The sequence below is a fragment of the Campylobacter sp. RM9328 genome (genome assembly GCF_012978615.1).
The window spans coordinates 115344-171811 of record NZ_LIWF01000003.1 but is presented as its reverse complement, the minus strand read 5'-3'; the positions used below and the strand labels follow the sequence as shown (position 1 = coordinate 171811).

The window sequence follows — 56468 nt, the reverse complement described above, 5'->3', positions numbered from 1 at the left end:
GAAAGCTTTTTGAGTGGTGGAGCGGATTTATACTAAATTTGAGAGATAATCCAAGCTGAAACCATCATAAAACCCACCAAAATACTAAAATTTATAAAAATTCTTACAACAATTTAAAAAAACACCTTAAACCAAAAAAATATTTTTAAAATAGATTTAAATCAATATAAATCTATTGAAATTAATAAAATTTTCTATTTAAGCTAATACAAAGAAATCCTTAAGCTTCACAAAAAATACATAATACAATTCACTTCATCAAGCTTGAATAAACTAAAACTAAAGGTAACACAATGCAACAAACTACAAACCAAAGAAAAAAGCTAAGAGCCTATGAAGTCGCAAAGATTTACGGCATTAGCCAAGGCACAATATGGAATTACGTAAAAAAAGGCTACTTAAAGCCCGTAAAAATAGGCGATAGAGTTACGTTATTCGACGCTTTAGAGTGCGACGCATTCTTTAACGGCAAGAAAGCGAGGTAAGGCAATATGAGCCAATCACAAACGAACAAACAAATCTTAGTTAGATTAATGCTCGAGCGAGGCGAGATAACCGCCTCGGACGTAGCGCACATAAGCAATTCTAATCAATACTTCGTGGAGCTCGAGGCATTAGGCATAAGCGACAACAGATGGCATACGAGAGATAACGGCACAAAATGCAAGATGAGATTTATCAAAAATAGGCAAAAGGCGCTTAAATTTCTAAACGCCTACAAAGTAGCTGAGGCGATAGATGAATACGTAAGCGAGGTGCAAAATGTCAGAGTATGAGCGGATAAAGCCCTATTTAAACCGCGACGCGGTAGCTAGCATAATAATCGCTAGCGGTTATGCAGTAGATAGAAGCTACAAATTTAAGATAAGAGACGAGAGGACGCCAAGCGCAAGTATTAACACCGACGGACGCATTAAAGACTTCGGCGGGGATTTTGCGGGCGATATTTTCGACTTTTTAGAGCAGGTTAAAGGCTACTCCAAAGAGCAAGCACTGCAAGCGGTTAAATACGCTTTAAATTTAGACTAAAGAGAAAGGACAAGGCGATGGATAAAGAAAGCATAGAAGCTATCAAGGCGGGGAAAGAGAAATACGGCTTAACGCCTTTAGTAGAAATTGATGAGGTTAAGGCGTTAGACAAAGCGACAACGATACTAGGGGCAGACCCACAAAGCGTTTTTAGCGATTTTGTCTTTAAAAGCATTGAGTATTTAGAGGAGTTAGAAATTCAATATCACATAGTAGATAAGGTTTTTAACGCCAATATTCGGCACGCGGACAAACAAGGCTTTAGCCCGCAAGAAATAGAGCAGATAAAAGAAAATCAAGAGCTACTAACGGGAAATTTAAAGCTAGCGCAAACAATGCTTAATAACTTTTTAGGGGCGCATTATAAAAGCGCATATTTAAAACACGGGGGCGAACGATGAGCGATTTATCACATTTTAAAGGCGTGGCGGTGAGTGCGCCGAATTTAACGGACATAACGGACGAACAGACCTCATCGCACACCGAACATATTATCAAAACAGACCTTAACAAATTAGCAGGGTATTTTAAAGAGAGCTTTTTAAAGACCTATCAGACATACCCGAACGAAACGGACACAAGCGAGCTTTACGCCCTTTATCCAAGAGAGTTTTTAAGCGCGTGCGATGCTAAGATCAAAGAGTTATCAAATTTCTTAGGTTTTAATCCAAAACACCGCTCAATAACTATCACGCTAAAAGACGAAAGCGGACAAGTCCAAGCCGTAGCCACTAGACGGCTAAGAGATGAGGCGGGCAAGATAATAGATGGTAAAAAATGGATACGCGCTCAAGGCTCGATTAATAGCTTTATTGCTACTAAATTTAAAGGCGATGATGAGGCGGTATTTATCGCTGAGGGCTTAGGCGAGATAGGAATATTCGAGTTATTAAAATCCGACTACGTAGCTTTTCAAAACGCGGGCGAAATGGCTAAATTTGAGTTTAGCGACCAAGCAGAGCGGATAACTTCAGCCCTTAAAGGCAAGATAGTTTATTGCTTTGTGGATAACGACGAAGCGGAACAAAGGGGCGCAGACAGCCTTTACCCTATTATCGGACAAGTAGCAAAAGAGCTTTACGAGGTTAAATTTAAAGACAAGCCAAAAGGCTATGACCTAAGAGATTTAATCACAGAGCTATCGCACACGCACGCAGGCGAGATAATGAAAGATAACCTAAAGCCCATAAAGCAAAGAGGCAAGGCGGGTGAGAGATTATTAGACGCAATAGCGAACGAAATCGACAGAGTAAAGGTAAGAATATGAACTTTTCAGAAAGATTAACTAGCAAAAAAGACGACGACCGAATTCATCAAATATTAAACGATGAATTAGTAAGGCTTGAGGCTCATCGGGACATCAAACAAGCCCTACAAGCGACAAAAAGCGATGAGGTAATACAAACACACGGCAAAGAGCAAAACGAGCCTACAAACGCCCGTAAAGACGAAAGCGGGCGAACAAGCTCAAATTTAAGCCTGCTCCCCGAAAATCAAGAACACGCCCGGGCAACTGAAAATTTAGCAGTCCAATCAACCGACGTAAAAAATCACGCGTCAGCCAAAAATCAGACGGGCGACGAGAACGGGCGACAAAGTAACAAGGCGAGAAAGTGGCTAAATTTGGCAGAACTTGCAAAAAGAGCATTAACCGCAGAACAGATTAAGACGTTTCGCCAAGAGTGGATTTATCAGGGCTTTATTCTTAGCCCGTCGATTATAGGCATTTACGCAGACGGGGGCGAGGGCAAAAGCTTTTTTATTCAGCGTTTTTGCGCGTGGCTACTAGATAAAAGACTTATAAATCAAGTATTTTATTTTGATAGCGATAACGACATAGGCACGTTAAAAGAGCGTAAAATTTACGAACTTATCGCACCTTATCGGGGGCGGTTAAATTATCTTACGGCAGAGGACGAAACGGGCACGGAGCTTTACGACCCATACACCCTAATAAGCGAGCTAACCAAAGACGAAGCGACTGATTATAAAAACACGCTTTTAATCTTTGATAGTTTTCAAGACTTTTTTAACGGCAATATGGGAGCAGATAAAGACCTGCAAGAGATATTTAGGGATTTTAAGAGCTTAAGAGCTAGAGGCGCAACAATCATATTTTTACACCATCAGCCAAAACAACCGACCAATAAAGCAGAGAACACGGGGCAATACAAAGGGGCTACCACGTTTAAAACAAAGGTTAATGAGCTTTATTTTTTCGTCAATCGTAGCACGGAAACGGACAAAGAGGCGGGGCGGGCAATCGTAACGCTAGAGCCAAAAAAGAGGCGCAACAAAACGGAGCCTAAAGCCTTTATTGTAGATACCTTAGCAAACACGATAACGGAGGCTAATTTTTATGATTATGCCATAACGGACAAAGAGGCTTTAACGCTTGAATACGTTTTATCGGTTATCAATGAAAGCCCGCAGGGAATAAGCCAAAGCGAACTAATAAAACAGACCAAAGCAAAAGCAACGGCGGACGGAGTAGAGATATTAGCCCTTAATGCGTTTTGGGCGTTTCTAAAAACAAGGACGGGCAAGGACTTCAAAGCTGAAATATTAGACACGGGCAAGCGAGGGCAAAAGCCTACCATCTACCGCCCTTTAAAAAATGAATATACGGCGGTAGAAGTAGTAGAATTTAAAGAGTAGCCCGCATATACTCACACGGGGGAATTGTTTTTAATCGTTTTTAAATGTTTTTAAGAGCGTTAAAAACAATTCGACCCTTTGCAAATACCGATAAAAACGAGCTTGCAAACATATCAAAAATAATTGTTTTTATGTTTTTAAAAAAATAGAAAAAATGGCTAAAAACATAAACCCATAAAAAAGAAAGAATAGATAAGAGAGAGAATTTATTTTATTTATTTATTTATAGGCATTTACTTTTTATTTTATTTTCACGTATGATTTTATTTGTTTTTACTCCGTGTATAAAAACATTAAAAACATAAAAACAATTAATTTACACCCCTTACAAACAACTTATTTTAGGGGGTTTAAAAGAGATGAATTGTTTTTAAGGGCTTTAAAAACGATTAAAAACAATTCGGCGATAATCAACAAATTTAACCTCATCGCAACAATACCCCGTAATCAAACGCAAAGGGCTAAATTTGGAACTCATTACATACGAATAAAACTCAATAAAGCATATTTTAAACCTAAATGGTTAAAATTCCTCATCCGCTTAAAACTGCGACAATAAAAACAAGGAGCACAAAATGAAAGCTATTAGCGCGATTAATACTGCTAAATTAATTTTAGCAATGTCAAAAAATAGCGACGATGATTTTGTCGAATATACAAGCCGTTTAAAGCTTTTAAAACTCCTTTATTACGTGCAAGGCTACCATTTAGCGATGTTTAATGCTCCACTTTTTAATGACAAAATGGAAGCGTGGCTACACGGACCGGTAATCCCCGAAGTGTGGAAGTGGGCAAAGAATTACGGCGATGAGCAAATGCAAAACGAGGCTTTAACAAAAGAACAGATAAACGCCCTAGAGCTACACCCGCAACAAATAGAGTTAATAGGCAATGTTTTAAAAATTTATAATAAATACTCCGCTTATGGGCTAAGAGATAAAACGCATACCGAGCTACCGTGGCTAAGTGCATACGAAAAAGACAAAAACAACGAAATAACACACCAAAGCCTACAAAGCTTTTTTAGTCCTTTAGTTGAAAGATGAAACTAAAAGAGACCACACACAAGCAAACGCCATTTTTAAATTTAAGAGAGAGCAAGCCCGAAAAGCTAGATATTAGCTTTACAAAAATTATAGATGATTTAAATTTCGGATTGCCTGCTAGCTCATCGAATAATATCAACGATAAAACAAAAGTCCAAAAGTTAGTCAAAACCTTAATGCATATCAGAGAGCAAAAACCGCACGAACTTATACAAACTCCCAAACAGCAACAAATAGGTGGCTGTGAAAAATGCGATATTAAAAAATGGCAGTTTAAAGAGCTAAAAATAAAAAACTTTTTAGAGCAAACCGCACAAAGCCAAATTTTTATAGTTCGGGCGGGAGATAGTAGAATATTTGGTAGTATTAATAATAACTGCTTTTTTATTCACTGCATAGAATACACATTAGGCGATATTTACAATCACTAAAAGATACCAAAAAGAATTAAAATGCAATAGCGGGCAAGTATGTGAGCGGTTAAAGGTGGGTATATTAAATATTGGTAGCTTTTGGAGTTTTCCACAAAAAACTGGAAAAACCGCCTCAATAAAAAAATGGAAGCCAAGACACCCCCGTAAAATCCACTGGGGTGTTAAGATTTAGAAAGCCCGTTTAACAAATAAGCTATCGAGCCAATAAAAACAATCATTCCGACAACGGCAATTATTAATCCGTAAGTCATTTTTTATCCTTTAAATTTTTTAACTCTCTTATGCGCCTAATCGTCATACTTATCACTACCGACAAAGAAACAGAAACCAATATCAGCCCGAAACACAATACTAAAAACATTATTAGGCTTAATGTCTCATAATTGACAAAAGCATACGAAACTATACCAAAACTACATAAGATTAAAGTTAAATAAAGTGCAATAGAGAACAAACAGACGGGGGCGGGTCAAATCTCTATGACCGCCATAGGAAATTATCGGACGGGTGCATTTCATTTTTTGCACGCCATATTTTTGGAAATTTAATAAGGACAAATGACAAACAATAACTTAGACGGCAAAATAGTAACCAATAATGAAGCTATGGATATTTTAGGCATAAAAACCAAAGCCGCTATGAGTAAAATTTCTAAGAAACACAACCTTTCAACAATCAAAGACTGGAAAAATGTTTTTTATTATGAGAGTGAGATTTTAGAGCTCAAGGACAAACGAGAAAACAAGCGGACCAGTAAAAAGCCGAATGCAAATTTTAAAGAGCGTAAAGATAAAATCAGAGATTAAAAAATAGAATTTGAAACAAGATTAAAAGATGTGTTTAAACTATAAATTTTATACCAAGCTCGTTAAGCTCTTTAGCGGTAACGTATTTAAGTTCATTCAAGCGTATTTCGTAGCCTCTATTCAACTTCTCTTTAATCTCGTTAAGTTCTGCATCGTGCAGTTTTTGAGTTTTATCCGTGCTTTTAATAAGATGCCAAAAAAACAAAAGAGCAAATATAAGAGCAAGTCCGCTAGGTTCGTAATACATTAAATTTCTTTTGTAATTTCTTTGATTTTTTCGTAGCGGGTGGATTTGTCGTAATTTTCTAGCCAAGATTTGACCCAACGTGGAACATCTTGAGAACCGCCCCAATTATTCACAGAACCATATTGTAAGCCCACAATTTCCGCAAACTCTTTTTTACTTAGATTTGCTTTTTTCAATAATTCATTAAATTCTTGTCTATCCATTTTTTAAAGCCTTTGTAATGTTTTTATTATCGTATCTTACATAAAAATACTTAAAACATTATTTAAAGGCTTGACAGCACAACGAAAAAATTATATAATTTCATAAAAATACAATTAAAAAATTATATCAAGGAGCAACAAATGCAATCAACCAACATTTTACAGGCGATAGGCAAAGACCTATCAAGCACGGAGCAAGAGTTTTTAAAGTTTCTAGCCACTTATGAAAACAAGAGGCAAGAGGGCAAAGAGGCGAGTTTTAGCGTAATGGACTGCGCTTTTGATTTATTCACAATGCTTAAGAACTTAGCGAGCAACTTTAACGCACTAGAGGCAAAGAACAAAGAACTAAAAGCTAAATTTGAAGCCTTGCAAAGAGCAATTAGGCTTTATTGTTTAGACCAGACTAGCAAAGACGAGCTAATGGAAGCAATGACACAAGCAAGTATAGGTGTGAATATTCACTACAAAAACACTACGGAGGATAAAGGCGTTTATACGTGGCATAACCAAAACAAAGGAGGAGCAAGCAATGAAACCAAGTAAAGAGGCAAAGGCGATGATACCGAGCAAGAATTCAATAATGGCTTATTTTGATGATGGAAAAGAGCTAAAAAGGCAAATCAGACTTTTTAATAAGCACCTATGGACTTACAGGGCAAAGTCAGAGCAAGCGACACAAGAATTTTATGATTGTGCCTTTGATTTATTCTTTAGGCTCGAGCTATTATCGGCAAATTACAAAGAGATGGAAAAAATATTTAGGAGGCGTTAAGAGATGAGCTATCAAACTTTTAAATTTTACCGCTCATTAATGGGCGATATTAGAGGCGTAAGCGTTGCGGACTTTGTCCGCTTTGTAAAATCATTTAAGGGGATAAGAGATGAATAAGAACTCACAAGAGGCGTTTTTTAAAGCCTGCGCCGAGATAAGACGGGCAAGACAAGAGCGAGAGGAGGCAACAGCAGAGGGCGAAAGCATAGCACTACAAAGGGCAAAGCGCATAAGAGAGTGCGCAAGTAAAGACAATTACGAGCCATTTGAAACGATATTTACAAGAGCTAGACAGCTTATCGAGGAGCTAGACACCCACGCGGAATTAGACAGGTTAAATTTAGACCTAAGCGCAAAGAGTTTAGGCGGTATGGATAAAGCCATAGAGTATAACGCCAAATATTACGCTCACATATCGCAACTTAAGCGAGAGATTTTATTTTTCTTTTCGCACCGATACGGATATGACCTTGAGGCGATGGAATACATATACGATACGCAGACGGAGGAGTAAATTTATCAAAGGGCATATAAGCTAAATTTATGCCCTTGAATAAGCTTACACACACTAGCTTAAAAGCCTGGTCCGAACACACGGACGACCCTAACGGCTTATAATAGATATGGGAAGCGCACTAGGGAAGCGACATTGCCCTAGCCGGTATCAGCGCAGTATTTAACCCTTTAGGGCGTTTTTAATAAAGTTAAAGGGTATTTGACTAACCTGCAGACTTTGCATTTTTTTAGCTCCATAGGAGCTAATTTTAACTAAAGTCTGCAAAAATTTAAAAAATTTGAGTGAATTTTATTGAGCGGGGCACTGCCGACCCCCGTAAGCCACACATACTACAAAGAACCTAAAATGTTTTAGCCGATAATTTTATTTGGCTATCATATCTATTTAGCAGAGGGAGCTAATGCCACGTATCACAATCCAAGCGAGCAAGAACAATCTTAAAAAGATAAAAGATTTTATCGACAAACTAGAGGGTAAGATTGTAATCAGCAAAAAAGACGAAGTTCAGAGCTCACTAAACAAACAAAGAGAATATAACAAAAGACTAAGGGCGAGAATAAAAGAGGCGTATAATTATATTAGCCGAGAAATGAACGCTCACGGATTAAGCAAATAGCGACACACACGAAGCTAAGAGCGGTTTAATCTAAACAAATGAACGCCAAAACGAACACCGCAAAGGCTAATTAAATTTAAAGCCTTTAAGGGTTACAATACGGCAGACAATCACACTAAAAGCCGAAATAGAACACGCCGAACGCATAAAGGGCTATCAAGAGGACTACGAAGCCATTAAGCGGGGTGAGCTTAAAACATACCCATTAGAGAGCTTATGCGATGAGGTAGAAAAGTGGTAATCAAGCGCACGGAGCGATTTAATCTTTAAAGGCTACGTAATCCCTTACGCAATCGTGAGAGATGAAATTTATCTTTTAGGCATTTACAAAGCTAACGAGTGGAAAGCGTGAAACTTCAGGCGGTTTTAAGGGTGCTAACCTTAATTAAGTTTAGAGCTGAAAACCGATAAAAAAATATGAAAGCTTAAACAAAAAAGTTAATAACTACCTGCTTTAAGCTTACGAAACTTAAAAATCAAACCTCATCATTCGCAAAAGCCCTAAAATACGGCACTATTTAAATAATAGTTTGAAAACCGCAATTTTCATAACTATTATTTAAAGTATGTGAAACTTAGGAACATTGAATTCATATTTTTGACATTTTTACTTTGAATATACCTACAAAATAGCGTTAAATACGAGCTTTTATATACTTCTGCAAGTTGCCTCTAACCACCATTTCTTTATACATTATAATCTTTTGGTAAATATTGCACCTCAAAACAATCTTCTATCTATCGTGGTCTACGCCAGATGATACACTTGTGCTATAAGTAAATTTAGATCGTAAAGTTCTCACCAAAACTGCACCTCATGTGGCTTTTCAAACAAAAGTCCCTCTTTTTTTCATCTTTTCTCTATCCATTTTTATTTTTATAGATGAAAAGATAGCATTCATATCACGCCTAAAATCATCAAAAACATCGTTGCCTACGATATAGCTATACTCATATGACACCAAAAGAGATTTTGGTTCGCCATTTTCTTTGTAAAAGCTACAGTATGTCTCATATTGCTTAGTTTTAATCGTTCTAGTTTTTGTAGAGGCACTATGTATAAATTCGCGACTTTTAAAAGTTCTACACTGCATACCATCTATATAACTAACAAAAGCTTCTTCAAATGTTGCATAGCTAAATTTAATTTACCTTTTGTGTTTTGTGTATCTATCCTAAATTTTTCAATATTGGTTTTATCTAAATATAGCTCACTACTAAGTCTATTAATTTTTTCTACTATCTTGTCTTGTATCTTTCTGCGTAAAACTATAACATCCTTATACTTTATATTGGTTATCAGGCGCTCAAAAGATACACCATTATAACCTGGAGGGGACACGGATATTATACTATTGTCACTATAGATTATGGTATTATCAACAGTAACAAATATATCATCGTTGTCAGTATCTACACCAATTATGCGATATTATGTAGCAAACGCACCTAGATTTTAATTTCTTTTAAAAAATAAAATTCTATCATACTCTAAACACAACATTACAACTGTTACTTATAATCCGTTGCATTAAAAACACCAAAAGCATTACAATTACCGAAATTTTAGAAAAATGCGAGCTAATAATGATTTTACAAAATTTTGGCACAGCAATAAGACAGTTAAGAGAAAAAACTGGATTAAGTCAAGAAAAATTTGCATTGTCAATTGATATGGATAGAACATATTATGCTTCAGTAGAAAACGGTAAAAGAAATATTTCTTTGAAAAATATTAAAAAAATTGCCGATGGTCTTGGCGTTTCTCTTGAAACGCTATTTCAAAACCTAAAGTAAATCAAATTTTCTCGCCTATCTAATTAAATAAACCATTAAAAGGATTGGCATGCCACGAAATACAAAATTACCACATCCATATTTTATTAAGTATATGTCTTTTATTGTAAGTCATCCGAATTATAGTGGTCTTTCAATAAAAAGTAAAAACAACGGAGAATATAGATGGCTTGCACCAGCTGATACGGAAATAGGAAAAGATAGGATAAAATGGTGTATTGGTAAAGCATATGAGTTAAAACTTATTGGTGACATAAGTCAAATTTATCCTGGAATATATGCTGATGTGATGTTAGAGATTCATCCTACAAAATGTAAAGTTTGTCAAATTTGTGGAAATAGTATGTCTTTGTTTTATCATTATCCTAGCAAAAATTTTCTAAAATCACTGAACGACACATTTAATAGCTACTACACAATATGTGACCATATTTCTTATATATGGGATGACCTTATGATAAATGGTGTTAGCAAAATAGATTTGGCTAGTTTTTTTATTGAAAAAGGTGATTTAAAATTAAATCCACAAACAGCAACAAAAGATGAAATAATTAATAGTCTTGAATATGCTTGCAGAAAAGGCAATAAAAAGTGTCTTAGTCCAGGTGCTATGTCAAATTTTCCAGATAGATTTGATGGTTTTCATTCTTACAATAGATGTTGCAGAGAAACACAAGATTTAGGTAGGTCGCAAGAAAATTTAAGAACTTATACAAAAGATAGGAGAGCTTATGAATATTGGAGCGATGGTAATATTCACGCAGCAAATCAGTTTATGGGAAGTAGCTTTTTTAATGGAATATCAGCTGACCATATAGGACCAATTTCTCTTGGTTTTATACACGACCCCTTATATTTGCAACCAATGTTAAGTGGAGAAAATTCATCAAAAAGAGATAGATTAACAATAATAGATATAGAAAATATAATAAAAATTCAAAATAGAACAGGCGTGAGTCCAATATCGTGGTATTCAGCAAGATTGTGGGATTATATACAGAATAACTACAAAAACAAGTCAGACAAAACATTATTAGTATATAGGGATATGTTGAAACAAAATGTGGTGAATTTTATGTTTATATTGCATTATATTTTGACTTTATGCCCAAAAAATGGCAAGAATTTTCTAATTCAAGCATATATAGAGCCAAAACGCAATTATTTTAACTGGACTTATAGCTTTAATAATATGGGAAAAGTTATTTCTAAAAAAACTAGACATTTTACTGCAAGAAATCAAAATGAGTTTGATAGGTACAAAAGAATAGCATTGGAATCCATATACGAATATAACAAGAAAGATAATCGTAAAAACAATAGCGATTTAAATAGGGATGAATGTGCTAAATTGGCTCAAATTTGTCAATATATTGAAGCAAATATTCCAAATACACAAGTAATTGCATTATTTAATGAACTTATGGCAATGATACAAATAAGATTGATTAGTAAATATCAAGAACCTTAAATCAATCTTGTATTTTTGCCATATAATCTTCATATGATAAGTGATTTCTTAAAAAATCAATAGTTACAGTGTTGGTATTATTTGATTTATATTTTGCACTTTCACCGCATTCAATTATTTCTAAATCTTTTATTGTGTCTTTTGCTGTAATTTGTTTTTTTGCTTCAGTTGTAATTGGTAGCGGAAAAAGCTCGTTCGGCATAATATTTAAATCATCTCTTACACATATAATTATAACTCTTTTTCTTTTTTGTGAAACACCAAATTCGTTTGCAGATATAACTCTGCCATTAGTATTGTATCCCAATTCGGAAAACAGCTGATGAATTTCTTTATATGTTTTCCCTTTTTGGTAGCTCAAAAGCCCCTCTACATTTTCAAAAACTATTATTTTAGGCTTAACCCTTTTTATAATATCGATAAAATCACGAAAAAGCTGATTTCTTGGGTCATCATCAGCCCTAAAACCTGCCATAGAAAATCCTTGACAAGGCGGTCCACCACAAACAATATCTGCACCTTGTTCTAATGCAATACTACTTATTTTATCTTTTATTGCTTGCTGGGTAATATCTCCACATAAAACATTTATTTCAGGATTATTAACTTTTAGTGTAATGCAAGCACTTTTATCTATATCGTTGCTTAGTAGCGATATAATTCCAGCCTTTTTAAATCCTGTTGTCATTCCGCCTGCCCCACAAAATAAATCTACTGATTTATAGCAACCTATTTTATCTTTTATTTTTTTTCCAATCTGATAAGCTAAAAAAACAGGAACTGCATTTCCTACTTGATTAAGAATTTCTTTTTTATTTCCATAAAAATAATAATTATCTTGAAAAGTTTGAAATCTTGCTGCCTCTCTAACTGAAATTACTCTATTATGAATAGGATGAACATAAGTTCCATTTCCTGGTCTATTAAAGCAGGTTGTTATTGTATAACTTGGTTTATTGTAGTCAATTCTACCATACAATGTGGTTCTTCCACCAGTTTGTGCTATTTTTTGAAGTCTTTTTGATTTCTGTATGGTTTCTTGTCTAATATACTTCCAGTTTCCACCTTGCGGAACAGTTTCTATCATTTCTATATCTAAATCGCTTAATTTAGATGTTGTATGATTTAATACATATCCATTATATAATGCGATATATTTTTTTATTATAATCATAGCAATCTTTAATTCATAATCATTTAAGTTATCCAAACAATTATAAGTTTCCAAGCCTTTTTCTAGTATGCTTTCAGCGCATTCAATTGTGAATGCTGGAATTATATTTTTTATATCATTATAAAAATCTATTGCATATTTTTTCATTGTTTGTTTCCTTAAATTTTACAGCTCGTATGCTAAAATAGATAGCTTTTCTATTTCATCAAGTAATTTATCATTTTTTGTTTCAAGATATTTTTTTGTTTTTTTAGATATTTGTTCTAAAAATTTTGAATTGATAGGAACTGGGAAATTATCTATTTCGTAATTATTTATATGATTATTTGTGCTTGTAAGTTTAAATAACCAATTTATAATTTTTGAATTAAACAACCCAAGAATTGAATAGCTATCTATATTGTATTTGTTTGGTGTAATATATATAAAATTACAAGAATTTGCTAATATATAATTTGCTGGAATGTAAGCAAAAATAACTCTTCTATCTTTATGTATATTCGCAATTTGTTGACACGCTATTCTTCCACATTTTATATATTCTTTTTTTTGTGTTTTTTTTATAAAATCTTGCGATACATAGTTTATTGTGCCTTTTTCTTTTAAACTAAACAACCCAATATCTCTTCCTCTAACCAACGGAATGCCATTCTTTATTTCATTAAAATATTTTCTATCGGCAGTCAAATCTAGCTCGCCTCTAGAATTGATAATGAAATCCAAATCTTTAACACTTGGAAATTTTCGCAATTTATCTAGCGTTAAAAAGTCATTTTTTGAAATCGCAATAATAGCATTTCCGTTATTTTTATTAATAATATTTTTTATTTCAACCGATATTTTTTCATTTGGCTTATTACAAAAATCTGTAACTATATCAATGGTTTTTGTTTTTTTTGTTTTAGAAATCAGCAAAGAACATAATGCTTGTTTTGCATTAACAAATTTATTGTTTTCCTGAATTATTTTTATAGAATGAAGAAAATTATTTGTCAATATATTTGTTCTTAATTTTTCACAACTTTTATCGGCAAGCAACGAAGATGGAACAAGTAGCGATATGAACGAATTGCTATTGCTGTATTTTTCTAATATTTCTTCTATAAAAATTTTATATAAATTTAAAACACCAGTATTTGAATATTTAAAATTATTTTTGACAATTTTTGCAATATCTCTATATTTTTCTTTATCACTATTATAATCAGCTTCTCTCTTATATTGATTTATTTCGGCTTTAAGATTTTTATATGGTGGGTTTGTTGCTATAATGTCAAATCTTTTATTTGCAAAAACATCATCAATATTTATGTATTCAATTTTATCTTTTGACATATCAAAAACCAATCCTGAAGCTATATGGGAATCAAAATAGGCATCATCTAGTGCAATCCCCCAATAATCATAAACAATAAGCTGTAATGATTTTTTATAAAATCCCAATGCCTGTTTGTTTATATCAACTACATATATGTTATTGATTAGTTTTTTTGCTTCTTCTTGTGTTCTTATCATATTCCGAACTGCTTTTATATACGAAAAAACAAAATTACCTGAACCTACACAGGGTTCTAAAAAAGTAAAATCATAAATCTTTTTAAGCTTCATATCTAACTTAGAAACCAGTTCAAACATCATCACATCTGTTAAATATAAATCTGTATAATAACTACCTGTTCTTTTTTTTGTTAGGCTTTCTATCTCTTTTTCTGCTTGGCAACTATTTGTTCGTATATTGTTCCAAAGTGTTTCGTTGTTCATTTTTTACCAACCACTTCTTGCTTCCAAGCCTCAATAACTTGCAATATATCATCATCTTTTAATTGCGATAACATATCAAGCACTGCTTTCATAGCGATAGGCTCGTTTGTTTCTCTAAGCCACTCTATATAGGTTCGTTCTGAAATACCTAGCCTGCCCGCCATCTCTCTTTTAGTGATATTTTTTATCTCTTTTGCTTCTATGAGTTTATGAATTTTATGAATTATTTGTGCTAATTTCATACTTTTCCTTTATAATTTTGCAATTATACATTTTTAAATATAAAAAATCCATAAGTTTTTAAATTTATTACATTAATATGTAGATATTTTAGCTTTACTTAATACACATTTATGTATAATATCAACATTATAAAATAATAAATATACACTAAAAGGATATAAAATGGCACAACACTTCTTACTATCATCAAGAGCTAGAAAATTATCACTTATGCAAATAGCAAAGATGAGCGATAGTGAAGCTGTGAAAGCATTTGCAGATATTAGGTGGCATAGCAATGGTGGAAATCCTATATGTCCGAATTGCGGAAATACAAGTAAAATTTATCTTATCACTACAAGAAATGAGTATAAATGTAATGAGTGCCATAAGAGATTTAGTGTAACGAGTGAAACTTTGTTTCACTCTCATAAATTGCCACTTCAAACCTTACTTTGTGCTATCGTGTTATTTGTAAATGCGGTTAAGGGTATATCGGCTTTACAGCTAAGCCGTGATTTAGATATTCAGTATAAGAGTGCATTTGTATTGCTTCATAAACTTCGTGAGAGCTTGATAGACTATCAAAGCGACGAGCCGTTTAGCGGTGTTTGTGAGATTGACGGAGTATATGTGGGCAACTACATAAGACCAAAGAATAATATAAACGATAGAATAGATAGGCGTAAGGCTTTTAAGCCTAATAAGAGAGTGGTTATATCACTTCGCCAAAGAGATGAGCTAGGTAGCGGCGCTAATAAGAGTAGGACTTTTATATTAAAAAGCGAAAATACCTTTGATATAAATAACATAGTTTGTAAGCATATTTTGCGTGGTAGCGAAATGCACACCGATGAAAATGTAGAATATAGCGATTTATCAGCATATTACACTCACAAAGTAGTAAATCACGCAGTAGAATATATGGGTAGCGGTGGTGAGAATAATAACCAATCAGAGAGCTACAACGCTAGATTTAGGCGATTAGAATACGGACAATGCCACAAACTAAGCGTTTTATATTTATCAAACTATGCAAATGAAATAAGTTATAGAGAGGATACTAGACGACTTGATAATGGTGCTATTTTTAAAGATATTTTAGGCAAATGCTTAAATAAGCCTATCTCAAATAAGTTTTGCGGATACTGGCAAGGCAATCATAGAGTAAATGAAAGGCTTGGTGCTTAGATAGTCATACAAATTAGATGATTTCGTAAGTATGCTGGTCTTGCTTAATAATGTTTCTTTGTTTTAGCTTGTTTAATGTGCAGTGAATATTTTGTCTAAATTTGGCTATAAAATGGCTATCAGCGGTAGAATTTGCAAATAGATAATCACTTATTTCATCTATGGTGCTAGGCTTATTTTTTAGGCACTCTAAGATTTCCCTAGTTAGTTCTCCACGCTTAAAATATGAGATAGCCCTAACACTTTTACTCTTGATTTCATTTAGTTTAAAATTTGGCTCAAATATCAGTATCGTTTTACCTATCGTTTCAAGCTCGTTTGTAAGCATTTTTATCAGCTCTTTTTGGTGTGTGATTTGCCCTTGAAGCTGTGAGTGTTTAGCTGTAAGGGCTGAAATAATGTGAGATTGTGGCATTTATATTCCTTTTGATTTTTAAAATTTAAAAGGAATTTTAGCGGTTAATTTTATTAAAATCTAGGTGCGTTTGCTACATAATATCGGACAAATATACTCACTATGTGGCGAACCATCTGTAAATAACCTGCCAATATTGATAAAATTTAGCCTATCGCCAAGAGTTGCCTTGCCATTATTCCCACTATTTCCACCAAGTCCTTCTCCCACAAAGTCTCCTTTTTTTGTATATGTACCAGAGTATATAAATTAATTATTGCCTGTATTGCTATTTGCAAGATTGATAGTTTTTTCCATTTCACTTCTGCCTACAGGAGACCCAAAAGATACAATTGTATGTTCTCCATTATTAACATCAAACCCTCCATTATCTATCTTCCATTTTATTCCGCTATTAGTTAATGCATTTGCTTGTGAGTGATTAGCAAAGTTGCTTCCAGCATCACCCCTTGCACCAATCACATCACTATAAAAATTACCAGTCTGCTTTGCCATACCAGTTGTTCCGCCAAATTTATCAACAGTAGCTTCAAATAAATCACCTAAAAATCCATAAGATGGATTGTAATTAACGGTAAGTTCAATCGCATCCTCACGGATGTTCCAAAATCCAGTTTGTTGTAGTCCATTTTTTATAGCTTCTCCGGCATTATTCATCATGCCGTTTGTAAAATTTTGAAATGTAGCTGTATTTTTTGAAATTTCCACTGGCTTTTTAGAAATATAAAGAGTATTTAAATTTTCTTCAAATTTTGATTTATCACTTTTGCTCAATGATTTATAGTATTCACTATCTTTAAATTTAATAAAATCATCTTTGTTTGATATAAATTTTTCAGATTTATCATTAACTACTTGAAGTAATTTTCTAGAATTATCCTCAATGCCAGTTAATATAGGTATTTGCGCCAGTATACCACCTTTATTTTCGTTTGTAGGTAAAATGCCAAGACTGGCAAAGCCTATTAAATTCCAAGCATAACCAAAGATGGCTTCTGCTTTATTATCGCTATTCTCATTGGGTAGGGTTTTTGCTAAAGTGGCCATATTTTTATTCATTTCTTTGTACTCTTTTTCTATCTCATTTCTGCCTTGCTCACTAAACAACCTCATATCCACACCAGCATCTATATTAGATGATACCGATGTGTCATATAGCTCTTTGTTTATACTGGCTGTATCTCTGTTTAGTCTAGTTGTATCATCTGAGCCATCTTTATCTTTTATATTTAGGTTACCTTCTCCTATAGTAGCTAGTGTCTTGGTTGCCTCATAGCTTAGGTTTCTACTGTTACTGTATGGTAGTGATGACATCTTAGAGTTTGCATTAGTATCTTTGTTGTTTATTTCTTGGTTTGTTTGATTATTTGTGTTATTTTCTTTGTTATTGCTACTATTTGAATTTGCTAGTGCATAGTTGGCTGCTAAGCTTAAAGCTGTTTCTTTTTTATAGCTTGTGTTTGATAAATTCTCATAGGCTAGAGCGTTAGTAGTTAAATTTAGGTTTTGATTATCTATAAAGATAGTTTGTTTATTGCCGTTCTCGTCTATTATGGTTTTATATTCACCTGCTGCTATTAGTGAGCCTTTTAGGTGAGTGTTATTGGTTGTATTTATATTTACTTCATTAGCCGTTATATTTGATAGTACCGTTTGTTTGGTTATGGTGTTTGATCTATTTAAAGATAAATTTGCATTAGCATTTGATAGTTTTTGTATTATCATAGCTTGCTAGGTTGTTTGATCCCCGCTAAATCCTATACCCGTCCTATACCCATGCCTTTTTCATTAGATGTATATCTATCTCTTAGGCTCTCTAATATTAGGTTTTTTGTGTGTAAATTTAAAGCATTATCCGCTCTTAGGTTTGCACCTTTTATGGTAGTGTCATTAGAAGTGTTTATATTTATATCGCTCTTAGAGTAAAGCAAAGAGTTGTTGTTTATTACACTTTCTATGTCTTTATGGTTTGTGGAGTAGCTTAGACCAGCACTTCCTCCGCTGCCCACATACATAGTAAATTTTATACTTCCGTCTATTGTTTTACTATCTTCTTTATAAATATAGGTGTCTTGTGAAGCATTTATATTTAGGTTGTTGGTAGATATATCTATGTTGTTGCTTGTATTTAAATTTGAGCCTATTATATTTATAGATGTATCTTTATCTTTGTTGGTTGAGATTTTAATGTTATTAGCATTTAGGTTTGATGATACAGATGTGGTTTGAGAGGTAGTGTTTTTAGTATTGCTGCCACTAATGTCGGCTGCTAATCCTACGCTAAAACCAAATGTAGCCCAGCTAGCTCCTGCTACGGATACTTGAGATGCAAGAGCCGTTGTTTTAGAGGCTACGTCAGCTGTGGCTAGAGCGATATTTACTATATAGTATCTCTCTTCATCTTTGATATTATCTATGACGTCTATTAGATCTTCTATATCAGAGTAGTCAATCCCCGCATCTTTATTTTTGTGTCTTTGTTTTAGATCATTTGGCTTGATAGCTCACTTTTAAATTTATCATACTCTTTTTTACGCTATTTAGTTGCTTTATGGATTGCATTAAAGCTATAGTGGCAGGAACTATTTGTGCATATTCGTTTTGCATGGTTAAAGATATAGCTAAATTTGCTTGCTTTAAGGTAGAGTCTGCATCTATGGTGTTGGTGCCGTGTTTTATATAAACATTTCCATCTTTAGAGCTTAGGGTTATCTCATCATCTGCATTTAAATTTGCGCCTGTTATAGTTATGTCTTTGTCTGTATTTATAGATATGTTTTTTAGAGTCTAAATTTGAGCTAACTACTTCGCTAGAGTTTATGTTGGAAGTGGCTTTTTTATATTCGGTACTAGCCAGTCTTAACTTTACGCTAGTGTCTTTTTTAAATTATCTACTATTTTAGTAAGGTCTTTTAGTATATCTTGTATATGAGCTATGCTTACGTTTTTACTCTCATTTATGGAGTATGAGTTGTGGGTGTTTGTGGCATTTTAGTATAGATACCTTGTTGGCGTTTATATTTATATCGTTAGGGGTTTTTAGGGTGACAGTTATTAAAGCGTCTTTGGTATTTAAATTTATAGTATCTTTTGATGTGATATTTGATAGCCTTGATGTGCCGTCATCCAAGCCTTTTTCGTTTAGACTGGATTTTAATATCTCTCCTCCAGAAGTGCCAAGCGTGCCTACATAAGTTAATATGCCTAGGGGGTTAAAGCTTGATTTTTTGTATATGCTTTGTTCTTTTATCTGCTCTTTTGCGGCTAATATATTAAGCTCATTATCTGCATTTGCACTTAGGGCAGAGCCTTTTATAAGGGCGTTATTTGCTTTTAAATTTATATCATTGAAAGCGTTTATGTGTGAGCTTGCGCCAAGCGTTGTTTGTGTATGAGTTGTAAATTTTTCAGTTTTACCGCTTTGATTTATTAATACTTAGTTTGAATCTAAATTTATATCTTTAGCATTAAGAGCGCTTGATATGATATTTAATGAGTTGCTAGAGTTTAAATTTATATCGTTACTTGCTAGGATTAAAGCATCTTTGTTTGTTATGGAATTTGCACTTAAATTTACATTATCACCCGCCAAGGATCCACTGTTATAGATATTACCATTTGCGTCTATGCCAATGTCTTGCCTAGCTATTATTAAAGAGCTTTGGTTTAAATTATAACCCCTATACTTGTTAAAGTTTTGAAGTATAAGGTTGTTCATATCAGCATAAAGTTTATCAAATTTACCAAGCACAAAAGCCGGCGAGCTACTACTATCTATGCGGTATAAAAAGCCGGTGTTTAAAGGACTATAAGATATAGGGGCTGTGGCGTTTGGTTTAAAGAAAGGCATATTAATGTTTTATTAGCCATATCGTTTATGTCACCATTTGTAAGATCTATAATGCTAGCATAAAAGCCGTTGTTTGAAGCAAATACGACAGGCAGGCCATCTTCTTTATAGTTTAAATTCTTATGCGCGCTATTGCCACCTAGTGTTTGCATATAGTGACCGCCGAATTTACTGCGCTTTCTTTTTTCCTGCCATTTGTATGTTATATGGCTACTTACATCTCTTTCTAGGTCATATCCAACATTTGCAAGAGTGCTAGCATTTAGCCTTATATCGTTACTTGCATATACATGACTTTTATCGTTGGTTATATGCTCTACGTTAAAATTTATATCGCCGTCGGCAAATATCTTACTGGGTATAAATTTCCGTAAGCTCTCATCTGTTATAAATTCTTTTTTGATGTTATAGTAGATATTGCGAGTTATCTCGTTGCTTCTAGCGCTAGTAGTGCGAGCGGTAATATAGTTTAAGTCCTCATTTAACCCAAGAGATACAAAAGGACGTGAGCTTGTTGCATAAAAATAGCTGTTTGTGTGTAAATTTAAAGCATATAAGGTTGCGTCACTTAAAACAACTCTCTCAAACAGCTCCTTACTTAACATCTCGCTGTTATATGATTTATTAGCAAGCTCCCATTCGTTTATTATCTCATCTTTATGGTTTGTATATCAACACTTAAGGCAAAAGTCCTATCTCTACAACTACCACAAGTTAAATTTAGCACATCGGTGTATTGCTCAAATCTTGTTTTAATGACGCTTTGCGAGAAGTTGTTTAGGTTGTTTGCTTTTATGTTTAAATGATTAGCGGCGATGATATTTGAGTTTGTTAGGTTGCTAATAAAGCCTGCAAATAAGCTCATATCATTGGAGCTTGAAATCAAAGCACTATCTTGATTAGATATGGTTTTAGCAGAGTTTAGTTGCAACTCGTCCTTGGCTTTAATGGTGTTTAAATTTATAATATCTCCGTTTGCATTAATGCTTATCTTACTTGCGCTGATTATACCGGCATTATTTACACCTACGCCATCTTTAGTAGCTATGATATTTATCTTATTGGCATACATTCCTCCAAGAGATGAGCTATCTATAGATATACTTGGCATACTAGACGACGAAGATGAAGTTGGCCGTATTTTATTAAACAACCTATCTTTATCGCTTATTACCATATCATTTGTGGATATCAAATTTAACTCATTTGAGTGTATAGAGCTTGCTATGCTTATAGTGTTTGCTATGATATTAGTGTAATTGCTTGACGTATCATTTAAGCCTTGATCTTTTATTACAATCTTGCCTTGCATTGGATTAGAAGCGTTTAAGATCGGGGTTAAATTTAGTGATTTTAGATCGCCTGCGTTCATGTGCAACTTGGCCGTAGCAAATGAAGAGGAGCTTGCGTTTATTATGTTTAGTCCATTTATACTTATACCGCTAGGATTTGCCATAAGCAAGTCAGCCCTCTTTCCTGCTATCTCTAAATTTCCTTTTAGCAAAGAAGGATTGCTTGAGTTTACTTGATTTACTATCAAATTTGCATAACCGCCGTTTAAAGACGGATTTGCATTTACAAAGCCTGCTATACTAGTGTTAGCTCCATTTACGGAGTTATTTAAAACCGTGCCGCTATTAGGAGTATCAAATTTAGTATACTCATTAAATGATATGCCCTTATTATTAGGGGTTACAATATTTACTATAAAGGCATTATTGCTTGATTTTGAAATTGCCGGCTGATTAGATTGCGAAGCAGATTTATCGGGGATGATTTGAGCTAAGATTTGCGAAATAAATAACGATATGATAATAAAAATACAAGATATGATTGAGAAAATTTGTATTAAATTCACCTAATGCTTATTTTAGGAAATATGCTTTTATTTGTAAAAATATTAGAGAGTGATAACCAAGCTGAGGAGTGTTGCCATTTCTTTAAAACAACTCCTCTCCTCAGACAGCGTTATGCCGTAACAGTAACAATAATATGGCACAATCCATTCTAAGATCACAACTAATTAAGCAAAAGTATTTCAAGGCAACCCCTCTAAAGTCGCCTTAAATTTTAGTGTCTAGCAGACAAATAGGGCGTTTCAGAGTGCATATCCATCTCGTTTTGCTCTCTAAATTTTATAAACTCGTCTTCGCTTAATTTTTTGATATTTGCTATCGTCATTTTAAGCGGTGTGATACCGGAAAGTGGATCCGGGTCGCCGGCATTTGTTAGTTCGTTGCCGTCAGCCTCACTGTAGTGAAAAGTAGTAAATATCGTGCCCTCTTTAAGGTCGCTATTTACATGAAGTTTTGCTGCGATCTTACCACGCTTATTTTCAACCAAAGCGTAACATCCCTCCTGCAAATCTCTCTCATTTGCTATATCAGGACTTACCTCTATAAGCGCACCTTCAACTCCTGCACCATACTCAAGAGCGGGACACTCTCTAGTCATTGAGCCTGTGTGATAGTGATATACCTTACGACCGGTTGTAAACAAACAAGGATAAATCTCCGTAGGCACTTCACTAAGCACACCAGATCCTACAGGATAGTCATTTGGGATATTAAGCCTATCCCTAAATTTAGCCTCGGCATCGGCTCGTTGTGTTTTGTCATCAAGGTAAATCACGGGCACAAAACAGAATTTACCGTCTGGAAGCATGGACTTTTTATCAGTATAAAGCACAGGAGTTCCTGGATGATCTTCATCAGGACAAGGCCATGATATACCGCCTAATTTTTCAAGCCTATAGTAGCTTATGCCGCCAAAGAATTTTGGCATCAACTCGCGTAATTCGTTCCAAACTTGCTCGGCATTACCAAAGTTAAAGCCCTCAAGTCCCATGCGATTAGCGATATTGCAAACTACTTTCCAGTCAGGCTCTACCCCGCCTACAGGCTCGCTTGCCTTACGCGTTCGTTGCACTCTACGGGAGGTGTTTAAAAATGTTCCGTCTTTTTCTCCCCAACATGCCGCAGGTAGCACGATATCGGCTTTTTGAGCGGTTTCTGTTAAGAAAAGATCTTGAACGATAAAGCAGTCAAGATGATGTATAGAGTGGATGAAGTGTTGCGTCCAAGGGTCGCTCATCACGGGATTTTCGCCAAATACATAAAGCAGTTTTATCTCACCGCTATCCATCTTATCAGGTGCTTGGGTTAATTTTACGCCCGGAGTTGGATTAAGCTCAAAGTGCCACACCTTGCGTGCTTGCTCTTGTGCGTAAGGACTATTTACAGCGCCTGCAGGTATGACGTTAGGAAGTGCACCCATATCACATGCGCCTTGGACGTTATTTTGTCCGCGAAGAGGATTTACACCCGCACCTTTTTTGCCTAAATTTCCGGTCATTAAAGCCAAATTTGAAAGACTAAAGACATTAGAAGTTCCATCGGTAAACTGCGTAATGCCCATAGTATAGCAAATCGCAGCCGTCCCTGCTTTGGCATACATTCTAGCGGCCTCTATGATAAGACTTGCTTTAATCCCTGTTTCTTGTTCAAATTTTTCAGACGTAAAGTCTTTAACCGCCTCTTTTAAATACTCAAAACCGTGAGTATAATTTGCGATAAATTCGTCATCTTGTAAATTTTCACTCAAGATGACATTCATCATTGTGTTTAGCGTTTTTATGTTTGAGCCTATAGGAATTTGCAGATAAATGTCTGCTTTTTTAGCCATATCGGTGCGCTTTGGATCGATAACGATCATCTTTGCACCACGCTCAAGTCCTCGTTGTATCTGCATGGCGATTATAGGGTGACACTCGCTAGTGTTTGTGCCGATTAACAAAAATACATCAGTACATGTAGCAAACTCCACAAGGTCGTTTGTCATCGTTCCGTTACCTAGTGTATTGGCAAGACCTGCCACGGTAGGAGCGTGTCAAAGACGAGCGCAGTGATCTACGTTGTTGCTGCCTTGTGCACGAAAAAATTTTTGAAATACATAGTTGTCTTCATTGTTTGATCTAGCCGAGCTAAATCCCATGATAGAGTCGCTTCCGTATTTTGCCACGGTTGTTTTAAATTTATCCGCGATAAAATCATAAGCCTCATCAAAGCTTACCTCTTCTAAATCCCCATGCTTGTCAAAAACACCGTTTCGTTTACGCATCAAAGGGCGTGTTATACGTTTTGGAGAATTTACAAATTCCCAACCAAACATACCTTTTAAACAAAGCTCGCCGTCATTGACATGGTGATCTTGAGTAGGTTTTGCACCAACTATCCTGCCGTTTTTAACGACAAGGTCAATACCGCAACCGGTACCGCAATACGGACAGGTCGTCTTTACGATCGTTTCCATCGACTCTCCTTTTAAATTTTATGCACGGCTATTATACGACTAAAAATATTAAATTAATTTTAATATTTAAGCTTATTTTAATAGATATGCAAAAATAGCATATTTTAAAATACCGTAAAATAGGCTAAAATTATAGAAGAAGTGATGTTTTAAAAGATTAAATTTTCTGAAAAAATTTTATAAAAATAAATTTTTTAATAGCATAAGATATAATTTTTTATAAATTTTATGCTATAAGTTTATAAAATATAATTAATATAAAATATAAATAAAAAATAAATTTAAGAGGCAAGACAAGCGGGAAATCCTACTTGTCTTTTTTGTTAAACATCTTTATGTAGATATGCAAGATATCAACAGCAGCGGGAGTTATGCCTGAAATTTCACTTGCCGCAAAAAGCGTAGCGGGCGCAAATTTCTCAAGCTTTTCTACTACTTCGTTACTAAGTCCGCTAATGCCTTTAAAGCTAAAATTTTCAGGGATTTTAACGCCAAGCATCTCTTTCATGCGTTCGATTTGGTTTTGTTGTTCGCCGATATAGTGTTGATATTTACTTTGAACTAAAATTTGTTCCAAGCTTATCTCGTCAAGCTCTTTAAAGAACTCATCAAGCAGTGTCAACTTCTCACGAGTAAAGCTCTTTCTAGCTACTATCTTTTGCAAAGTTGCTTTTTCGCTGATTATCTCCTCGCTCATAGATGCCAAAAATGCCAAATTCTCTTTTGAAGGAGTTATCTCTTTGGTATTTAGTAGTTCCACGCCGTCTTTTAAATTTTGTTTGATATTTTCGATGCGGTTAAATGTTTCATCATCAAGCAACCCAAGCTCATGACCATATGCGCCAAGCCTTAGTATAGCGTTATCTTCGCGTAACAAAAGCCTATACTCTGCTCTTGAGGTAAACATACGATAAGGCTCTTTAGTTCCCTTTGTTACAAGGTCGTCTATCATCACGCCTATATATGCCTCGTCACGGCGCAAGACAAGCGGTTCTTTGCCTTTAAGACTTAAAGAGGCATTTATACCAGCCATCAGCCCTTGCGCTCCGGCCTCTTCATAGCCTGTCGTGCCGTTTATCTGTCCTGCAAGATAAAGTCCTTTTATCTTTTTAGTCTCCAAACTATGCCTTAACTCGGTAGGCTCGACATAATCATACTCGATCGCATACCCATGGCGCACTATCCTAGCATTTTCAAAACCTTTGACAGAGTGAAGCATCGCCACTTGTACATCATAAGGTAAACTTGTAGAAAAGCCGTTTATATAATACTCCGTGGCGTCTGCGGTTTGTGGCTCGACAAACAAATGATGACGATCGCGATCGGCAAAGCGGTTGATCTTATCTTCGATACTAGGGCAGTAACGAGGTCCAACACCTTCTATCTGCCCCGTAAACAGTGGCGCTTTATCAAAATTTGAGCGGATAATCTCATGAGTGGTTTCATTAGTATAAGCGATATAACAAGGAAGTTGATTGGGATTAAAATTTTTAGTTCTAAAGCTAAAAGCTATCGGGGCACCGTCTCCGTCTTGCTTTTCAAGAACGCTAAAATCAATACTTTTTGCATCTATCCTAGGACAAGTCCCGGTCTTTAAACGCCCCATCGCTAGTCCTAAGCTTTTAAGGCTTGTACTTAAATTTTTAGAGCTTAATTCGCCCACACGCCCGGCTTCTATCTTGTTAAACCCCACATGAATTAGTCCATTTAAAAACGTGCCAGTGGTGATGATTAATTTCTTGCAGTTATAAGTGTTGCCAAGGTTGGTTTTAACACCGCAAATTTCATTATCTTTGGTTAAAATTTCTGTAGCCATCTCTTGTGTGATGTCAAGATTTGGCGTATTTAAAAGCACGTTTCGCATATAAACACGATATCTGTCCATATCTATCTGAGCTCTTGAGCCACGCACCGCCGGACCTTTGCTCTCATTTAGCATACGAAATTGAATCCCCACCGCATCGGTAGTTAAACCCATCTGACCGCCGAGTGCATCGATCTCTTTTACTAAGTGTCCTTTGGCGAGACCTCCGATAGCAGGGTTACAGCTTGCGGCTCCGATTTGCTCTGCAAGGATTGTTATCAAAAGTGTCTTATGGCCCGTTTTGGCAGCCGCCAAACATGCCTCGATGCCAGCATGTCCGCCACCCACAACGATAATATCATAACTATTCATTAAATTTAACCTTTTAAAATTTTGAGCGATTTTATCCTAAAAAGCATAAAATTAATGTGAAAGTTGTGCAAAAAAGCTCTTAAATTTCACTTGCGATCTTTGTCATCTTGGCAAAAATTTCAGCCCTCTCTTTATCGTTTAAATTACCAAATTGCAGCCTATTCATAAGTCGCATAAAGTCAAATTGCTTAAACATTTTAGCGTCTTTGGCGACCTCTTTTTCAAGCTCTTTATAAACGGTTGAATTTCCTTTTTTGTTCTGTGCTAAATTTTCCAAAAAAGAGCCGTATTCGTTACTTTTCATATCGCTTAAATTTAAAGCATTTGCATTTTTTGAAAGGTTTTGAAGCATGATGTTTTTTATATCATCGTTGGTTGGAATTTTCATTTTTATCCTTTTTTGGATAAAAAGCAAAAGATATTCCAAGTCATTTAAAATTTGACATTTAAATTTAAGAGATATCTTTTTGCCAACTCGCTAAATTTATCTCTTGCACTAATTGGCGAGATAATGATAAAGTCAGGAAACCACCTACGAGCAAGCATTAAGATCATATCATCGCTTGTTATTTCAAAGGTGATCTTAGTCCAGCCGTTTTGCAAACTCTCTGCGATATTTTGAGTTTTAAAAAATTTCTTGACCTTAAAAAATTTTAAAATTTCATCACTTACCGCCACCTCACAAAGATACGGTTCACATTTATACCCATCCCAAAAGCTCTCTAAATTTCTGATGAAGTTTTCGGTATAGGTGCTTATATTAAAGGTATGAGAGTGGATATTGACTTTATCTATAAAGCAAAGTCTTATCACGCTAAAACCGTTATTTTGAGGGTATTGGGGGTTTATAACAGCTAGCTGCCAGTTGCCTTTGCAGTAAATTATCTTTAACACCTTAACCTCTTTTAACCACCTGCCCTCACTGTAAATATCACAATACTTTCTAAATTTTATAGCCTTTTTTAATTGGCTTAATATCTCTATGTTTATTGGTTTTTCATGTGGACTTCCTTTTATCAAAAATGCGTCGGCAAGCTCTTTACCAAGCTTATCATCGATACGCTTATACGCACTTGGCAAAACCTTTGTAAAGCCGGGGTTTATTATATGAAGAAGGTCGATTAATTTTTCAAACTCATCGCTCTCTTTTTGGCTTGGAAGCAAGACCGTGCTAAGCAGGTCTTTATCTACGGCGATGTAGTTTCCGCGGGAAGTTATCATGATTGAGTCTTCGCCAAAATACTCCCTTATATCACTTAAATATCGCCTTATCGTTCTTTCGCTAAGAGCTGTTTTTAAGGCGTAATTTTTAACATTTATCTCGCTGGTTTTAACCAGTTCTTTTAATAAATTTAAAAGTTCAAAGCTCTTTTTATTTTGCATTTTTCACCCTTCAAACTTACAAATTCTAGCAAATTTAGTTATTAAAAATTTATAAAATTTGACACAAGATAAGTAGTTTCACCATAGTGTCAAATTTTAAATTTAGAACATTCGCAAAATTACCAAAGTCCAAGCACTTTCCACCAAAGAGAGCCAACGCATGCCCAGATAAATAAATTTGCAGCCGTAGTGATAAAGCCGAGTCTCCACCACTCATTTTGCGTGACATATCCCGCACCAAAGATGATAGGAGCAGGTGCACCGCCGTAATGCGTGATAGGCATCATCAAATTTGAAGCAAATGCCAGCAAAAGCGCCACTAGCATAGCAGGTGCATTTGCAGCTATCGCAACCGCACCAAATGTCGCATACATCGCAGTGATATGTGCTGTAAGGCTTGCAAAAAAGTAATGCGTATACACATAAATAAGTAGCAAAATTCCAAGTGCAACAACCCAAGATATACCGCCTACAGCGCCCGCTGCGTAAGCTGCAAACCATTTTACAAAACCAAGCTTGCTAAGCCCACCCGCTAGCGTGATAAGAGAGCCCATCCATACAAGCGTATCCCAACCGCCCTTTTCAGCCAACACATCATCCCAACTAAGCACCTCAAAAACGACAAACACACAAACAGCAAGCAGTGCAACCGTAGTAGCGTTTAGTCCTGTTAAGCTACCGGTAGCCCAAAGTACTAACGCACCTACAAACACTCCTACTACAACCTTTTCACCATAGCTCATATCACCCATTTTTTCAAGCTCTGCCTTTGCTATGGCTTTACCTTCTGGGTATTGTTTAACCTCCGGCGGATAAATTTTATAAAGCAAGTAAGGTATCAAAGCTATAGAGACAAGACCTGGGAGCAAAGACGCTAAAGCCCAAAGCGTCCAAGAAATCTCCACATGAAATGTATCTGCCGCAAATTTTGCTATTAACGGGTTTGCCGCCATTGAAGTTAAAAACATCGCATTTGTTATAGTATTGCCTTGCCAAAGCGTCTGCATAAAAAATGCTCCAGCACGCTTTCTACTTCCGTCAGGCTCTGAACCTAAAGCACTGCTTAAACCTTTTACGATAGGAAATAATATACCGCCCGCTCTTGCTCCACTACTTGGCATCGCAGGAGATATGACAAGGTCGCTTAATACTATGCCATAGCCGATTTTAAGAGTGCTATCACCAACAAAGGAGATGATCTTATAAGCTATGCGTCTGCCAAGTCCTGTCTTTATAAATCCTCTTGCCAAAATAAAGGCACAAAATATAAGCCAAATGGTTGCATTTCCAAAACCAGCAAGCGCGTCTTTTACACTTAGAGTTTTTGTTAAGATAGCTATCGTAACGCCGATAAATGCTACAGCTCCGATAGGCAAAGGCTGCAAAATAAGTCCTAAGATAGTAGCAACAACGATAGCAAAAAGATGCCATGCATTTGGCGCTACTTCGACAGGATGAGGGCAAAACCATATTATAACACCCACTGCAATAACAATGAGAGATTTTGTTAATTTGTTCATCTTATATCCTTTTAAATTTCAAGGTATTTTATAGTTAGATACCGTGAAAATAAACCGCAAACTATTTTTAGACGCCCTTTGCTAGTGTGTAGTAAAATTTTAGTGTAAATAAAATATTTATTCATCAAGCCAAAAATTTTACAACTTCGCAAAGAGCCTCTAAAAGGGAGCGATTATTACTTTTTACTATCAGCTAGCACACGATCTACAAAAGCCGCACTCTCACCCACATAAAGCTCCGGATTCATTATCTTTTCAAGATCGGCTCTTGTAAAGTATTTTGCCACCTCATCACGCTCTAAAAGATCATCTATCACAGGTTTTCCGTCAGTAAAAGCTTTCATACAAACTTCATATACGATCTCGTGAGCACTTAGGCGCCCTAGCTTTTCCCCAAGATGAAGCATGACGGCTTCACTTAACATCGCACCTTTTAAAGCGTCCAAATTTCGTTTCATATTTTCAGGATAGACGATGAGATTTTCTAAAATATCGTTTTGTTTTTCAAGTGCAGCAGCTAGGCAAACAGAAGCGTGCGGCACGATATCCCACTCAACAGCCTCGCAACCCCAATCACGCTCATTTTCACACCCCATAACCTCTACAGCCAAAGGAGCTTGAGTACGCACTATGCGAGTTAGAGCGATAACACTTTCACAAACTTGAGGATTGCGCTTATGCGGCATCGTAGAGCTTCCTACTTTACCCATAAAAAACGGCTCTTCAACCTCGCAAATTTCAGTGCGCTGCAGGCTTAAAATTTCTCTAGCGATACGTCCGATAGTGCCTGCGATGATCGCCTCAAGGCTAACAAATTCAGCTATATGATCACGACTTGGATGCCATGAGATCACAGGAACATTTAATCCAAGATCAGCAAACATTAGTTCTTGCATCGCAAAACCTTTTCCCTCTTGAGAAGCCATAGTTCCTACCGCACCGCTTAGCTGACCGACAAAAAGGCGCGGCTTTATCTCTTCAAGACGCTCTAAGCTTCTTTTTATCTCTTGTGCCCACATGGCGACTTTAAAGCCAAATGTTATAGGAAGTGCGTGTATAACGTGAGTACGGCCAGCCATAACGGTATTTTTGTATTTTTGAGCGATCTTTAAACACTCATTATAAGTTTTTGTTAAAAGTTTTGTTAAAAGCGTGTGAGCTTCGCGAATTTGAAGCACCATACCGTTATCCATTATGTCTTGACTAGTCGCACCCCAATGCGCAAATTCACCGCTATCATCGTCAAAAACCTTTTTAAATTCTTTCAAAAGTGGCACGATCGTGATAGAACTTTTATAATTTTCACCTATCGCGTCGATGTCAAGCAACTGGGCTTTTGCGAATTTTGTTATCTGCTTTGCTTGATGCTCGGTAATGATACCAAGCTTTGCTTGTGCACGAGCAAGCGCAGCCTCTGTATCAAGCCATTTTTGCACACGATTTTCATCGCTAAAAATTTTTTTCATCTCTTCGCTTGCAAAAAGCACCCCAAAAACTCTACTGTCTATACTACTTGAAGCCATCTTATACTCCTTAGGTTGATTTTGTTGTGATTTGCAAATCTTTAGTGAAAGTATAACCGAGTGTGCGGACAAAAACTGACCGATAAGAAAGTAATATTAAATAAAATTTACAAAGATGGATTAGTTATAAAAATACAAAAATTTAAGCTTTATTCAAACAATATATGATATTATTATGATTTTAATTCTCAAAATAGGAGGAACTTATGCAGTTAAGTAAGGCTGTATCTATTTTATTATCAGGTGGGCTCTTTTGCTCTGTTTTGGCGCATGACTTTTGGGTAAGCGGAACAAATGAGGATAAATTTAATGCTCATATCGGCTATGGACACGACTTTCCAAAACCTGAAGCCATCCCCGAAAATAGAGTAAAACTCTTTAATCCTCTTTATATAGTTAAAAGCGGCGGTGAAAAAAGCGAGCTAAAACAAAACGGAGCAAATTACGAATTTCAAGGCTCAAAACTAGCAAACGGAAGCTATGTTTTAGCTGGGGATTATAAACCTACGTTTTGGACAAAAGACAGTGAAGGCAAGTGGCACATGGACGGCACTAAAGACAACGTCAAAAATAGCGCATTTTGCGAGCTTGCCGTGATGAATGCCAAACAAATCGTGATCGTTGGCGATAAAAAAGACGAATTTATCCACAAGCCTATCGGTCAAACTATCGAGATAGTCCCGCTTGATGATCCAAGAGATATTAAAGTAGATAAGCCTTTTAAAGTGCAGGTATTTTTAGAGGGCAAGCCGCTAAAAACCGGCAAAGTTACCGGAACTTTTGATGGATTTTTACAAGATAAGCACGCATTTTCCGGCACAACAGATCTAAAAGGTATCATCGAGATCGTAGCTTTAAGACCCGGAAAATGGCTACTTGAAGCAACTCACGAGAGAGACTATAAAGATCAAAACAAATGCGATGAAGAGATACTTCTTGCAACTCTTACGCTTGAGGTAAAAGACAAATAACAACTTCTAGCCCGTCAAATTTTTACAATGGCGGGCTTATTTATCACATTTTGGTAAAATATCTTAAATTTATATGCGAGAAATACAATGATAAAATTTAAGATAATTTACAAATTTGCACTTGTTTTCATGATATTTTTTACCGTTTGTTTTTTGCTATATTCCGGGGTAAAATTTAGCCTTGGCGAGTATAGCGATACTTTGACTACGGCTCATAAATTTTTAGGCTTTACACTGGGTTTTATTATCTTGCCTCATATCATCATCAATAGAAAAAAGCTCATAAAAATTCTAAACGAATTTTACGACCTTGCAAGCGCTAGTAAAAACCCATCTTTTTGCAACATGGACAGGCTAATAAAAGCACTTGAAAACTACACGATCGTAGAACTTGCTAAAAAAATGGAACTTGATGAGGATAAACTGTTTAACGCCATAAAAAACGGCGAAGTAAATATCAAAAACAAGTCCCAAACCCTAAGAGAGATAGCAAAGATAAACGATGAGAAAATTTTCTACACTCTTGTTTTGATTATGGAGCTTAAATTTGGCGGTAAAATTTCAGAAGAAAAGGCTTGTTCTTTTAATTAAAAGAGCGCATTAAGGCTGATTGTTGCTTGCGATTAGCTAGGATAAATTTAAATATTAAATCAAAATTTACGCTATGATTAACCACGGTTACTTTTCGTTTTATTAACAAAAAAGTGCTATCATCGCAAAAAAATAAAACAAAAAGGACATATATGAGAAAAATCCTCCTAACTCTCGTTTTCTTATCACTTAGTGCATTCGCAAACCAAAATTTCGAACAAAGTCTAACAAGCTGTATCACAAAAAGCAACGAAAACGCCTGCAAAGTCGTTACCGACACACTTGAAGCAAAATGCTACGTTGGCGATAGAGTATCTTGCTTTTTCTTAGCCGACATGCTAGGACGCGGACTTGGTATCTCAAAAGACGTAGTTAGATCATACGAGATGTTTAAGAAACAGTGCGAACAAGGAAGTAGCGAAGCATGCTACGAGCTATCGGTAAAATATCTGCAAGGAAACGGCACCGAACATAGCTTTGACCTCTCAGCTGCCGCACTTGAAAAAGCCTGCAAGCTAGGAAGCAAAAGAGCTTGCGATGTCCTTGCTTTAGTTCCTAACGAATAACTCTTAGCCGACCCATGTCGGCTCTTTTTAATCCTTTTAAATTTAAAAATTTTATATCTAAACTTAAAAATATTTTTATTAATAAAAAGTAAATTTTTATTTTAAGAATTTACTTGAAATTTATGCTCATATATACAAAAAATACACATGACCAATATATCTTAAATTTAAATTTATCAATATTTTCTTCGATAAAAAGCCAAAATAAGTATTAATTTTTTACTATCTTAAAATAATATAAATTAACAATATTAGTATAAAAAATACAAAATATGTCAGATAGCTGACAGTAATTTTCTATAAATTCATATAAAATGACATGAAAATTTAATAGAAAGGGGTTAAATAAGATGAAAACTAGGTTTTATCCTGATAAATTTAAATTAAAAAAATTTTTCAGTATAGAGCATGAAATTTCATCTATTTTTGGTGTGATTTTTAACAAAAATCTAAAATCAAACAGACAAAAACTCGATGAAACGAGCGATGTCGGTGCTAGGAGGATTTATGAAGCAGCATAAATTTGTAATCGCCGATTATAAGCGCTGCATAGGTTGCGCCACATGCATGGCAGCCTGTTTTAAAAGCGCTTATGAGCGAGGCAAACTCTCTAAAGCAAGACTGGCAGTTCTTCGTCAAGCAGCAGGTGTCATGCCGACACAATGCCGCCAATGCGACGATGGACCTTGTGCAAATGTCTGCCCTACGGGAGCACTTAGGTTTAACGATGACTGTATCGAGCTTCACGAAGAGATATGTATAGGCTGTAAGCTATGCACTATCGCGTGTCCTTACGGTGCTATCACTTCAAATGCCGAGCTAATGCCTTCGGTAAATTACGCAGTTGAGCCTAAGTATTATCTTGAGGTAGAGTCTCAAGCAGGTGCGAAAAATATCGCCATAAAATGTGACATGTGCTACGGAAGAGAGGGAGGACCGGCTTGCGTTGAAGTCTGTCCGACAAGCGCGCTTTTGATGATAAGCCCAAAAGACGGCAATCACAAACTAGGCAAAAGAGCGACTTCTCAGATCACCGACGCTTTCATGCAAAAAATTTTACAGGAGGCGTGAGATGATAACTGTTTATATGTTATTTGTTGTTAGTGCGATTGCTAGCATATGTCTTTATTATGCGCCTAAACTAGCCGTCAAGGTCGGCTTTGGACTAAGTGCACTAAGTTGTTTTTATGCAATGTATCATTTTGTAAACAATATGGGCGTTAGCGATAGCTTCGTCTTAGGCGGAAATTTCTTATACGCTCCAAATTTTGCGCTAACTCCGCTTGGAAATTTCTTTAGCTTTGTTGTTGTTTTCATCGGTTTTGCAAGCAGTGTTTACGGCATGAGCTACGCGGAAGAATACATCAAAAAAGCAAATGTCGGAGTCTTTGCTAGCTTGTTTAGCACATTTATCTTATCTATGCTTTTGGTTATCAGCGCAAACAACGTCTTTTGCTTTATCGTTTTATGGGAGCTTATGACGCTTATATCATCATTTTTGATCCTAGTAAATGACGGCAAAGGCACGCTAAGAGCGGTTATGATATACCTTGGTATAGCGCAAGTTGGTGCGTTTTGTATCACATGCGGTTTGCTTATCATCGCTTATTACGCCAAAAGTGCGGAATTTAGCGAGTGGGTAAACTTTAGTATGCCATTTACCGCCTCTGTTGTTACGTTCGTACTTTTTTTGGTTGGATTTGGCTCAAAAGCTGGTATGTGGCCGTTTCACGTATGGCTCCCTCTTGCTCACCCGGCGGCTCCGTCAAACGTATCTGCTCTAATGAGCGGAGTTATGATAAAAGTGGCTTTATTTACGCTTGTTAAATTTACTCTATTTTTACCGCTTAGCACATATTTTGGTCTTACCATCTTGCTCCTTGGTGCCGCAAGTTCGTTATTTGGCGTTTTATATGCTCTTTGCCAACACGACTATAAAGCCCTTCTTGCTTACCACTCAGTAGAAAACATAGGTATCATCTTGCTAGGACTTGGCACAGGAATTTACGGTGTAGCGGCTTCTAACCCGACTTTGGCAGCGATAGGATTTTTAGCCGGTTGTTATCACGTAGTAAACCACGCTATATTTAAAGGTTTGCTGTTTCTTTGCGCGGGATCGGTACTTCATGCTACACATACAAGAGATATGGACGTGCTTGGTGGACTTGCCAAAAAGATGCCTTGGACTAGCATTGGTATGTTCATAGGTATTATGGGTATTGCCGCTCTTCCTCCTGTAAACGGCTTTGTTTCAGAGTGGCTTACTTATCAAGGTATGCTTCAAGGCGCAATGGGCGATGGAGTTATCGTAAGGTATTCATTTACTCTAGCCGTAGTCGCACTAGCACTTACCGGAGTATTAGTCGGTATGCACCTAAAACTTTACGCGGTAATATTTGCAGGAACCCCAAGAGATAAGAAAATTTGGGATAACGCAAAAGAGAGTCCAACAGGAATGGTGCTTGGCATGGTTATCTTGATGATAGGTTGTGTTGGTTTTGGCTTAGGAGCTAATGTTATAGTTGATTATATAATGCAAGCTGTAAATTCAATAACCGTTAGCGGATACGACGCGAGTTTGGGCTCAACAGCTATAGTTTCTCCTATGGGAAGTTATGTTTCAACTCCGCTTATAGCTATAGTGCTTGGCTCAACCATGATACTTCCTTTTGTAATACTTGCCATAATGAAAGCAAACAGAACAACCCCTAGAGAGACAGACCCTTGGGCTTGTGGCTTTAAGTATAGCTCACGTATGCAAATGACAGGCGGTCCTTTTACAGGTGATCTTAGAAAGATTATGGATTGGTTATTTAAAGGACATAAAAAAGTCTTTTCACACGGATATTTTTCACCGGTAGAGTATCACAATCACCCGCAAGATATTTGGTGGGGACTGATATATAACCCTATCATCGAGTGGTGCAAAAAGATAGCCGATAAGATCGGTATAGTTCAAAGTGGATACACAAATGTTTATGCGCTTTATATACTAATTTATCTATGCGCTATCCTTGCCATCGGTTATTTTTTGGTTTAGGGGGCTAAGATGCAAACTATACTTTTAATGATACTTCAAGTCGTGGTTATCGTTTTGGTCGCTCCTTTATTTGACGGCATGGCAAGAAAACTAAGAGCCAAACTCCAGTCAAAACAAGGTAGCGATATATTTCAAACATATCGCGATATTATAAAACTTTTCAAACGCGGTAGAACAGTGCCTGAATGCTCTCACTGGGTATTCAGATGGGCTCCGTTCTTTTTATTTGCAACTTCGGCTGCAATACTTGCCGCCATACCTATAACTTATAATCAAAACATGGGATATGGTGCGTATTCAGATATTTTTGTCATCATATATCTTGAAGCACTACTTCGTTTTGTATTTGGTGCAGCCTCTATGGATAGCGGTAACCCGTTTGCGGCAACAGGTGGCGGCAGAGAGCAGATGCTTGGCGTTTATGTCGAGCCTGTTATGATAATGTGTCTTATAGTTGTCATGCTAGCTGCAGGCACTTCAAATTTAGTAACCATACAAGAACTTGTAAAAACAGGAGCTATCGGATATCAAATTCCAAGCTTTGCCGTTGCTTCGATAGCATTTTTATGGTGTATGTATGTTGAAACGGGCAGAAAGCCGTTTGACCTAGCGGAAGCCGAACAAGAGCTTCAAGAGGGCTTACTTGGCGAATACGCCGGTAGCGACTTAGGGCTTGTTCAAGCCGCGCTTATATTAAAACAATTCGCAATGATAGGTTTGTTTCTAACGATATTTGAACCATGGAATTTTAACAACCCTATCCTGGCGCTGATCATCTTTGTTTTAAAAGCAGGAGTGTTTTACGTAGCAGCCGTCTTTATAGACAACTTCGGTCCTCGTTTTAGAATGACCTCAAGCATGCGCAAAAACGCTCTAGCGGCACTTGCTATTTCTTTTATAGCACTAACACTTTATATAGTAGGAGCTTAAGATGGCAACGATAGACTTTTTAGCGATTTGCATGATCGTAACCTCTTTAGCGGTATTTGGACTTAGAAATTTAAAAGCTTCGGTGGCGATTTATGCCGTGCAAACTCTGCTTTTGGTTACTATATTTTTCCTACTTGCGTCAGAATTTAGCGCACAACAACTTAGCACTTGGGCAGTCGTAGCCTTTTTTACAAAGGTTATTTTTGTTCCGGCTATTTTGTTTTGGCTTATAAAAAAGCTAAATGTAATAAGTGAAGACGAGCCTGTAGGGGGATTTTTCGTAAGTCCGATTATAGCGATGGGTTTTAGCCTTGCCATTGCCATGAGCATACATAATATCTTTTTAGAATTCTCTCTTATAAAAGAAGAAATTTTGCTTATAGCGGCTGGAACAGTGTTTATGATGGGAATTTTTGGCTTTATGCTTAGAAATTCATTTATCAAACAAATTTTAGCCTACTGCTTGTTTGAAAACGGTATCCATTTAAGCCTTGCGCTTATGGCTTATAATTCACACGAGTTAGTTGAGCTTGGTATCTTAACGGACGCGATCTTCGCGGTTATTATAATGAGTATTTTAGCGGTTAGGTTTTACAAAGCCTACAACAGCCTTGATACTTCTAAAGCTTCAAATTTAAGGGGTTAAAGATGGACAGTTTAACTTTAATACTAATCCTACCGCTCCTTGGTGCATTGATAATATTTTTAAGTCCTAAGAATTTCGGGATCTTAAGCACACTTCATGTGATAATTTCAGCCATAACCTCAGCAGTCTTGCTTGCTAATGTATGCAAGGTGCTTGGTGGAGAAACACTATATAGCTATGATAGCTTTTTGTTTCTTGACAGTTTAGGTTGCGTGTTTTTGGTGCTTATAGCAGTTACTGGATTTTTAGTAAATTTATACTCTACAACCTATATGAAATGGGAATTTGAAGAGGGTCATATAAATTTATGCGATCTTAAAAAATACTATGCGCTTAGCCATGTATTTGTATTTACAATGAGTCTAAGCGTTATTTGCAATAACGTTGCGTTTATGTGGGCGGCTATAGAGGCTACAACGTTAGCTTCTGTGTTTTTGGTTGCTATACACAAAGATCAAAAATCAACCGAAAGCGGATACAAATACATAGTGCTTTGCTCTATCGGTCTTGCCTTTGCGCTTTATGCTACGGTATTACTTTACTCAGCAACCTTTTCAAATATCGGCAACGGTGAGCACGCTATGCTTTGGACAAGCATAATGGATCACGCCAAAGACCTAAACGGCGATGCTGCAAAGCTTATTTTTATCTTTGCACTAATAGGCTTTGGAACAAAAGCCGGACTTGCTCCAACTCACACCTGGTTGCCCGATGTTCACGCACAAGGCCCTGCGCCTATCTCGGCTCTACTTTCAGGTGTTCTTTTAAAATGCGCCATGCTTGCGCTATTTAGATACTATGCAGTTACGGCTGAAGCAGTTGGCTTTGAGTTTGTTCAAAGTGTTATGCTAGTTTCTGGCACTATCACGCTTTTTGTAGCGGGAATTTTTCTAATTAGACAGCATGACGTAAAAAGAATGTTTGCTTATCACTCAGTAGTTCACATGGGCGTTATAGCATTTGCCCTTGGTATAGGCGGAGAATTTGGTCTATTTGCAGCGATATTTCACTGCTTAGCTCACAGCTTCACTAAGGCGCTAGCATTTTGTTCAACAGGCAATATCGCAAGAATTTATGGTCATAAAGACATGAGCAAAATGGGCGGTATGATAAAGATAGCTCCGATCACGACGATACTTTTTGGTGCGTCGGTTTGTTCGCTAGTAGGCGTGCCTGCGTTTGCGATATTTGTTAGCGAATTTCTAGTCTTTAAGGGCGCTATCGCAAGCGGTCAATTCATAGCGGTAGGACTTTTTGCTATCGCTCTTGCTATCATTTTTATAGCTGACTTTTCACACTTTAACATGGCGAGTTTTGGCGAGCCAAAAGATGTGGTTGTTCATGCAAAAGAGATGAGCTTAATGGAAAATTTACCGCTTATTGCACTTTGTGTGCTCATCATCGTTTTTGGCGTATGGCATGTAGATAGCTTTTACACCTTGGTTGAAAACGGTGTCAAAATTTTAATGAGGGGTTGAGGATGCGTGGCGATAAATTTATAGAAATTTTAAGAACGAAAGTAAAAGTGCTAGAGGTTACACGTCAAGCAGATGACCAAGTAACGGTCTTGGTAGATAGAAATGACCTGCCTCTTGCCGTAAAAACGCTTTATTATGACATAGGCGGTTTTTTAAGCACAATGATACCAAACGACGAGCGCGAGATAAACGGTAACTTCGCACTTTATTACGCTATTTCAATGGAAGGCGGCAAGATGAGCGAAGATGATGATTTTGCAGCCCAAGATAAGTGTTTTATCACTGTTAAGGCGCTTATCCCTGCAAGTGATCCGACTTTTCCGTCCGTTACTCCACATGTTCCTGCATGTGTTTGGTATGAAAGAGAAGCCTTTGACATGTTTGGCCTTATAGCAGAGGGACTTCCTGATAAAAGACGTTTGGTTTTAGCCGACGACTGGCCGGACGGACTTCATCCTCTTCGCAAAGATGCGATGGACTATCGTTACAGACCAGATCCAGTTGCCCATCAAGACGAGCCTGATGCTGCATTTCTGTTTCCTAGCGGAGATAGCGTAGTTGATGTTCCGCTTGGACCACTTCATGTAACAAGTGACGAGCCCGGACACTTTAGGTTATTCTGCGACGGAGATGAGATAATCGACGCCGACTACCGCCTGTTTTATCAACACAGAGGTATGGAAAAACTAGCAGAAAACCGCATGAACTACGACCAAATGGGATACTTAGCAGAGAGGGTCTGTGGAATTTGCGGTTACGCTCACGCGATAGCTTGCATAGAGGCTGCAGAAAAGGCGATCAACCTTGAAATTCCTCTTCGTGCACAAGCTATACGCGTAGTTTGCCTTGAGATCGAGCGTCTTCACAGCCATCTTTTAAATATCGGCTTAGCATGCGAGGTTACCGGCAACTATAACGCTTTCATGCATATATTTAGAGTGCGCGAATACTCCATGGAGCTAGCCCAACTTGTAACAGGAGGTAGAAAGACTTACGGCAACGTTATCATGGGCGGTTTAAGGCGCGATATGACAAACAACGAGATCAAAAAATCTATCGAAATAATCAACAATCTCGAAGTTCAAATAGATGAAATTTGGGATGCCGTCATGGAAGATAAACGTCAGATAGGACGTTGGAAAGGCGTTGGAATTTTAGATCGTCAAGTAGCAAGGGATTTTAGCCCCGTTGGTCCAAACATGAGAGCAAGCGGCTTTAAGCGCGATAACAGATACGATCATCCTTACGACTTCTTCAAGCAATTAGAATTTAAAGTAGCCGTAGAGCATGGTTGCGATGTATTTAGTCGTGAGATGGTGCGATATAAAGAGCTAAAAGAGTCTATTAGTATCATTCGCCAATGCTTTGAGCTAATGCCTCAAACTCCTATCATGATAGATCCTAAAACCATGATACGACCGGAAAATTTTGCCCTAGGTCATGACGAAGCACCGCGCGGTGAAAATGTCCACTGGATCATGCAAGGAAGCGCACAAAAAGTATACCGCTGGAGATGTCGTGCCGCCACTTATAACAACTGGCCAAGCCTAAGATATCAATTTAGGGGCAACAATATAGCCGATGCGGCACTTATCGTTTGCTCGCTTGACCCTTGCTACTCATGCACCGAACGTGTGACGCTAGTTGATGTTAGGAGTAAAAAAAGTAAAATTCTAACGGAAAAAGACCTTAAAAAATTCTGCCAAATAGGCGGGGTTAGCAAAAAGGATTTAAAATGATGAAGCTTTTTGACATCACTGAAAAATACGGAAAAGCGACTTACGCTTATCCATTTGAACCATATAAAGTTCATGCAAATTTCCGCGGTCAGCCGCACTATACATATGAGCTTTGCATAGGCTGTGCGGCTTGTGGCATAGCTTGTCCGAGTAATGCGATCGAGGTAAAGATGAACGATACGCAAGATAGGCTAATTTGGCAGTTTGACTGCGCTAGATGTATATTTTGCGGTCGTTGCGACGAGGTTTGCCCTACAGGTGCGGTTAGACTTAGCGATAGTTTTGAACTAGCCGTTAAATTTGATAAAAGCGCACTTATACAAAGAGGCGAACTTGAGATGCAAACTTGCAAATGTTGCGGCAAGCCTTTTACGCCAAAAAGACTTATAGACTTTGCAGCACAAAAGCTAGAAACGGCAAATTTATTGCCCGGTAGATTTGAGGAGGCAAAAGAGTATTTACAAATTTGTCCCGAATGCAAAAAAGCGACGGCGGTTAAAAATTTAACCACTGGCGTTGATATGATAGTGAAGTAAGGGGGATAAGATGAGTTTATATCAAGTTCCTGAAGATATAAAAAACGCAAATGACCTAACCGCAAAGCTAGAGCACTTAAAAAATATCCAAAGAAGCTTTAGTGTTTATCGTATAGACTGCGGAAGTTGCAACGGTTGCGAGATAGAAATTTTTGCAGCGATCACACCTATGTGGGATCCAGAGAGATTTGGTTTTAAACTAGTCGCAAATCCTCGCCACGCCGACATTCTCATTTGCACTGGCCCAGTAACAAGACAGATGTATTATCCTCTTCTTCGCGCTTATGAAGCCGCTCCTGATCCTAAGATAGTAGTAGCTCTTGGCGCATGCGGAAGTAGCGGAGGAATTTTTCACGATGCATATAGTGTTTGGGGCGGTATAGATAAAGTTTTACCGGTTGATGTATATATCCCGGGCTGTCCTCCTCACCCGGCAGGTGTGATATATGGGCTTGGCATGGCACTTGGGATAATTGATCAAAAATTACAGAAAAAAAGCTATGAAAACGACACGACAAAAGCACCGCAAGTAGAAAAGTCCATAATGGGCGACATACTTTTTGAACGAGATTTGCACGCTGAAGCAAAACGGCTTATGAGTTATGTATTTGGTCGCGAACTCTTTGCTAAATACATGCAAGCTATCAAAGGTTCAAGCGATGTAAAAAACCCAGATGTCACGACTAAAGTTATGATAGAGGCTATCCACCGTGAAGAAGACCCAAGATATGCAGAGTGCATGGCAAGACTTCACAATAGCGTATATATAAAATACGCAAGCGCCGATCCAAGCCATACAATAGACTTTAACAAAGAAGTTTGGGATAAAAGATGATACAAATTTACAAACTCACAAAAAGACACATGGACGAAAACGAAAAGATGCCAAAAGAGCTTAAGGACATTAAGCTCTTTTCAACTTGCGTTGGACACGGTGTTGGGACGATAGACTTTAGCGAGAAAGTCGGTGAGCTTAGCCAAGAGGAATTTGATGAAATTATAAAAAATTCCGGCGAATACGTTAAATTTAAGATAGGAAATTTAAGTAAGTATTTTGAAGTTGAAATTTTTAGAGAACACGCCGCAAAGTTAATACCTCAGCTTTGCGAATGTAGCTTAAAAGAAATTTTATCAAATTTACGTGAAGGCTATTTGGTCATAAGAAAGGACTTCTAGCTTTTTAATTTATGCTTTGCAAGCAAGTTTTAATTAGCGTATTAAGAAGTAAGCAAAAGGAAATTTAATGAAAAAAGCACTTTTATGCATAGGAAATCCACTACGCGGAGATGATGACGTGGGCAACGAAGTCGGACGCATCATAGAGGCAAATTCTCCAAGCTGGAGAGTATTTTACGGAGAGGATGTGCCCGAGGATTGCTTTAAAGATATCAGAGAATTTGCTCCGGATATCATCATCGTAGTCGATGCGATGAGTGGTTTTAAGGATAGCGGGGTTGAATTTTTTGATTTAAGCGATGAGAGAGACTACATCTACTCAACGCACAATCTCCCGACTCCGGTGTTACTAAGCTATCTTAGAAACATCTGTGAAAAAACGATATTTTTAGGCATAAATGTGCTTCTTGAAAATGTAATTGATTTTAAGGAGGGGTTAAGTGATAGCGCTAAAGCCTCGGCACAAAGGGCTTTTGAGCGAATTTTAGAAATTGATGTGAATTTAAATGAGGCGGATTTGGGTTAAATTTGATTGCAAGTAGCAATCTTGGTCTTTATACTTTTGTTTTATAAATTTGTAGTTAAAAACAAAAGGTTCTTGTTCACAACTTTATCGTGATATCAAAGAACATAAAATAAAAAGGAGAATAGATGTTAAGTCCTGCAGATACCGCAAAAGCCGTGTCAGGCTCAATGGAACATAAGGCGCATATGCCTCTTTATACCATTATCTTCATGTCGATAATGGCTGGAGCGGCTATTGCTATGGGTGATATATTTTGGGCACACTCAACCGTCGGAATGGCTGAAAACCAGTCGATAGGCTTATCAAATTTTATCGGTGGCATAACGTTTAGCTGCGGTCTTATGATGGTAGTGTTTTACGGAGGTCACCTTTTTACAAGCTCCGTTTTATCGGGTGTAAGTGCATACGAGGGCAAGCTAAATGTTGGACATACGATATATTACTGGACGATAGTTTGGCTCTTTAACTTTGCAGGCGGCGCTCTTATAGCTTATATGTATTACTACTCCGGACTGCCGTTAAAATACGACGGTTACATACTCCAACACTTCATACCGTCAGGTATCGGCAAAATAACCGCACCATTTCACGAGCTCTTTATCAGAGGTATCTTTTGCAACGTCTTTGTTTGCATGTCTATCTGGACTGCAACAAGTGAAAACGACTTATCGGGCAAATTTTTTGCGATTATGTGGATGATCGGTGCATTTGTGGCTTGTTCTATGGAACACTGCGTGGCAAATATGTTTATCATCACGGAAGCCTTGATAGCAAAAAGCCACTATCTAGCGCAGTTTGGCGGGGACTTAAATGAGCTTTCTCACTTCCTACACGGAGTTAGTATAGAGGGGCTTAAGGAATTAAATGTAGAAAATTTCTTGATTAAAAATTTAATTCCCGTTACGCTTGGAAATATAGTGGGTGGGCTATTTTTCGTCGGGCTTGTAGGCTTTATGGCTAATCAATTTGAAATGAAAAAAGATAAATAATAACCCTCCTTTAAGACAAGGCTCGTGTAAAAGCGGGTCTTGGCTATATCACGTAACTTTGAAGCTTTTCAAAGTCTATGATCAAAAACTCATGAGGTGTTATCTTGCGGATGATATCATCTTTTACAAGCTCGTTAAACGCTGTTGATGCACTTTGTCTTTTTAGTCCCACAAACGATGATAAAACCTTTAAAGAAAATGGCAAAAACAGATAATAATACCCGTTTTGTTTTAAGTCTTGCTCTTTTGCAAGCTCTATTAAAAAATGCGCTATTCTTCCCTTTGCATTTTCAAAGAGTATAGACTTTATCACTTTTCGCTGCAAGAGCATTATGTTTAAGATATTTTGGTAGTAGGCTTTTGCAAATTCAGAATTATCAAGCAATGGCTCAAATTTATCAACACTTATTAGATAAACTTCGCTGTTATCTTCTAAAATTTCCATAGCACAACTTGGATCTAAGACAGTAATATTATTTTTTTGAACCTGGTAGAGTATAAACTCCTCACCCTCTTCCAAGAATGAAATTTTTGCCAAGCCTTCTCTTAGTATCACTATCTTTAGATCGTCAGAATAAAGCATACTTCCTTTTGATAGGATTTTATGCTCGAAATTCAAAAGCTCGCCCGAAGACAAAAAAGACAAACTCTTGCTGTCTAAAAGTCCAAGGCGAGTTTGCTTCATCTGTCTTCCGATACTGTGCTTTTAAAATCCATGAAGCTTTTTAAGCTCGGGATCTATCGGCTTTTTATGTCCGTCTTTAGTTACGCTTACATAGGTTGCTATAGCGCTTGTTACGCGCACACACTCGCGAAAACCGTTTTCGTTTAACCTAAGTGCTGTTACTTCTATCTCTGTTTTTATAGAAGTATTACCAACCTCTATGATCCTAGCATAACAACTAACCACATCACCTATAAAAACAGGCTGTTTAAATATCACCTCTTGCATCGATATCGTTACGACACGTTCAGGCGATATCTCTCTGGCCGCGGTTGCCCCGGCTAAGTCTATCTGGCTCATTATCCAACCGCCAAATATATTTCCTGCCGAGTTTGTATCTTTTGGTAAAGCCACAAGCTTGATACGGGGCTCTCCGAATTTACTTAAATCTTGCATATTGCTCCTTATTAAATTTTAATACATACCTTCCATATAAAACAGCAGACATCAAGCATAAAATATAGCCAAAAAGTTCAAGTCCTTCTTGCACCGTATTTTTTACGAGAGATGCCATATTTTTATCGTTTAGGACATGCATCCAAAACGACATTGTGCCAAAAACACGCGAGAACACAAGCACTACCGTTAAACCACAAAGCGCTACGATAAAAGATCTAGTCTTTAAATAACGCTCAAGCTCATCGTTTAAATGCTTTGGATCTTTAAACGCATAAGCTATACTAGAAATAGCGACCAAAAGTGTGGGGTAAATCCAGCTTCCATGCCTTATCTCGTCAAAAAATGCGTCTAACTCCCTTATGAGCATGGTAGTGAAAAACCCAAAAATTAAAACACTTAATCTATGAAATTTCGCTTTATTTTTAATGCACATCGCATAAATGACACATATTATAAGCAAAATCATCTCTTGAGTTATCTCGCTAAGAGAAATTTCGCCTATACTTTCTAGCTTAAATACGAAAAAATCAACATATAAGCACAAAACAGGCGTCAAGCAAAAGATGCAAAATATTGCAAAAATCTTAATCAATCTAAAGACCGAACCCAAACATATCCTCCTAAAAAACGTTAATTTTACAATATTTAATCTTTAAAACTATAAAAATTTAACCCCTTTATGATAAAATACGAATTTATCGGCAAAATGAGGTGTTTAAGGCTCACGGCGTGATCTTGCTTATACAAAACTCATGATAACCTAGGTATAAAAACGGAGAATAAATGAATAATTTTAAAAGACTAAACGAGATAGTAGCTCAAAAAAAACTTGAACTAAATGAAATTTATAAAAATTTAAACAACAAACTCATAGATGAAGCGCTTGAAATTTGTGCGCTTAAAGGTAGTGGTTCCGAGCGTATGGCAGTTGCAAGAAGGATAATCGATCTAAAAGTAGATCCGCTTGAAAATGAGTTAAAAAAGCTAGGAAAAAGTGAAGATGAGATAGCTAAAATAAAAATCGCAATGTTTAACTTTGTGCGTAAAATTTATGAAAAAAGACACAAAGAGCTTATCTCTCAGGCTCTAAGCGAAAAAATTTTAGATAAATTTTATATCGCTTTAACAAAAGGCATGCACGACATAGGTCTAGCCCTAAACGCATGGCAGATAACCTGGGAAGATAAAATTTTAAACACAACAAACAAGGAATTTGACAAGCGCTTTAACTCCTTATCTCAAGCGGCTGAATTTATCGACAAAAATAGACTTTTTCAACTTGATGAAAATGGTCAAAAGGCAGACAGAACATACGGCGCAGTGGTGCAAAATGGCGAAAATTTCAGCTTTGCGCCGTATGCGGTTGTGTTTGAAAACGAGGTTAAAAACGTTAAAAATGAGTTTGAAATTTTGATACAAAACTTAAAAAATTTAAGCGATGACAGCGACGAACATGAAGCTTATATAAGGTATTTTTCAAAGCTAAGAGATGCCTTTTGCGAACAACAAAACGATAAAACGATAAAGGCCTGGCAAGAAGCAGAGATCGCCTGGATGGATGTTAAATCACCTCTTCAACCGGGTCATCCTCTAGAATACTACGAAGATGCTTACACACACGCGGTTGCACTTGAGTGGGATATACGCTTGGTTGATAGCACAGCCGTAAACGAAGAGGAATTTAAACAAAAAATTCTACAAACATACTCAAAAGTAAGCAAAAGTATAGGTGCTAAAAACGAACGCATGCACGAACAAGTAAAGGCAAACGTTAATCGCACACAGCTTTATGTTAGTGTGCCGATGATCTACTACGGTGCTGAGCTAAACGGACTTTTTAGTGCACAAGTCGTGCCAAATGACGAAAGTGTAAGCGCCAAATGCGGTAAGAAAATTTTTGCCTTTGTTAATCACGTATACGAAAGCGCAAAAGCAAAGCCGTTTATGAAGCTAAGCAGTGAAATTTTTAGTAAGGAATTTTTGGATTTCGGGCGTGAAATTTTATTTTTAAAGCCTGAAATTTGGAAAAAAGTATATGAAATTTCAACCATCGGACATGAATTTGGTCATATTTTATTTATCGATACTGATACGGAAAATATCATGAACAAAGGTGGTGTTTTTAAATTTATCGAAGAGTATAAGGCGACTACGGGCGGACTTGTAAATTTCTTCTATCACGAAGATGAGAGATATAAAATGTCCGTTTTTCACGAGCTTATCGCACGCGCAGTAGGACTTATCGCATGGAAAAACGTTGGCGAAGTTAGAGCTTATTACTGCGAAGGGCTAGTGCATTTAAATCTTTTGTTTAAAGCCAAAGTTTTAGAATTTAAAGATACAAAGCTTAGTGTTGATTTTAGCGAACAAGGCTATGAGAGATTTAAAATTTTATGTCTTAAAAACTACGAAGAACTTGCGACTTGTTATGCAAATAAACATGAAGCCGGTGAGTTTTTAGCTAAATTTTGTGTTAAACACGACGCTACTTATTTGCCAAAAGATAGTGAAGTTCGCAAATTTGTAGAGCATTTTTATGCACGTTATGAAGCCATAGGAAACGAGCTTGATACAAGTGGCGAATGGGAAAAATGGCAAGAAAAAGTTAAAAATTTAGGATAAAAATGACAGATAGGTTTTCACCGATAACAAGTGCTAAATTGGCTTTTATACTTTACTGTGTCGCACTTTTTGCGTTATATAGTTTTGCTATACATACAAAAAACACGATACTGTGTAACATAGTTTCGTCTATATCAAATTTAAGCATGGGCGCGATGATAACATATCAAATATGGGTAAAGCACAACTTTGATACATTTTGGAAGTGGCTTTGTATCGCCATTTGCTTTTGGGGTATAAGCGATGTTTTTTGGCTATATCATGACTTTATCGGTTTTAAAAACAGTGAGATAGAAACCACCTATATCGTGCAAGTAATGTATCTTGTGCCGATATTATCTGTATTTACCGCAGCTTTGTTAATGTTTGAATACAGCATGAAACAATACGCAAAGATGCAGTCTTTTGTCGATATTAGCGTTTTGATCATCATGTATATGAGCTTTTTTTGGTTTGTCGTTTTTGAAAGTAATATCGAAATTTTCTTCTCTGTCAAAGAGACGTTTCACTTTCTTTATCTAGTACTTAACGTCATCACTTTTACAGTTGCTTTTATCGTTTATCTTGCGATAGATACCAGACACATCAAACGACACAAGTCCTTTTATATGGCACTTATTGCCATCATCATGTTTGGAATTTATGATATGTATTACTCCATATCTGTCGTCAAAGGTAAAATTTTAGCCAATACATACTACGAACTCGTGCTAGAAATTATATTTTTTATAGTGCTTATCGCCTCATTTTATGCAAAAGACGGCGACGTAAAAAGAAAATTCGGTAAAAACAAGGAAGCCCCAAATGTTATCTTAATAAGCAAACTCGGGCTACTCGTCTCACTCATCATTGTTGCTATCTTAGTGAGTGGACGAATAGACCTCACATGGATATCCGTTGTTATGGTTTTACTGCTTTTTTACGGCGTTTTAACACATAACATCTCAAACGTGAAACATAACCAAGCCCTAATAAAAAAAGAGTATATCTTAAGACGAAATTTAGAGGGTATCATAAAAGACAGGATAAAGGAGCTAAACAGCAAAAGCGAACAGCTAAAAAAGCTTAACCACATCGACCCGCTAACCGGCGCGCTAAACCGCGAACACTTTTTAGAAAAATTTGGCGAATTTATAAAGACAAAGCCGATTGACCAAACAACTGATGTTTATAGTCTTGACTTAAAACGCTTTAAAGTCATAAACAATGTTTACGGGCGCTATATAGCCGATGAAGTTTTAATAGCTTTGGTGGAGAAATTTAAAAAGATATTTTCTAAAAATTCTCTCATATCAAGGTTTAGTGGAAGTGATTTTGTTATAGTTTCAAGATCTGGCAGTGCAAACGCAAGACGCGAAACGATAAATAAACTTTTAGCCACTATACAAGATCCTATCACGATAAACGATCATACGATCCACCTTAAGGCAAATATCGGCATAGCTCAAAGCGAAACCAGCGAGATAAAGCCTAGCGACCTACTATCTTACGCTAACATCGCACTTGCAGAAGCCAAAAAGGACTCAGGTAAAGACTTTGTGGTATTTAGCGACGAGCTTATGACTCAGATGCAAGAGCAAAACTACATCAATATGCTAATGTCTACTATGGATTTTGATAAAGAGCTGGACCTAAATTTCCAACCTCAATACAACCTAAAAAGCGAGAAGCTAACCGGAATGGAAGCACTTTTATACTGGAAGTCACCAGTAAAGGGCTTTATACCCTCCTCGCAGTTTATTCCCATAGCAGAGCAAAATTCTCTCATAGTAGACATAGGTCAATGGGTATGTAATAAAGCTATCAAACAAATGGCAACATGGAGTCACAAATACGATCTTAAAGAGCTAAAACTACACATAAACGTCTCTCCAAAACAGATAGATAATACAAATTTCATACAAAATATCATGATGCTCTTAACCGCCAACAAGCTTGATGGTAGTTCTCTTGGTATGGAGATAACAGAGATGAGCCTTATAGATAACGAAAACCTCGTGCAAAATAGCCTTTTTGTGTTAAAAAATCACGGTATAACACTGTCTATAGATGACTTTGGCGCAGGATTCTCATCGATCGGTTATGTTAAAAAATTTAAATTTCATAAGCTAAAAATAGCAAAAGAGCTGATCCAAAATATAGCCACAAACAGCCAGGACAAAGAGATAGTAAAGACAATTATAGAGTTAGCTAAAAGCATGGGACTAAAGAGTATAGCAGAAGGTATAGAAAACAAGGAGCAACTTGAAATTCTAAAAGAGCTTGGCTGTGACGAAGGTCAAGGATATCTGCTATCAAGACCGATGAAAGCAAACTCTTTTGAAAAGCTTCTTAAAAAGATTTACGCTAAAAACACACTTTCATAGTCGAGTTTTTCATATCTTGCGATAGGTTTTTTTGTATTTTTGGCTATCTTTTTGATAAGCTCGGCGCTCTCGTCGTCTTTTGGTATTATGATGTGAATTTTGTCGTGCAAAAATATCACAAAGATATTTTTAAGCTCATAAATTTCACTAACTCTATCAAATTCAAATTTCTCTTTATCTGAAATTTCACTCTCATAAAATGCAAAATATTCATCATTTACTGCAAATTTCATACTTTTTTGACTATCTTCGCCCTTTATCTTTCTAAGCGCATTTAGTCTTTTTCGTTTTAAAAACACAGGATAAGCAAAAAGCCAAATCACACCAAAAATAATACCCGCGATCGTGTAATACTGCGTATTTGCAAGCTTATCCACAATAAAGCCTGCTATCATAGCCTCGGCAAAAACACCAAGAGTGTTAAAAAAATGCTGGTTACGTGCGCGCCTTGAGCCAAAAAGCACAAAGGCATGATAATCAAGCACGTCCTTGCTTGTCAAAACAACATCTTTTATCATTAAAAGCTCCTAAATTTTTTGTTGATTATATCTAAAAACAAGGATTAAATTAGTATAATCCCTATTATTTTGCAGGAGAAAAGTGCTTTGTTCAAGCGTTTGTTTGCCACCTTGGATGGGGCTCAAAAAATTGCCATTATCAGCGTAGGGGTTTTATTTGCGCTTACTTGCTTGATGTCGATTTTAGGCTATGTTTACTTTCAAATTTTATTCTACACTTTAGCCTTTTTTATCATAGTCCATACATCCTATAGATACATAACAGCTCCTCAAACGATAAGATATCACTGGCTTTGCGTCTGTCTCGCGGCTATATTTTTAGTAGCTGCCGATATTTTGTGGCTCTTTTATAGTTTTATACTGCTAGCCTCTTATGATAGATATAATTTCTTAAATATCGCGTATATATTTCCATCTTTGTTTGTGCTATTTGCCATATCCATGTTTTTATACACTAAATTTAAAGAGATGAGGGCAAAGGCGGCTATATTTGCACTAGACTCGATAAGTATATTTTTATTTATCGCAACCATGCTCTTTAATGCGATTAGAAATTTCGACATAAATTTGATATTTACAAGCGCTGATCACTTTACATCTTTTGCAAACATCATCATAAACTCCCTTATCGCGATCATCACGCTTAGCATCCTAATAAACGCAGGACTTATCAAGATAAGAGTAAGCGGCTTTTATCTACTAGTATCTGCGCTACTATTTGCCGTAATAAATTTATACATATACGCCATTCCGTGCTGCGTATATAAGAGCACAAATGTTTTATATCTCATTTGTGCCTTGGTGTTTATGATAGGTTCGTTCAAATTAAAAACATCAAATGAGATCATCGTCCCAAGGAAAAACAGCTCCACTGTCATTTCAAAGATATTGCCGATCATTACGATTATCCCACTTATGGTATATGGCGACTTTACTTCTCTAGTAAGTGTATTTATACTTTTTGTAGTCGTATCACACTCGCTAGTTAGCTACTACATAAAAAACAGCATAGCTACAAATGAAATTTTACAGCGCGAACTTAAACTACATGCCGAGCTTGAAAAGATCATGCACGATCGCACAAATGAATTCATTCTTGCAAATTTAAAACTTCAAGACATATCTGAAAGAGACTATCTCACGGGTCTTGGAAGTAGAAATTTTTTAATAAAAAATTTAAAAACCGCTATCGAATCCATAGGCAAGCAAGATGAATTAGTTGTTTATTGTATAAATATAAACAACTTTAGATCCATAAACACATCATATGGCCACGGGATAGGTGACAGGGTGCTAAAAGCCTTTGGTAGAAGACTTGTTGATATTTGCGATAGTAACGAATTTATCTCTCGTATCGGAGCTGATGAGTTTATAATCTTTGCCAAAATGGGTAAAAACAGCAAAAGCGAATGCCTAAAGCTAGCAATTACCATAAAAGACGGCGTGCAAGAGCATATATTTATAGACAAATACCATTTTAGACTAAACTGCACGATAGGCTTTTATATCACAGACTACACTAGCAGGAAGATCGATGTCTCAACAGCCATCAAAAATGCCTACAGAGCAATGTGTTTTGCTAAACAAAAACCAAGTCTTAACCCACTAGAATACGATGAAAAGATCGATAAAACAGTTCATATCAACCTCCAAATGGAAGCCTTGATACAAACTAATGAATTTGAAAAAGAATTTAAGGTATTTTACCAACCGATATTTGATGTAAAAAACAAAAAGATCATAGACGCCGAAGCTCTTTTAAGGTGGGATAGCAAGGAGCATGGATTTTTAGAAGCGTCGGCTTTTTTAGATATCTTTAAAAACACAGAAATTTTAAGCAAACTTTGTGGTCTAACTTTTGAAAAAACGATAAGACAAATTTCAAGATGGCAAAAAGCAAACATCACCCTACCAAAAATCAGCATAAACATCGCTCCATCAAAGATAGACAAGATGGATTTTGCATTTAGCGCTAAGAATGTTCTTGAAAAATACAACGTAGACCCAAATTCAATACAACTTGAACTAACCGAAACCGTTTGGACAAACTCCACAAAAACTGTGGATCAAATTTTTACTATACTAAAAGACACCGGTATAGACGTGCTTATAGATGACTTTGGAACAGGTTACTCATCTCTGACTTATATAAAAAGATACGATATAAAGGGCATAAAAATAGCAAAAGATTTTATCTTAGACCTTGCAACCAGCAAAGCCGATAGGCAAATCGTACAAACAGTCATGCAACTTGCCAAAAACATGAACATAAAAGTAACGGCAAAAGGTGTGGAAAGTAAAGAAATTTATGATGAGCTTTTAAAACTAGAGTGCTACGAGATGCAGGGGTATTATATATATCGTCCGATGAACGCGGAGGAATTTGAGGAGTTTTTAAGAAACAATCCTCAAACGATCACTCCGGCTTAAATTTCAGCTTTAATTTCTTCGTTTGATTTAACAACCATACCAGAACCATGTATCACACTTGGAACACAGCTAGTGCAGATATCAACCTCTTCGCCGTTTTTATGTGCACGGATAAAAACTGCATTTGTGTCATCAACACTCTTTAAACCGCAAACGTTGCAAACAACAATGTTGTTTTCTCTCATCTTTTCTCCTTTGAAATTTTGTGTATTCTACCTGTTAAATTTTAAATTTTAGATGACTTACGTCAAGTTTAGACGTTATAAGGCTTTTTTTTGTATAATCCTAAAAATTAAAAAGGTGAACAATGAAAGAGATAGATATAATTTTAGAAATGCTTAAACTCCAACAAAGCCTAAACGACGAAACAAACGGCATAGGCTGGGAAGACGGATATACCAATAAAAACAAGCTAATCAGCTGGAAACGTTGTATATACATGGAATGTGCCGAGCTTATAGATAGCTTTGCTTGGAAACATTGGAAAAGTATAAACGCCCCAACAAACGAGCAAAATTTACGCATAGAAGTCGTTGATATATGGCACTTTGTTATGAGCTTGATGTTGCAAATTTACCATACAAATCGTATCGGCGACATAAATACTCTTGCTCAAAATATCTGCAGCGCAAGCGGATTTGCACGCTTTTGCAAAGAGCCACTAAAAGTAGAAGAAGAAAATATTTACGAGATCATAAACGAGATCGAGAGGTTGATACACGAAAGTAGTGGATTTAAATATGACATCCACAATATGCTTGAAATTTACTTCTCGGTAGCCTTAAAATGCGGAGTAAATTTATATTCTCTTTATGAGTGCTATATCGCTAAAAACATTCTAAATCGCTTCCGCCAAAACAACGGCTACAAAGAGGGAACGTATAGTAAAATTTGGAATAGCAAGGAAGATAATGTCGTTATGAGCGAAATTTTATCTAACGGGCTTATAAGCATAGATGAAATTTATGCCGCTTTACAGAGCGAATACGACAAAGTTAAAAAATAATGTTAGAAAATTTTAGGCTTAGCTATAAAGATTTTTTAACAAAAAAATTTATAACACTTTCTATCTTACCGCTTGTTTGTAGTGTTTGTCTACTTGGAGTAGGACTATTTATAGCCGGCTCTAGTTTGGGCGAGAATTTTATGCAGATGAGCCAAAGCGGGGATTTTGGTTATTTTAATCTATCCAAATACCCGCTTGTAATGCAAATTTTAACAAATGAGATCACGACTTTTATACTAAGTGCCGCTTTTTATGCTCTAGGGACCTACGTCATGCTTGTTCTTAGTGTTATCGTTGCACTTGTTATAGCCGGATTTTTAACGACTGTTGTTACAAACGAGATAAACAAAAGACATTATAATCTCGAGTTTAAGCCAGTTTCAACGGTTTTTACTTTAAGGCTTACCGCAAAAGTTATAGTTAAATTTCTAGCCCTTTTGATAGTTTGTTTGCCTTTTATATTTGTGCCATTTTTGCATTTTTTTATTATAAATATACCGTTTTTATATCTTTACCATAAGCTTTTGCTCATAGATGTCGGCTCAAACACTCTTAATGAAACAAAATTTCACATCGCCTGGCTTGACGGTGGAGGAATTTGGTTTAAGCTTGCTTGCGGTCTTTTTTACCTACTTTCGCTTGTGCCTCTTTTAGGACTATTTTTGCAGCTATTTTTTATAATTTTTCTTTCGCATTTGCTGTTTCAAAAACAAGCCGTTAGTAAATTTTAGTTTATTTAAGCGTAAAAATACAGCTTATTTGTCTGGTCTATTAACCTATCAAATAGCCTTTTTGACGCATCTAAAAGATCGTTGTTTGCTTTGTTGGTTTCTAAAAGTTTGTCAAATAATTTAAGAACGTTATCATTTATCATATTTTGGTGATTATCATTTTTGGCTTGTGGAAGTTTTGATTTTATACTATTTGCAAGTTCAGTTATACTTTGGTTTGTGCCTGCGATCTTATCTGCATCTTTGACATTTTTCATAAATTCATCAACTTGCGGAGCGATCTGTTTTAAAGCCTCATTAAGCTCTGCCAAGTCTTGCTCGTCAAGCCCATCGCCAACATAAGAGAAATTATATCCGTATTCATGCGTTAAAGTTAAGTTTCTTGAGCTTTGATTATGCGAGCTTTGACTTGAGTATTCTAGGCTTTTGTTGTCATACATCGAGAAATTTATCTGATCTCCCGAGCTTGTTTTAAACGAAAAATCAAAATTATTATAACTTCCTTGTGAATAAAAATTTGTTTGCATTTTAACTCCTTTGCCATCTTAGATCGGCAAAATTTCAAATTTATAAAGCCATTTTTATGTAAAATAACCAAAAATTTAAAGGCTTTTTATGTGCTGCTTTGGCGTTAGGGTTTTTTTACTTATATTTATAACCGTTTTAAGCTTTGTTTTTCATAGACTTTATCCTCAAATTCCAGTTGTTGCATACTATCTTTTGCTGGCAAATTTCTTAGCATTTATAATATTTTCTCTATTTTTTAGAGGAGCTTTGCCAAATTTCGTAAAACCTGGTGCGGTTCATTACTTTTCGCTTATCGGCGGAAGCATCGGATCATTTGTGTCAATGGCAGTTTTTGGCAAAATTCGTAAAGATAGCTTTACTCTCATTGAGCTTGTTATTTTTGTATTTTGGCTCATTTTAGTAACGGTTGTGGCTTTAAATTTTATAAAAATTAGTGAATTTTTCTACGAGTTTTTAATCTAATGGATGATAAGATATTAAATTTTATTAACAAAATGCACCTTTTATCGCTAGCGGTTATTGATGAAGAAAATTTACCTCACTGCGCAAGTTCGTTTTACGCCTTTGACGAGCAAAATTTAGCCCTACTTGTAGCAGGAGATAGTAAAACAAAACACATAAAAGCACTTGATAAAAATAATACGGTTGCCGGAACGATCGTGCTTGATACAAAAATAGTCGGCAAGATAGAAGGTCTTCAGTTTATAGCAAAGATGAGCAAGGCGACAAAATCCCAAAGAGAAATTTATTTCAAAAAATACTTCTACGCCTTAGCGATGGATCCTCAAATTTGGAGCATAGAGCTAAGGTGGGTGAAATTTACGAGCAATA

At 36.4% G+C, this 56468-nt stretch carries 66 protein-coding genes and 1 pseudogene (2 of these 67 cut by a window edge); 41 read left to right on the top strand and 26 right to left on the bottom strand.

The window, feature by feature from the left end; all coding sequences use genetic code 11:
* From CCAL9328_RS03435 to CCAL9328_RS03390, 10 genes are all read left to right on the top strand, one after another.
* Positions 1-59 carry the final stretch of a tyrosine-type recombinase/integrase gene (locus CCAL9328_RS03435; protein WP_170000002.1) on the top strand. Its footprint begins 1186 nt before the window's first position, so 59 of the gene's 1245 nt are visible here — the last part of the coding sequence; its start codon lies off the left edge, out of view; its stop codon occupies positions 57-59.
* Between the two features lie 234 nt (positions 60-293).
* On the top strand, positions 294-485 hold the full coding sequence (locus CCAL9328_RS03430) for a helix-turn-helix transcriptional regulator (RefSeq protein WP_170000001.1): 192 nt from the start codon (positions 294-296) through the stop codon (positions 483-485).
* A 6-nt stretch (positions 486-491) separates the two neighbouring features.
* The gene (locus CCAL9328_RS03425; protein ID WP_170000000.1) at positions 492-776 is read left to right on the top strand and encodes a hypothetical protein; all 285 of its coding nucleotides are present in this window, start codon (positions 492-494) and stop codon (positions 774-776) included.
* The gene (locus CCAL9328_RS03420) at positions 763-1029 is read left to right on the top strand and encodes a hypothetical protein (protein WP_169999999.1); all 267 of its coding nucleotides are present in this window, start codon (positions 763-765) and stop codon (positions 1027-1029) included. Before CCAL9328_RS03425 ends, CCAL9328_RS03420 begins: the two co-directional genes overlap by 14 nt.
* 17 nt (positions 1030-1046) lie before the next feature.
* Positions 1047-1430 carry a hypothetical protein gene (locus tag CCAL9328_RS03415; RefSeq protein WP_169999998.1) on the top strand — a complete coding sequence of 128 codons (384 nt, stop codon included), beginning with the start codon at positions 1047-1049 and terminating at the stop codon, positions 1428-1430.
* Positions 1427-2296 (top strand): hypothetical protein, encoded by an 870-nt coding sequence (locus tag CCAL9328_RS03410; protein ID WP_169999997.1) that lies wholly within the window; start codon positions 1427-1429, stop codon positions 2294-2296. Before CCAL9328_RS03415 ends, CCAL9328_RS03410 begins: the two co-directional genes overlap by 4 nt.
* On the top strand, positions 2293-3687 hold the full coding sequence (locus tag CCAL9328_RS03405) for an AAA family ATPase (protein ID WP_169999996.1): 1395 nt from the start codon (positions 2293-2295) through the stop codon (positions 3685-3687). The genes CCAL9328_RS03410 and CCAL9328_RS03405 overlap by 4 nt, the downstream gene beginning before the upstream one ends.
* Before the next feature lie 575 nt (positions 3688-4262).
* On the top strand, positions 4263-4733 hold the full coding sequence (locus CCAL9328_RS03400; RefSeq protein ID WP_169999995.1) for a Panacea domain-containing protein: 471 nt from the start codon (positions 4263-4265) through the stop codon (positions 4731-4733).
* Entirely contained in the window at positions 4730-5164 is a 435-nt protein-coding gene (locus tag CCAL9328_RS03395; protein ID WP_169999994.1) for a hypothetical protein, read from the top strand. Before CCAL9328_RS03400 ends, CCAL9328_RS03395 begins: the two co-directional genes overlap by 4 nt.
* A gap of 560 nt (positions 5165-5724) precedes the next feature.
* The gene (locus tag CCAL9328_RS03390; protein ID WP_169999993.1) at positions 5725-5973 is read left to right on the top strand and encodes a hypothetical protein; all 249 of its coding nucleotides are present in this window, start codon (positions 5725-5727) and stop codon (positions 5971-5973) included.
* A 34-nt stretch (positions 5974-6007) separates the two neighbouring features.
* Here the strand turns inward: CCAL9328_RS03390 and CCAL9328_RS03385 are convergent, their stop codons facing one another.
* Entirely contained in the window at positions 6008-6220 is a 213-nt protein-coding gene (locus tag CCAL9328_RS03385) for a hypothetical protein (RefSeq protein WP_169999992.1), read from the bottom strand.
* Entirely contained in the window at positions 6220-6423 is a 204-nt protein-coding gene (locus CCAL9328_RS03380) for a helix-turn-helix domain-containing protein (RefSeq protein ID WP_169999991.1), read from the bottom strand. The genes CCAL9328_RS03385 and CCAL9328_RS03380 overlap by 1 nt, the downstream gene beginning before the upstream one ends.
* A 141-nt stretch (positions 6424-6564) precedes the next feature.
* Between CCAL9328_RS03380 and CCAL9328_RS03375 the strand changes: the two genes are divergently transcribed.
* The 5 genes and pseudogenes from CCAL9328_RS03375 to CCAL9328_RS10985 form a co-directional block, all read left to right on the top strand.
* Complete coding sequence (locus tag CCAL9328_RS03375) at positions 6565-6969, top strand: hypothetical protein (RefSeq protein ID WP_169999990.1); 405 nt, start codon at positions 6565-6567, stop codon at positions 6967-6969.
* Positions 6956-7198 carry a hypothetical protein gene (locus CCAL9328_RS03370; RefSeq protein WP_169999989.1) on the top strand — a complete coding sequence of 81 codons (243 nt, stop codon included), beginning with the start codon at positions 6956-6958 and terminating at the stop codon, positions 7196-7198. The genes CCAL9328_RS03375 and CCAL9328_RS03370 overlap by 14 nt, the downstream gene beginning before the upstream one ends.
* Positions 7199-7307: 109 nt before the next feature.
* Positions 7308-7712 (top strand): hypothetical protein, encoded by a 405-nt coding sequence (locus CCAL9328_RS03365; protein ID WP_169999988.1) that lies wholly within the window; start codon positions 7308-7310, stop codon positions 7710-7712.
* A gap of 403 nt (positions 7713-8115) precedes the next feature.
* Complete coding sequence (locus CCAL9328_RS03360) at positions 8116-8331, top strand: hypothetical protein (RefSeq protein ID WP_169999987.1); 216 nt, start codon at positions 8116-8118, stop codon at positions 8329-8331.
* A gap of 256 nt (positions 8332-8587) precedes the next feature.
* A pseudogene (locus CCAL9328_RS10985) lies at positions 8588-8683 on the top strand (type II toxin-antitoxin system RelE/ParE family toxin); the annotation flags it as partial.
* Positions 8684-9158: 475 nt separating this feature from the next.
* Here CCAL9328_RS10985 and CCAL9328_RS03355 read toward each other — a convergent pair.
* Positions 9159-9425, bottom strand: coding sequence for a hypothetical protein (locus CCAL9328_RS03355; RefSeq protein WP_169999986.1), 267 nt, complete (start codon positions 9423-9425; stop codon positions 9159-9161).
* A gap of 493 nt (positions 9426-9918) precedes the next feature.
* On the opposite strand from CCAL9328_RS03355, the gene CCAL9328_RS03350 reads away from it, so the two are divergent.
* Both CCAL9328_RS03350 and CCAL9328_RS03345 read left to right on the top strand, forming a co-directional pair.
* On the top strand, positions 9919-10128 hold the full coding sequence (locus tag CCAL9328_RS03350) for a helix-turn-helix domain-containing protein (protein ID WP_021171620.1): 210 nt from the start codon (positions 9919-9921) through the stop codon (positions 10126-10128).
* 49 nt (positions 10129-10177) lie between these two features.
* A complete protein-coding gene (locus CCAL9328_RS03345) occupies positions 10178-11599 on the top strand; it encodes an Alw26I/Eco31I/Esp3I family type II restriction endonuclease (RefSeq protein WP_169999985.1) in 1422 nt (473 codons plus the stop codon).
* A 1-nt stretch (position 11600) separates the two neighbouring features.
* Here CCAL9328_RS03345 and CCAL9328_RS03340 read toward each other — a convergent pair whose 3' ends face one another.
* The 3 genes from CCAL9328_RS03340 to CCAL9328_RS03330 are packed head-to-tail and all read right to left on the bottom strand — an operon-like array spanning position 11601 to position 14776.
* A complete protein-coding gene (locus tag CCAL9328_RS03340; protein WP_169999984.1) occupies positions 11601-12920 on the bottom strand; it encodes a DNA cytosine methyltransferase in 1320 nt (439 codons plus the stop codon).
* A gap of 18 nt (positions 12921-12938) precedes the next feature.
* Positions 12939-14534 carry an Alw26I/Eco31I/Esp3I family type II restriction adenine-specific DNA-methyltransferase gene (locus CCAL9328_RS03335; protein ID WP_169999983.1) on the bottom strand — a complete coding sequence of 532 codons (1596 nt, stop codon included), beginning with the start codon at positions 14532-14534 and terminating at the stop codon, positions 12939-12941.
* Complete coding sequence (locus CCAL9328_RS03330; protein WP_169999982.1) at positions 14531-14776, bottom strand: XRE family transcriptional regulator; 246 nt, start codon at positions 14774-14776, stop codon at positions 14531-14533. Before CCAL9328_RS03330 ends, CCAL9328_RS03335 begins: the two co-directional genes overlap by 4 nt.
* 163 nt (positions 14777-14939) lie before the next feature.
* On the opposite strand from CCAL9328_RS03330, the gene CCAL9328_RS03325 reads away from it, so the two are divergent.
* A complete protein-coding gene (locus CCAL9328_RS03325) occupies positions 14940-15947 on the top strand; it encodes an IS1595 family transposase (RefSeq protein WP_169999981.1) in 1008 nt (335 codons plus the stop codon).
* 13 nt (positions 15948-15960) lie between these two features.
* Here CCAL9328_RS03325 and CCAL9328_RS03320 read toward each other — a convergent pair whose 3' ends face one another.
* From CCAL9328_RS03320 to CCAL9328_RS11335, 5 genes are all read right to left on the bottom strand, one after another.
* Positions 15961-16362: a hypothetical protein gene (locus tag CCAL9328_RS03320; RefSeq protein WP_169999980.1), complete on the bottom strand. Its 402-nt coding sequence runs from the start codon at positions 16360-16362 to the stop codon at positions 15961-15963.
* Positions 16363-16422: 60 nt separating this feature from the next.
* Positions 16423-16572, bottom strand: a complete 150-nt coding sequence (locus CCAL9328_RS03315) for a hypothetical protein (protein ID WP_169999979.1) — start codon at positions 16570-16572, stop codon at positions 16423-16425.
* 39 nt (positions 16573-16611) lie between these two features.
* Positions 16612-18087, bottom strand: a complete 1476-nt coding sequence (locus CCAL9328_RS03310; RefSeq protein WP_169999978.1) for a hypothetical protein — start codon at positions 18085-18087, stop codon at positions 16612-16614.
* A gap of 32 nt (positions 18088-18119) precedes the next feature.
* Positions 18120-18623, bottom strand: coding sequence for a hemagglutinin repeat-containing protein (locus tag CCAL9328_RS03305; RefSeq protein WP_349304190.1), 504 nt, complete (start codon positions 18621-18623; stop codon positions 18120-18122).
* A 226-nt stretch (positions 18624-18849) separates the two neighbouring features.
* Positions 18850-19107 (bottom strand): hypothetical protein, encoded by a 258-nt coding sequence (locus CCAL9328_RS11335; RefSeq protein ID WP_502707295.1) that lies wholly within the window; start codon positions 19105-19107, stop codon positions 18850-18852.
* Between the two features lie 221 nt (positions 19108-19328).
* Between CCAL9328_RS11335 and CCAL9328_RS03295 the strand changes: the two genes are divergently transcribed.
* Positions 19329-19556, top strand: a complete 228-nt coding sequence (locus tag CCAL9328_RS03295) for a hypothetical protein (RefSeq protein ID WP_169937501.1) — start codon at positions 19329-19331, stop codon at positions 19554-19556.
* Positions 19557-19798: 242 nt separating this feature from the next.
* Here CCAL9328_RS03295 and CCAL9328_RS03290 read toward each other — a convergent pair whose 3' ends face one another.
* From CCAL9328_RS03290 to purB, 9 genes are all read right to left on the bottom strand, one after another.
* A complete protein-coding gene (locus CCAL9328_RS03290) occupies positions 19799-20212 on the bottom strand; it encodes a hemagglutinin repeat-containing protein (RefSeq protein ID WP_169937503.1) in 414 nt (137 codons plus the stop codon).
* Complete coding sequence (locus CCAL9328_RS03285) at positions 20161-20817, bottom strand: hypothetical protein (protein WP_169999977.1); 657 nt, start codon at positions 20815-20817, stop codon at positions 20161-20163. The genes CCAL9328_RS03290 and CCAL9328_RS03285 overlap by 52 nt, the downstream gene beginning before the upstream one ends.
* Positions 20818-20858: 41 nt before the next feature.
* A complete protein-coding gene (locus CCAL9328_RS03280; RefSeq protein ID WP_169999976.1) occupies positions 20859-22070 on the bottom strand; it encodes a two-partner secretion domain-containing protein in 1212 nt (403 codons plus the stop codon).
* Positions 22071-22282: 212 nt separating this feature from the next.
* Positions 22283-24523 (bottom strand): formate dehydrogenase subunit alpha, encoded by a 2241-nt coding sequence (gene fdhF / locus CCAL9328_RS11265; protein WP_349304188.1) that lies wholly within the window; start codon positions 24521-24523, stop codon positions 22283-22285.
* Positions 24524-24830: 307 nt separating this feature from the next.
* Complete coding sequence (gene mnmG, locus CCAL9328_RS03265; protein WP_169937515.1) at positions 24831-26699, bottom strand: tRNA uridine-5-carboxymethylaminomethyl(34) synthesis enzyme MnmG; 1869 nt, start codon at positions 26697-26699, stop codon at positions 24831-24833.
* A 79-nt stretch (positions 26700-26778) separates the two neighbouring features.
* Positions 26779-27087 (bottom strand): hypothetical protein, encoded by a 309-nt coding sequence (locus CCAL9328_RS03260; protein WP_169971857.1) that lies wholly within the window; start codon positions 27085-27087, stop codon positions 26779-26781.
* A gap of 44 nt (positions 27088-27131) precedes the next feature.
* Positions 27132-28082 carry a WYL domain-containing protein gene (locus tag CCAL9328_RS03255; protein ID WP_169971858.1) on the bottom strand — a complete coding sequence of 317 codons (951 nt, stop codon included), beginning with the start codon at positions 28080-28082 and terminating at the stop codon, positions 27132-27134.
* Between the two features lie 119 nt (positions 28083-28201).
* On the bottom strand, positions 28202-29602 hold the full coding sequence (locus CCAL9328_RS03250; RefSeq protein WP_169999974.1) for an anion permease: 1401 nt from the start codon (positions 29600-29602) through the stop codon (positions 28202-28204).
* A 176-nt stretch (positions 29603-29778) separates the two neighbouring features.
* Complete coding sequence (purB, locus tag CCAL9328_RS03245; protein WP_169999973.1) at positions 29779-31125, bottom strand: adenylosuccinate lyase; 1347 nt, start codon at positions 31123-31125, stop codon at positions 29779-29781.
* 206 nt (positions 31126-31331) lie between these two features.
* Here purB and CCAL9328_RS03240 point away from each other — a divergent pair, with 206 nt between their 5' ends.
* The 15 genes from CCAL9328_RS03240 (at position 31332) to CCAL9328_RS03170 (ending at position 44313) form a co-directional block, all read left to right on the top strand.
* The gene (locus CCAL9328_RS03240) at positions 31332-32096 is read left to right on the top strand and encodes a DUF4198 domain-containing protein (protein ID WP_169937522.1); all 765 of its coding nucleotides are present in this window, start codon (positions 31332-31334) and stop codon (positions 32094-32096) included.
* A gap of 87 nt (positions 32097-32183) precedes the next feature.
* On the top strand, positions 32184-32687 hold the full coding sequence (locus CCAL9328_RS03235; protein ID WP_169937524.1) for a chemotaxis protein: 504 nt from the start codon (positions 32184-32186) through the stop codon (positions 32685-32687).
* A 152-nt stretch (positions 32688-32839) separates the two neighbouring features.
* Positions 32840-33253, top strand: a complete 414-nt coding sequence (locus CCAL9328_RS03230) for a tetratricopeptide repeat protein (protein ID WP_169937526.1) — start codon at positions 32840-32842, stop codon at positions 33251-33253.
* A 350-nt stretch (positions 33254-33603) separates the two neighbouring features.
* Entirely contained in the window at positions 33604-33774 is a 171-nt protein-coding gene (locus tag CCAL9328_RS03225) for a hypothetical protein (protein WP_169999972.1), read from the top strand.
* Complete coding sequence (locus tag CCAL9328_RS03220; RefSeq protein ID WP_169937530.1) at positions 33761-34324, top strand: 4Fe-4S dicluster domain-containing protein; 564 nt, start codon at positions 33761-33763, stop codon at positions 34322-34324. The genes CCAL9328_RS03225 and CCAL9328_RS03220 overlap by 14 nt, the downstream gene beginning before the upstream one ends.
* A 1-nt stretch (position 34325) precedes the next feature.
* Complete coding sequence (locus tag CCAL9328_RS03215) at positions 34326-36293, top strand: proton-conducting transporter transmembrane domain-containing protein (RefSeq protein ID WP_169999971.1); 1968 nt, start codon at positions 34326-34328, stop codon at positions 36291-36293.
* Positions 36294-36302: 9 nt separating this feature from the next.
* Positions 36303-37223, top strand: coding sequence for a respiratory chain complex I subunit 1 family protein (locus tag CCAL9328_RS03210; protein WP_169999970.1), 921 nt, complete (start codon positions 36303-36305; stop codon positions 37221-37223).
* 1 nt (position 37224) lies between these two features.
* A complete protein-coding gene (hyfE, locus tag CCAL9328_RS03205; protein ID WP_169937535.1) occupies positions 37225-37869 on the top strand; it encodes a hydrogenase 4 membrane subunit in 645 nt (214 codons plus the stop codon).
* Between the two features lie 2 nt (positions 37870-37871).
* Positions 37872-39347, top strand: a complete 1476-nt coding sequence (locus tag CCAL9328_RS03200) for a hydrogenase 4 subunit F (protein ID WP_169971863.1) — start codon at positions 37872-37874, stop codon at positions 39345-39347.
* 2 nt (positions 39348-39349) lie between these two features.
* A complete protein-coding gene (locus CCAL9328_RS03195) occupies positions 39350-41086 on the top strand; it encodes a hydrogenase large subunit (RefSeq protein WP_169971864.1) in 1737 nt (578 codons plus the stop codon).
* The gene (locus CCAL9328_RS03190) at positions 41083-41622 is read left to right on the top strand and encodes a formate hydrogenlyase complex iron-sulfur subunit (protein ID WP_169971865.1); all 540 of its coding nucleotides are present in this window, start codon (positions 41083-41085) and stop codon (positions 41620-41622) included. The genes CCAL9328_RS03195 and CCAL9328_RS03190 overlap by 4 nt, the downstream gene beginning before the upstream one ends.
* A 10-nt stretch (positions 41623-41632) precedes the next feature.
* Positions 41633-42457, top strand: a complete 825-nt coding sequence (locus CCAL9328_RS03185) for an NADH-quinone oxidoreductase subunit B family protein (RefSeq protein ID WP_169971866.1) — start codon at positions 41633-41635, stop codon at positions 42455-42457.
* Entirely contained in the window at positions 42454-42798 is a 345-nt protein-coding gene (locus CCAL9328_RS03180) for a formate hydrogenlyase maturation HycH family protein (protein WP_169937544.1), read from the top strand. The genes CCAL9328_RS03185 and CCAL9328_RS03180 overlap by 4 nt, the downstream gene beginning before the upstream one ends.
* Positions 42799-42865: 67 nt before the next feature.
* On the top strand, positions 42866-43324 hold the full coding sequence (locus CCAL9328_RS03175) for a hydrogenase 3 maturation endopeptidase HyCI (protein WP_169937545.1): 459 nt from the start codon (positions 42866-42868) through the stop codon (positions 43322-43324).
* Between the two features lie 125 nt (positions 43325-43449).
* Positions 43450-44313, top strand: a complete 864-nt coding sequence (locus CCAL9328_RS03170) for a formate/nitrite transporter family protein (protein WP_169937547.1) — start codon at positions 43450-43452, stop codon at positions 44311-44313.
* A 43-nt stretch (positions 44314-44356) separates the two neighbouring features.
* Here the strand turns inward: CCAL9328_RS03170 and CCAL9328_RS03165 are convergent, their stop codons facing one another.
* The 3 genes from CCAL9328_RS03165 to CCAL9328_RS03155 are packed head-to-tail and all read right to left on the bottom strand — an operon-like array spanning position 44357 to position 46028.
* Complete coding sequence (locus CCAL9328_RS03165; protein WP_169937549.1) at positions 44357-44998, bottom strand: Crp/Fnr family transcriptional regulator; 642 nt, start codon at positions 44996-44998, stop codon at positions 44357-44359.
* A gap of 21 nt (positions 44999-45019) precedes the next feature.
* Complete coding sequence (locus CCAL9328_RS03160) at positions 45020-45433, bottom strand: acyl-CoA thioesterase (protein WP_169937551.1); 414 nt, start codon at positions 45431-45433, stop codon at positions 45020-45022.
* Positions 45417-46028 carry a transporter gene (locus CCAL9328_RS03155; RefSeq protein WP_169999969.1) on the bottom strand — a complete coding sequence of 204 codons (612 nt, stop codon included), beginning with the start codon at positions 46026-46028 and terminating at the stop codon, positions 45417-45419. The genes CCAL9328_RS03160 and CCAL9328_RS03155 overlap by 17 nt, the downstream gene beginning before the upstream one ends.
* Before the next feature lie 191 nt (positions 46029-46219).
* Between CCAL9328_RS03155 and ciaB the strand changes: the two genes are divergently transcribed.
* A complete protein-coding gene (gene ciaB / locus CCAL9328_RS03150; RefSeq protein WP_169999968.1) occupies positions 46220-48058 on the top strand; it encodes an invasion protein CiaB in 1839 nt (612 codons plus the stop codon).
* A gap of 2 nt (positions 48059-48060) precedes the next feature.
* Positions 48061-50424 (top strand): putative bifunctional diguanylate cyclase/phosphodiesterase, encoded by a 2364-nt coding sequence (locus CCAL9328_RS03145; RefSeq protein ID WP_169999967.1) that lies wholly within the window; start codon positions 48061-48063, stop codon positions 50422-50424.
* Here the strand turns inward: CCAL9328_RS03145 and CCAL9328_RS03140 are convergent.
* The gene (locus CCAL9328_RS03140; RefSeq protein WP_169937559.1) at positions 50400-50942 is read right to left on the bottom strand and encodes a hypothetical protein; all 543 of its coding nucleotides are present in this window, start codon (positions 50940-50942) and stop codon (positions 50400-50402) included. The genes CCAL9328_RS03145 and CCAL9328_RS03140 overlap by 25 nt on opposite strands.
* Before the next feature lie 87 nt (positions 50943-51029).
* On the opposite strand from CCAL9328_RS03140, the gene CCAL9328_RS03135 reads away from it, so the two are divergent.
* A complete protein-coding gene (locus CCAL9328_RS03135; RefSeq protein ID WP_169999966.1) occupies positions 51030-53372 on the top strand; it encodes a putative bifunctional diguanylate cyclase/phosphodiesterase in 2343 nt (780 codons plus the stop codon).
* Here CCAL9328_RS03135 and CCAL9328_RS03130 read toward each other — a convergent pair.
* Positions 53369-53557 (bottom strand): hypothetical protein, encoded by a 189-nt coding sequence (locus tag CCAL9328_RS03130; RefSeq protein WP_169937563.1) that lies wholly within the window; start codon positions 53555-53557, stop codon positions 53369-53371. The two genes, CCAL9328_RS03135 and CCAL9328_RS03130, sit on opposite strands and share 4 nt — an antisense overlap.
* A gap of 122 nt (positions 53558-53679) precedes the next feature.
* Between CCAL9328_RS03130 and dut the strand changes: the two genes are divergently transcribed.
* Both dut and CCAL9328_RS03120 read left to right on the top strand, forming a co-directional pair.
* Entirely contained in the window at positions 53680-54378 is a 699-nt protein-coding gene (gene dut, locus CCAL9328_RS03125) for a dUTPase (RefSeq protein ID WP_169937565.1), read from the top strand.
* Entirely contained in the window at positions 54378-55109 is a 732-nt protein-coding gene (locus CCAL9328_RS03120) for an EI24 domain-containing protein (RefSeq protein ID WP_169999965.1), read from the top strand. The genes dut and CCAL9328_RS03120 overlap by 1 nt, the downstream gene beginning before the upstream one ends.
* A 5-nt stretch (positions 55110-55114) precedes the next feature.
* Here the strand turns inward: CCAL9328_RS03120 and CCAL9328_RS03115 are convergent, their stop codons facing one another.
* A complete protein-coding gene (locus CCAL9328_RS03115) occupies positions 55115-55636 on the bottom strand; it encodes an ATP/GTP-binding protein (protein ID WP_169971872.1) in 522 nt (173 codons plus the stop codon).
* Between the two features lie 88 nt (positions 55637-55724).
* Here CCAL9328_RS03115 and CCAL9328_RS03110 point away from each other — a divergent pair, with 88 nt between their 5' ends.
* Together CCAL9328_RS03110 and CCAL9328_RS03105 are read left to right on the top strand one after the other, a co-directional pair.
* Positions 55725-56099, top strand: a complete 375-nt coding sequence (locus tag CCAL9328_RS03110; RefSeq protein WP_169937571.1) for an L-arabinose ABC transporter — start codon at positions 55725-55727, stop codon at positions 56097-56099.
* Positions 56099-56468: the 5' portion of a pyridoxamine 5'-phosphate oxidase family protein gene (locus tag CCAL9328_RS03105; protein WP_169937573.1), read on the top strand. Its footprint extends 38 nt past the window's final position; 370 of the gene's 408 nt are visible here — the first part of the coding sequence; the start codon lies at positions 56099-56101; its stop codon lies beyond the right edge, outside the window. Before CCAL9328_RS03110 ends, CCAL9328_RS03105 begins: the two co-directional genes overlap by 1 nt.

Bases quoted from the DNA above. Each gene is read 5' to 3' on its own strand.
- CCAL9328_RS03215 (WP_169999971.1), top strand. From the start codon at position 34,326: ATGATAACTGTTTATATGTTATTTGTTGTTAGTGCGATTGCTAGCATA.
- CCAL9328_RS03170 (WP_169937547.1), top strand. From the start codon at position 43,450: ATGTTAAGTCCTGCAGATACCGCAAAAGCCGTGTCAGGCTCAATGGAA.
- CCAL9328_RS03310 (WP_169999978.1), bottom strand. From the start codon at position 18,087: ATGATAATACAAAAACTATCAAATGCTAATGCAAATTTATCTTTAAAT.
- CCAL9328_RS03185 (WP_169971866.1), top strand. From the start codon at position 41,633: ATGAGTTTATATCAAGTTCCTGAAGATATAAAAAACGCAAATGACCTA.
- CCAL9328_RS03260 (WP_169971857.1), bottom strand. From the start codon at position 27,087: ATGAAAATTCCAACCAACGATGATATAAAAAACATCATGCTTCAAAAC.
- CCAL9328_RS03425 (WP_170000000.1), top strand. From the start codon at position 492: ATGAGCCAATCACAAACGAACAAACAAATCTTAGTTAGATTAATGCTC.
- purB (WP_169999973.1), bottom strand. From the start codon at position 31,125: ATGGCTTCAAGTAGTATAGACAGTAGAGTTTTTGGGGTGCTTTTTGCA.
- CCAL9328_RS03190 (WP_169971865.1), top strand. From the start codon at position 41,083: ATGATGAAGCTTTTTGACATCACTGAAAAATACGGAAAAGCGACTTAC.
- CCAL9328_RS03355 (WP_169999986.1), bottom strand. From the start codon at position 9,425: ATGCAGTGTAGAACTTTTAAAAGTCGCGAATTTATACATAGTGCCTCT.
- CCAL9328_RS03230 (WP_169937526.1), top strand. From the start codon at position 32,840: ATGAGAAAAATCCTCCTAACTCTCGTTTTCTTATCACTTAGTGCATTC.
- CCAL9328_RS03420 (WP_169999999.1), top strand. From the start codon at position 763: ATGTCAGAGTATGAGCGGATAAAGCCCTATTTAAACCGCGACGCGGTA.
- CCAL9328_RS03390 (WP_169999993.1), top strand. From the start codon at position 5,725: ATGACAAACAATAACTTAGACGGCAAAATAGTAACCAATAATGAAGCT.
- CCAL9328_RS03385 (WP_169999992.1), bottom strand. From the start codon at position 6,220: ATGTATTACGAACCTAGCGGACTTGCTCTTATATTTGCTCTTTTGTTT.
- CCAL9328_RS03405 (WP_169999996.1), top strand. From the start codon at position 2,293: ATGAACTTTTCAGAAAGATTAACTAGCAAAAAAGACGACGACCGAATT.
- CCAL9328_RS03160 (WP_169937551.1), bottom strand. From the start codon at position 45,433: ATGCAAGATTTAAGTAAATTCGGAGAGCCCCGTATCAAGCTTGTGGCT.
- CCAL9328_RS03375 (WP_169999990.1), top strand. From the start codon at position 6,565: ATGCAATCAACCAACATTTTACAGGCGATAGGCAAAGACCTATCAAGC.
- CCAL9328_RS03225 (WP_169999972.1), top strand. From the start codon at position 33,604: ATGAAAACTAGGTTTTATCCTGATAAATTTAAATTAAAAAAATTTTTC.
- CCAL9328_RS03320 (WP_169999980.1), bottom strand. From the start codon at position 16,362: ATGCCACAATCTCACATTATTTCAGCCCTTACAGCTAAACACTCACAG.
- CCAL9328_RS03395 (WP_169999994.1), top strand. From the start codon at position 4,730: ATGAAACTAAAAGAGACCACACACAAGCAAACGCCATTTTTAAATTTA.
- CCAL9328_RS03340 (WP_169999984.1), bottom strand. From the start codon at position 12,920: ATGAAAAAATATGCAATAGATTTTTATAATGATATAAAAAATATAATT.
- CCAL9328_RS03235 (WP_169937524.1), top strand. From the start codon at position 32,184: ATGATAAAATTTAAGATAATTTACAAATTTGCACTTGTTTTCATGATA.
- CCAL9328_RS03295 (WP_169937501.1), top strand. From the start codon at position 19,329: ATGAGTTGTGGGTGTTTGTGGCATTTTAGTATAGATACCTTGTTGGCG.
- CCAL9328_RS03410 (WP_169999997.1), top strand. From the start codon at position 1,427: ATGAGCGATTTATCACATTTTAAAGGCGTGGCGGTGAGTGCGCCGAAT.
- CCAL9328_RS03430 (WP_170000001.1), top strand. From the start codon at position 294: ATGCAACAAACTACAAACCAAAGAAAAAAGCTAAGAGCCTATGAAGTC.
- CCAL9328_RS03360 (WP_169999987.1), top strand. From the start codon at position 8,116: ATGCCACGTATCACAATCCAAGCGAGCAAGAACAATCTTAAAAAGATA.
- CCAL9328_RS03250 (WP_169999974.1), bottom strand. From the start codon at position 29,602: ATGAACAAATTAACAAAATCTCTCATTGTTATTGCAGTGGGTGTTATA.
- CCAL9328_RS03165 (WP_169937549.1), bottom strand. From the start codon at position 44,998: ATGAAGCAAACTCGCCTTGGACTTTTAGACAGCAAGAGTTTGTCTTTT.
- ciaB (WP_169999968.1), top strand. From the start codon at position 46,220: ATGAATAATTTTAAAAGACTAAACGAGATAGTAGCTCAAAAAAAACTT.
- CCAL9328_RS03240 (WP_169937522.1), top strand. From the start codon at position 31,332: ATGCAGTTAAGTAAGGCTGTATCTATTTTATTATCAGGTGGGCTCTTT.
- CCAL9328_RS03145 (WP_169999967.1), top strand. From the start codon at position 48,061: ATGACAGATAGGTTTTCACCGATAACAAGTGCTAAATTGGCTTTTATA.
- dut (WP_169937565.1), top strand. From the start codon at position 53,680: ATGAAAGAGATAGATATAATTTTAGAAATGCTTAAACTCCAACAAAGC.
- mnmG (WP_169937515.1), bottom strand. From the start codon at position 26,699: ATGAATAGTTATGATATTATCGTTGTGGGTGGCGGACATGCTGGCATC.
- CCAL9328_RS03325 (WP_169999981.1), top strand. From the start codon at position 14,940: ATGGCACAACACTTCTTACTATCATCAAGAGCTAGAAAATTATCACTT.
- hyfE (WP_169937535.1), top strand. From the start codon at position 37,225: ATGGCAACGATAGACTTTTTAGCGATTTGCATGATCGTAACCTCTTTA.
- CCAL9328_RS03120 (WP_169999965.1), top strand. From the start codon at position 54,378: ATGTTAGAAAATTTTAGGCTTAGCTATAAAGATTTTTTAACAAAAAAA.
- CCAL9328_RS03200 (WP_169971863.1), top strand. From the start codon at position 37,872: ATGGACAGTTTAACTTTAATACTAATCCTACCGCTCCTTGGTGCATTG.
- CCAL9328_RS03415 (WP_169999998.1), top strand. From the start codon at position 1,047: ATGGATAAAGAAAGCATAGAAGCTATCAAGGCGGGGAAAGAGAAATAC.
- CCAL9328_RS03220 (WP_169937530.1), top strand. From the start codon at position 33,761: ATGAAGCAGCATAAATTTGTAATCGCCGATTATAAGCGCTGCATAGGT.
- CCAL9328_RS03400 (WP_169999995.1), top strand. From the start codon at position 4,263: ATGAAAGCTATTAGCGCGATTAATACTGCTAAATTAATTTTAGCAATG.
- CCAL9328_RS03115 (WP_169971872.1), bottom strand. From the start codon at position 55,636: ATGCAAACAAATTTTTATTCACAAGGAAGTTATAATAATTTTGATTTT.
- CCAL9328_RS03365 (WP_169999988.1), top strand. From the start codon at position 7,308: ATGAATAAGAACTCACAAGAGGCGTTTTTTAAAGCCTGCGCCGAGATA.
- CCAL9328_RS03195 (WP_169971864.1), top strand. From the start codon at position 39,350: ATGCGTGGCGATAAATTTATAGAAATTTTAAGAACGAAAGTAAAAGTG.
- CCAL9328_RS03210 (WP_169999970.1), top strand. From the start codon at position 36,303: ATGCAAACTATACTTTTAATGATACTTCAAGTCGTGGTTATCGTTTTG.
- CCAL9328_RS03140 (WP_169937559.1), bottom strand. From the start codon at position 50,942: ATGATAAAAGATGTTGTTTTGACAAGCAAGGACGTGCTTGATTATCAT.
- CCAL9328_RS03130 (WP_169937563.1), bottom strand. From the start codon at position 53,557: ATGAGAGAAAACAACATTGTTGTTTGCAACGTTTGCGGTTTAAAGAGT.
- CCAL9328_RS03370 (WP_169999989.1), top strand. From the start codon at position 6,956: ATGAAACCAAGTAAAGAGGCAAAGGCGATGATACCGAGCAAGAATTCA.
- CCAL9328_RS03380 (WP_169999991.1), bottom strand. From the start codon at position 6,423: ATGGATAGACAAGAATTTAATGAATTATTGAAAAAAGCAAATCTAAGT.
- CCAL9328_RS03345 (WP_169999985.1), top strand. From the start codon at position 10,178: ATGCCACGAAATACAAAATTACCACATCCATATTTTATTAAGTATATG.
- CCAL9328_RS03175 (WP_169937545.1), top strand. From the start codon at position 42,866: ATGAAAAAAGCACTTTTATGCATAGGAAATCCACTACGCGGAGATGAT.
- CCAL9328_RS03285 (WP_169999977.1), bottom strand. From the start codon at position 20,817: ATGTTAAGTAAGGAGCTGTTTGAGAGAGTTGTTTTAAGTGACGCAACC.
- CCAL9328_RS03110 (WP_169937571.1), top strand. From the start codon at position 55,725: ATGTGCTGCTTTGGCGTTAGGGTTTTTTTACTTATATTTATAACCGTT.
- CCAL9328_RS03290 (WP_169937503.1), bottom strand. From the start codon at position 20,212: ATGCCTTTCTTTAAACCAAACGCCACAGCCCCTATATCTTATAGTCCT.
- CCAL9328_RS03255 (WP_169971858.1), bottom strand. From the start codon at position 28,082: ATGCAAAATAAAAAGAGCTTTGAACTTTTAAATTTATTAAAAGAACTG.
- CCAL9328_RS03350 (WP_021171620.1), top strand. From the start codon at position 9,919: ATGATTTTACAAAATTTTGGCACAGCAATAAGACAGTTAAGAGAAAAA.
- CCAL9328_RS03335 (WP_169999983.1), bottom strand. From the start codon at position 14,534: ATGAACAACGAAACACTTTGGAACAATATACGAACAAATAGTTGCCAA.
- CCAL9328_RS03330 (WP_169999982.1), bottom strand. From the start codon at position 14,776: ATGAAATTAGCACAAATAATTCATAAAATTCATAAACTCATAGAAGCA.
- CCAL9328_RS03180 (WP_169937544.1), top strand. From the start codon at position 42,454: ATGATACAAATTTACAAACTCACAAAAAGACACATGGACGAAAACGAA.